At 37.4% G+C, this 57,671-nt stretch carries 58 protein-coding genes and 2 pseudogenes (1 of these 60 running past the window's edge); 57 read left to right on the forward strand and 3 right to left on the reverse strand.

Annotated features, from left to right (window positions below; genetic code table 11):
• Positions 1-132: 132 nt before the first annotated feature.
• Genes RT41_RS01905 through RT41_RS01915 form a run of 3 tightly spaced genes read left to right on the forward strand, consistent with a single transcriptional unit; the run spans position 133 to position 2,769 of the window.
• On the forward strand, positions 133-843 hold the full coding sequence (locus RT41_RS01905) for an XRE family transcriptional regulator (RefSeq protein ID WP_096817023.1): 711 nt from the start codon (positions 133-135) through the stop codon (positions 841-843).
• 20 nt (positions 844-863) lie between these two features.
• Positions 864-2,375, forward strand: a complete 1,512-nt coding sequence (locus RT41_RS01910; RefSeq protein WP_096817024.1) for a DinB/UmuC family translesion DNA polymerase — start codon at positions 864-866, stop codon at positions 2,373-2,375.
• The gene (locus tag RT41_RS01915) at positions 2,362-2,769 is read left to right on the forward strand and encodes a hypothetical protein (protein ID WP_054639277.1); all 408 of its coding nucleotides are present in this window, start codon (positions 2,362-2,364) and stop codon (positions 2,767-2,769) included. The genes RT41_RS01910 and RT41_RS01915 overlap by 14 nt, the downstream gene beginning before the upstream one ends.
• Positions 2,770-2,841: 72 nt before the next feature.
• Here RT41_RS01915 and RT41_RS01920 read toward each other — a convergent pair whose 3' ends face one another.
• Entirely contained in the window at positions 2,842-3,378 is a 537-nt protein-coding gene (locus tag RT41_RS01920) for a TetR/AcrR family transcriptional regulator (RefSeq protein ID WP_054639276.1), read from the reverse strand.
• Positions 3,379-3,591: 213 nt separating this feature from the next.
• On the opposite strand from RT41_RS01920, the gene RT41_RS01925 reads away from it, so the two are divergent.
• From RT41_RS01925 to RT41_RS02035, 24 genes and pseudogenes are all read left to right on the forward strand, one after another.
• Positions 3,592-6,096 carry a YhgE/Pip domain-containing protein gene (locus tag RT41_RS01925; RefSeq protein ID WP_096817025.1) on the forward strand — a complete coding sequence of 835 codons (2,505 nt, stop codon included), beginning with the start codon at positions 3,592-3,594 and terminating at the stop codon, positions 6,094-6,096.
• Positions 6,097-6,210: 114 nt separating this feature from the next.
• Positions 6,211-6,543 (forward strand): metal-sulfur cluster assembly factor, encoded by a 333-nt coding sequence (locus tag RT41_RS01930; RefSeq protein ID WP_054639275.1) that lies wholly within the window; start codon positions 6,211-6,213, stop codon positions 6,541-6,543.
• A gap of 164 nt (positions 6,544-6,707) precedes the next feature.
• Positions 6,708-7,640 (forward strand): NADP-dependent oxidoreductase, encoded by a 933-nt coding sequence (locus tag RT41_RS01935; RefSeq protein ID WP_096817026.1) that lies wholly within the window; start codon positions 6,708-6,710, stop codon positions 7,638-7,640.
• 343 nt (positions 7,641-7,983) lie between these two features.
• Positions 7,984-8,628 (forward strand): cell wall-active antibiotics response protein LiaF, encoded by a 645-nt coding sequence (liaF, locus tag RT41_RS01940; protein ID WP_096817027.1) that lies wholly within the window; start codon positions 7,984-7,986, stop codon positions 8,626-8,628.
• 59 nt (positions 8,629-8,687) lie between these two features.
• Positions 8,688-9,692 (forward strand): sensor histidine kinase, encoded by a 1,005-nt coding sequence (locus RT41_RS01945; RefSeq protein WP_096817028.1) that lies wholly within the window; start codon positions 8,688-8,690, stop codon positions 9,690-9,692.
• Positions 9,693-9,702: 10 nt separating this feature from the next.
• Positions 9,703-10,332, forward strand: a complete 630-nt coding sequence (locus RT41_RS01950) for a response regulator transcription factor (RefSeq protein WP_054639274.1) — start codon at positions 9,703-9,705, stop codon at positions 10,330-10,332.
• Positions 10,333-10,411: 79 nt separating this feature from the next.
• On the forward strand, positions 10,412-11,215 hold the full coding sequence (locus RT41_RS01955; protein WP_096817029.1) for a Cof-type HAD-IIB family hydrolase: 804 nt from the start codon (positions 10,412-10,414) through the stop codon (positions 11,213-11,215).
• A gap of 69 nt (positions 11,216-11,284) precedes the next feature.
• Positions 11,285-11,875 carry a peptidylprolyl isomerase gene (locus RT41_RS01960; protein ID WP_096817030.1) on the forward strand — a complete coding sequence of 197 codons (591 nt, stop codon included), beginning with the start codon at positions 11,285-11,287 and terminating at the stop codon, positions 11,873-11,875.
• Positions 11,876-11,879: 4 nt separating this feature from the next.
• Positions 11,880-12,308, forward strand: a complete 429-nt coding sequence (locus RT41_RS01965) for a CvfD/Ygs/GSP13 family RNA-binding post-transcriptional regulator (protein ID WP_096817031.1) — start codon at positions 11,880-11,882, stop codon at positions 12,306-12,308.
• 23 nt (positions 12,309-12,331) lie between these two features.
• Entirely contained in the window at positions 12,332-12,937 is a 606-nt protein-coding gene (locus RT41_RS01970) for a TVP38/TMEM64 family protein (protein ID WP_096817032.1), read from the forward strand.
• Between the two features lie 162 nt (positions 12,938-13,099).
• On the forward strand, positions 13,100-14,353 hold the full coding sequence (locus tag RT41_RS01975) for an FtsW/RodA/SpoVE family cell cycle protein (RefSeq protein ID WP_096817306.1): 1,254 nt from the start codon (positions 13,100-13,102) through the stop codon (positions 14,351-14,353).
• Positions 14,354-14,668: 315 nt separating this feature from the next.
• A complete protein-coding gene (locus RT41_RS10420; RefSeq protein ID WP_180752668.1) occupies positions 14,669-14,830 on the forward strand; it encodes a hypothetical protein in 162 nt (53 codons plus the stop codon).
• 46 nt (positions 14,831-14,876) lie between these two features.
• A complete protein-coding gene (gene abc-f / locus RT41_RS01980; RefSeq protein WP_096817033.1) occupies positions 14,877-16,364 on the forward strand; it encodes a ribosomal protection-like ABC-F family protein in 1,488 nt (495 codons plus the stop codon).
• A 91-nt stretch (positions 16,365-16,455) separates the two neighbouring features.
• Entirely contained in the window at positions 16,456-17,352 is an 897-nt protein-coding gene (locus tag RT41_RS01985) for a DMT family transporter (protein WP_096817035.1), read from the forward strand.
• A gap of 114 nt (positions 17,353-17,466) precedes the next feature.
• Entirely contained in the window at positions 17,467-18,030 is a 564-nt protein-coding gene (locus tag RT41_RS01990; RefSeq protein WP_096817038.1) for a TetR/AcrR family transcriptional regulator, read from the forward strand.
• A gap of 13 nt (positions 18,031-18,043) precedes the next feature.
• Positions 18,044-19,405 (forward strand): annotated as a pseudogene (locus RT41_RS01995) (FAD-dependent oxidoreductase).
• Between the two features lie 89 nt (positions 19,406-19,494).
• A complete protein-coding gene (locus tag RT41_RS02000) occupies positions 19,495-20,097 on the forward strand; it encodes an HAD family hydrolase (RefSeq protein WP_096817308.1) in 603 nt (200 codons plus the stop codon).
• A gap of 360 nt (positions 20,098-20,457) precedes the next feature.
• Positions 20,458-20,826: a TMEM164 family acyltransferase gene (locus tag RT41_RS10825; protein ID WP_245811568.1), complete on the forward strand. Its 369-nt coding sequence runs from the start codon at positions 20,458-20,460 to the stop codon at positions 20,824-20,826.
• A 66-nt stretch (positions 20,827-20,892) separates the two neighbouring features.
• Entirely contained in the window at positions 20,893-22,848 is a 1,956-nt protein-coding gene (gene gyrB, locus RT41_RS02010; RefSeq protein ID WP_096817040.1) for a DNA topoisomerase (ATP-hydrolyzing) subunit B, read from the forward strand.
• 55 nt (positions 22,849-22,903) lie between these two features.
• Complete coding sequence (locus tag RT41_RS02015) at positions 22,904-23,611, forward strand: AzlC family ABC transporter permease (RefSeq protein WP_054639270.1); 708 nt, start codon at positions 22,904-22,906, stop codon at positions 23,609-23,611.
• Positions 23,598-23,924, forward strand: a complete 327-nt coding sequence (locus RT41_RS02020) for an AzlD domain-containing protein (RefSeq protein ID WP_054639269.1) — start codon at positions 23,598-23,600, stop codon at positions 23,922-23,924. The genes RT41_RS02015 and RT41_RS02020 overlap by 14 nt, the downstream gene beginning before the upstream one ends.
• Before the next feature lie 279 nt (positions 23,925-24,203).
• Positions 24,204-24,674: a MarR family winged helix-turn-helix transcriptional regulator gene (locus RT41_RS02025; protein WP_096817042.1), complete on the forward strand. Its 471-nt coding sequence runs from the start codon at positions 24,204-24,206 to the stop codon at positions 24,672-24,674.
• A gap of 35 nt (positions 24,675-24,709) precedes the next feature.
• Positions 24,710-26,245 carry an MDR family MFS transporter gene (locus RT41_RS02030; RefSeq protein WP_180752673.1) on the forward strand — a complete coding sequence of 512 codons (1,536 nt, stop codon included), beginning with the start codon at positions 24,710-24,712 and terminating at the stop codon, positions 26,243-26,245.
• Entirely contained in the window at positions 26,245-26,961 is a 717-nt protein-coding gene (locus tag RT41_RS02035; RefSeq protein WP_180752669.1) for a DUF4811 domain-containing protein, read from the forward strand. The genes RT41_RS02030 and RT41_RS02035 overlap by 1 nt, the downstream gene beginning before the upstream one ends.
• A gap of 38 nt (positions 26,962-26,999) precedes the next feature.
• Here RT41_RS02035 and RT41_RS02040 read toward each other — a convergent pair whose 3' ends face one another.
• A complete protein-coding gene (locus tag RT41_RS02040; RefSeq protein ID WP_054639268.1) occupies positions 27,000-27,500 on the reverse strand; it encodes a hypothetical protein in 501 nt (166 codons plus the stop codon).
• Positions 27,501-27,660: 160 nt separating this feature from the next.
• Here RT41_RS02040 and RT41_RS02045 point away from each other — a divergent pair, with 160 nt between their 5' ends.
• The 17 genes from RT41_RS02045 to RT41_RS02125 all read left to right on the forward strand — a co-directional run bounded on the left by RT41_RS02045 (position 27,661) and on the right by RT41_RS02125 (position 44,329).
• On the forward strand, positions 27,661-28,413 hold the full coding sequence (locus RT41_RS02045) for a MurR/RpiR family transcriptional regulator (RefSeq protein ID WP_054639282.1): 753 nt from the start codon (positions 27,661-27,663) through the stop codon (positions 28,411-28,413).
• A gap of 142 nt (positions 28,414-28,555) precedes the next feature.
• Entirely contained in the window at positions 28,556-29,767 is a 1,212-nt protein-coding gene (locus RT41_RS02050; protein WP_096817046.1) for a phosphopentomutase, read from the forward strand.
• Between the two features lie 129 nt (positions 29,768-29,896).
• Entirely contained in the window at positions 29,897-30,400 is a 504-nt protein-coding gene (locus RT41_RS02055) for a GyrI-like domain-containing protein (RefSeq protein WP_096817049.1), read from the forward strand.
• A 46-nt stretch (positions 30,401-30,446) separates the two neighbouring features.
• Entirely contained in the window at positions 30,447-30,830 is a 384-nt protein-coding gene (gene arsC / locus RT41_RS02060) for an arsenate reductase (thioredoxin) (protein WP_054639265.1), read from the forward strand.
• Positions 30,827-31,093 (forward strand): zinc ribbon domain-containing protein, encoded by a 267-nt coding sequence (locus RT41_RS02065; protein ID WP_096817051.1) that lies wholly within the window; start codon positions 30,827-30,829, stop codon positions 31,091-31,093. Before arsC ends, RT41_RS02065 begins: the two co-directional genes overlap by 4 nt.
• 112 nt (positions 31,094-31,205) lie before the next feature.
• The gene (gene deoD, locus RT41_RS02070) at positions 31,206-31,907 is read left to right on the forward strand and encodes a purine-nucleoside phosphorylase (protein WP_096817054.1); all 702 of its coding nucleotides are present in this window, start codon (positions 31,206-31,208) and stop codon (positions 31,905-31,907) included.
• Positions 31,908-32,029: 122 nt separating this feature from the next.
• Complete coding sequence (locus RT41_RS02075) at positions 32,030-32,479, forward strand: ASCH domain-containing protein (RefSeq protein ID WP_054639264.1); 450 nt, start codon at positions 32,030-32,032, stop codon at positions 32,477-32,479.
• Positions 32,480-32,580: 101 nt separating this feature from the next.
• Positions 32,581-34,248 carry a formate--tetrahydrofolate ligase gene (locus tag RT41_RS02080; RefSeq protein WP_096817313.1) on the forward strand — a complete coding sequence of 556 codons (1,668 nt, stop codon included), beginning with the start codon at positions 32,581-32,583 and terminating at the stop codon, positions 34,246-34,248.
• Positions 34,249-34,373: 125 nt separating this feature from the next.
• The gene (locus tag RT41_RS02085) at positions 34,374-34,979 is read left to right on the forward strand and encodes a C40 family peptidase (RefSeq protein ID WP_096817057.1); all 606 of its coding nucleotides are present in this window, start codon (positions 34,374-34,376) and stop codon (positions 34,977-34,979) included.
• 137 nt (positions 34,980-35,116) lie between these two features.
• Positions 35,117-35,341, forward strand: coding sequence for a DUF4059 family protein (locus RT41_RS02090; protein ID WP_054639263.1), 225 nt, complete (start codon positions 35,117-35,119; stop codon positions 35,339-35,341).
• Between the two features lie 77 nt (positions 35,342-35,418).
• Positions 35,419-36,345, forward strand: a complete 927-nt coding sequence (gene trxB / locus RT41_RS02095; protein ID WP_096817059.1) for a thioredoxin-disulfide reductase — start codon at positions 35,419-35,421, stop codon at positions 36,343-36,345.
• 107 nt (positions 36,346-36,452) lie between these two features.
• On the forward strand, positions 36,453-36,701 hold the full coding sequence (gene secG / locus RT41_RS02100; RefSeq protein ID WP_096817062.1) for a preprotein translocase subunit SecG: 249 nt from the start codon (positions 36,453-36,455) through the stop codon (positions 36,699-36,701).
• Between the two features lie 101 nt (positions 36,702-36,802).
• Positions 36,803-39,289 (forward strand): ribonuclease R, encoded by a 2,487-nt coding sequence (gene rnr, locus RT41_RS02105; protein ID WP_096817064.1) that lies wholly within the window; start codon positions 36,803-36,805, stop codon positions 39,287-39,289.
• 94 nt (positions 39,290-39,383) lie between these two features.
• On the forward strand, positions 39,384-39,962 hold the full coding sequence (locus RT41_RS02110; protein ID WP_096817066.1) for an isochorismatase family protein: 579 nt from the start codon (positions 39,384-39,386) through the stop codon (positions 39,960-39,962).
• Positions 39,963-39,976: 14 nt separating this feature from the next.
• Positions 39,977-41,035: an endonuclease/exonuclease/phosphatase family protein gene (locus RT41_RS02115; RefSeq protein ID WP_096817068.1), complete on the forward strand. Its 1,059-nt coding sequence runs from the start codon at positions 39,977-39,979 to the stop codon at positions 41,033-41,035.
• Positions 41,036-41,508: 473 nt separating this feature from the next.
• Positions 41,509-42,786, forward strand: a complete 1,278-nt coding sequence (locus tag RT41_RS02120) for a DNA/RNA non-specific endonuclease (protein WP_245811569.1) — start codon at positions 41,509-41,511, stop codon at positions 42,784-42,786.
• 181 nt (positions 42,787-42,967) lie between these two features.
• Positions 42,968-44,329: an MATE family efflux transporter gene (locus RT41_RS02125; protein ID WP_096817082.1), complete on the forward strand. Its 1,362-nt coding sequence runs from the start codon at positions 42,968-42,970 to the stop codon at positions 44,327-44,329.
• 50 nt (positions 44,330-44,379) lie between these two features.
• Here RT41_RS02125 and RT41_RS02130 read toward each other — a convergent pair whose 3' ends face one another.
• Positions 44,380-45,324: a UbiA family prenyltransferase gene (locus RT41_RS02130; RefSeq protein ID WP_096817085.1), complete on the reverse strand. Its 945-nt coding sequence runs from the start codon at positions 45,322-45,324 to the stop codon at positions 44,380-44,382.
• A gap of 192 nt (positions 45,325-45,516) precedes the next feature.
• Between RT41_RS02130 and RT41_RS02135 the strand changes: the two genes are divergently transcribed.
• The 13 genes and pseudogenes from RT41_RS02135 to RT41_RS02195 all read left to right on the forward strand — a co-directional run.
• The gene (locus RT41_RS02135; RefSeq protein ID WP_096817087.1) at positions 45,517-46,218 is read left to right on the forward strand and encodes a histidine phosphatase family protein; all 702 of its coding nucleotides are present in this window, start codon (positions 45,517-45,519) and stop codon (positions 46,216-46,218) included.
• Between the two features lie 29 nt (positions 46,219-46,247).
• The gene (locus tag RT41_RS02140; protein ID WP_054639257.1) at positions 46,248-46,661 is read left to right on the forward strand and encodes a hypothetical protein; all 414 of its coding nucleotides are present in this window, start codon (positions 46,248-46,250) and stop codon (positions 46,659-46,661) included.
• A gap of 144 nt (positions 46,662-46,805) precedes the next feature.
• Complete coding sequence (gene hrcA, locus RT41_RS02145) at positions 46,806-47,846, forward strand: heat-inducible transcriptional repressor HrcA (RefSeq protein ID WP_096817315.1); 1,041 nt, start codon at positions 46,806-46,808, stop codon at positions 47,844-47,846.
• Between the two features lie 42 nt (positions 47,847-47,888).
• Positions 47,889-48,440 (forward strand): nucleotide exchange factor GrpE, encoded by a 552-nt coding sequence (grpE, locus tag RT41_RS02150; RefSeq protein ID WP_096817089.1) that lies wholly within the window; start codon positions 47,889-47,891, stop codon positions 48,438-48,440.
• Complete coding sequence (locus RT41_RS02155; RefSeq protein ID WP_096817092.1) at positions 48,437-48,925, forward strand: GNAT family N-acetyltransferase; 489 nt, start codon at positions 48,437-48,439, stop codon at positions 48,923-48,925. Before grpE ends, RT41_RS02155 begins: the two co-directional genes overlap by 4 nt.
• 68 nt (positions 48,926-48,993) lie before the next feature.
• Positions 48,994-50,820, forward strand: a complete 1,827-nt coding sequence (dnaK, locus tag RT41_RS02160; protein WP_096817094.1) for a molecular chaperone DnaK — start codon at positions 48,994-48,996, stop codon at positions 50,818-50,820.
• 340 nt (positions 50,821-51,160) lie between these two features.
• Positions 51,161-51,916: pseudogene (locus RT41_RS02165) on the forward strand (radical SAM protein); the annotation flags it as partial.
• A 31-nt stretch (positions 51,917-51,947) separates the two neighbouring features.
• Positions 51,948-52,277: a PqqD family peptide maturation chaperone WgkC gene (wgkC, locus tag RT41_RS02170; RefSeq protein WP_096817096.1), complete on the forward strand. Its 330-nt coding sequence runs from the start codon at positions 51,948-51,950 to the stop codon at positions 52,275-52,277.
• Between the two features lies 1 nt (position 52,278).
• Positions 52,279-53,565 carry a tryglysin-associated MATE efflux transporter WgkD gene (gene wgkD, locus RT41_RS02175; protein WP_180752670.1) on the forward strand — a complete coding sequence of 429 codons (1,287 nt, stop codon included), beginning with the start codon at positions 52,279-52,281 and terminating at the stop codon, positions 53,563-53,565.
• Between the two features lie 102 nt (positions 53,566-53,667).
• Positions 53,668-54,813: an amidohydrolase gene (locus tag RT41_RS02180; RefSeq protein ID WP_096817101.1), complete on the forward strand. Its 1,146-nt coding sequence runs from the start codon at positions 53,668-53,670 to the stop codon at positions 54,811-54,813.
• A 118-nt stretch (positions 54,814-54,931) separates the two neighbouring features.
• On the forward strand, positions 54,932-55,642 hold the full coding sequence (locus tag RT41_RS02185) for a DeoR/GlpR family DNA-binding transcription regulator (RefSeq protein ID WP_054639280.1): 711 nt from the start codon (positions 54,932-54,934) through the stop codon (positions 55,640-55,642).
• 24 nt (positions 55,643-55,666) lie between these two features.
• A complete protein-coding gene (pfkB, locus tag RT41_RS02190; RefSeq protein WP_096817103.1) occupies positions 55,667-56,584 on the forward strand; it encodes a 1-phosphofructokinase in 918 nt (305 codons plus the stop codon).
• Positions 56,585-56,668: 84 nt separating this feature from the next.
• A protein-coding gene (locus RT41_RS02195) for a PTS fructose transporter subunit IIABC (protein WP_096817317.1) crosses the window boundary here: on the forward strand, positions 56,669-57,671 show its 5' portion. The gene runs 911 nt beyond the window's last position; only the first 1,003 of its 1,914 coding nucleotides appear in the window; its start codon is at positions 56,669-56,671; its stop codon lies beyond the right edge, outside the window.

Genomic DNA, 57,671 nt, shown 5'->3' on the forward strand with positions numbered 1-57,671 from the left:
AAGATTTAAGGATAACATCAATAAACATCTGTTTAATAAATTAGTAATATATTTATATAAATTATATTATTGACAATTATAAACCATTGGTTTATAATACAAACTATAAGGTTTATATTCTAGGAGGAGATAATGAAAATTGAACAACTTCGTCAATTGCGCCAACAAAGACAATTGACTCAAAAGGCAGTCGCAAATGCCATTAATGTATCACTTGTTTCCTATAATAACTGGGAACGGGGGGCAAAATCCCCTTCTGCAGAAAATTTAGAAAAACTGGCTCAGTTTTTTGATGTTCCTCTGGATCAATTCCAAGGACGAGAGAGGGGGGAAAGTGAATTAATTCAACATTATCAACAACTTTCACGATTTCGGAAAAAGAAAGTTGTTAAATTTGCTGAAGAACAAGTGAAGGAACAACATGAAAGTATTGTCAGTATACAAAATACACGTGCTTACAACACGGTCAAGGTTTATGAGGGACTTTCAGCAGGAACTGGTTTTGGCATTATTGGTGACGGAAATTTTGATACGGTTATGACTGATGAAGAACTGCCTTCTTATGATATCGCGGCATGGATTCGGGGCGATTCAATGGAACCAAAATTTTTGGATTGGTCGGTGGCACTGATTCGTGAGACAGGCTTTGATTATGATGGGGCTATTTATGCCGTCTACGTCGAAGAAAGCAACAGGACTTATATCAAAAAAGTCTACGTCGAAAAAGATGGTCTGCGTTTGGAATCTCTCAATAAAAAGTATCCAGACCGCTTTGTCAGTCTGGATGATCACCCCATCATTATTGGAAAAATTGTAGGGAATTTTATTCCTGTGACCGATTGAGAGGGTGAGGGGAACGATGAATGAAGCAAAGTAATTCAGAAGAAGCCAATCCTATTTTAAACTCTGATTATCATTTTGATTATAGCAGAGAGCCACGGAGGGACATTGCTTTTGTTGATATGAAAAGTTTTTACGCTTCCGTTGAATGTCTAAATCGAGGGCTGAAGCCTTTGAGTGCTTGTCTTTGCGTCATGAGCACGGCAGATAATTCAGGGGGCTTGATTTTGGCTAGTTCGCCGACCTTTAAATGGGCTTTTGGAAAACACAATGTAAGTCGCAGCCGTGATTTACCTTTTGATGTTCACACACGCAAATTCAATTGGTACAAGTGGAATAGAGAACACGCGAGTCCTTGGAAAACAGAAATTGAACAGCCAGACCCAAGTTATGTTGCTCACGTTGAATACTGGGCCAGTAAAACGGTTTTTGCACCACCATCAATGGGGGAATATATCAAAGTTAACGGTCGAATTCAAAAAGCCATCCATGAAGAAATTGCACCTTACGAAGACTGTTTTTGGTATTCTATTGATGAAGGCTTTATTGACTTGACAGGTTCATTAAATTACCATGTCAGCAATGACGAGGAAGGCTTGAGCAGGTCGGTCAAATTGGATCTGGTCTCGAAAAAGTTACAGCGTGTGATTTATGATGCGACTGATGGAATCGTTTCAACAGTTGGCATGAGTAATTCAAATCCTTTGCTGGCCAAATTGGCTTTGGATAATTATGCTAAACAGGAGCCGACCATGCGCGCCTTGATTAATTACGAAGATGTTCCAGAAAAAGTTTGGACGATTGAAAAGATGACCGATTTTTGGGGCATTGGCGAACGTACTGAGAAAAATTTGGCAAAATTTGGAATTCATTCGATCAAGGAATTAGCTCGAGCGAATCCTGACGAATTGAAGAAGAAAATGGGTGTCATCGGCGTCCAACTGTATTGCCATGCGAATGGCATTGACGAAAGCTACTTGTATGGAAAACCATACCGGCCAAAAAATCGTAGTATAGGCAATTCAACAACATTACCGCGTGATTATTATCATCAAGCAAGTATCATGTTGGTCATTCGTGAATTAGCTGAGCAGGTGGCTATTCGTCTCCGTCGAATTCATCAAGAGGCAACGACCATCACACTTTATGTAGGCTATTCCTTAAGTGAAGGCAAGCGCGCGATTCACTGTTCACGAAAAATTGAACCGACCAATAACACGCGTCGTTTATGTGATGCCATTGCGGATATTTTTCTTGATAAGTATGAATCAGGAGGTGTAAGAAGATTGGGAGTGACATACAGCAATCTTATCGCTGAGCCTTTTCATTTGATTAGTCTTTTTGATGAAGATGAAAATGATTTCTATCATCAAGAAAAAGAAAATCAATTGCAAGATACAATTGATTCAATTCGTCAGCAATATGGTTTTACTAAGTTATTAAAAGCGTCAGCCCTGACAAAAGATTCTCGTTTAATCAAGAGGAGCAAACAGATTGGCGGACATTCAGCAGGAGGTTTAGATGGCTTACAGTAGAGTTGACCGAACATATCATCCTTCAAAAGCGATAAGAGAGTACCAAGATCGAGGCATGATGAAGTGGCAAGGCTTTTATTTATCAGAACATACCACAGCAATGCGTGAATGGCGGGAAGCAGAATTACTTCCTGTCATTCATGACGAACTTACTCCAGAAGAAAAATTTCTTCTTTTGTCACAGTCCATGCTCAATCAATTTGCGCTCGTTTTACGAATTAAGCCAGGACGTATCAGTGATGAAGTCACAGGTATTGTCCGTGAACTCCTTAATCAAGATGAAATCATGATTGAAGTGAGTAAAAATAATTTTCGGAGATTAGAAGTCATGAATATAATAAGTATAAAAAAAGCCGACAGTTGGCAGACTGACGACTTTCAAGGTATGAACTAAGGCAGCCCATATCTTACTATTATAACATAAGAAATGATTTTTAAAAATGAAAGAAGAAACGACTGTCGAAAATCAATTGATGAGTTCAAGGAGCAATTCAGTGATTTGAGCGGGCGTTTCTTTATTATTTCGTCGAATCCATGCTTGAGTGACACCAAAGACTGCATTTGCAAAATAGGTTGAACCGTATATTGCGCCTAATTTTCCGACATCGTGGTGACGTGGGTTGTGTGGAAAAATCGAATCAGCCAACAAGTCCTTTAATTTTTGAAGAATAAATTGATGAATTTCTTTACTTCCATTTTCGGATAGGAGCGCTGCATAAATCTTATTACGCTCCAAAAATTCGTAAGTTTCTAGTAAAGTCGCATGCAGATTACCATTGTTTTTCTCGAAAACGTATTGAATTGTGTTGAAAAGTGTTCGCTGGTAGGCCTCAATCATGTCATATTTATCTTGGTAATGCGTATAAAAGCCACTCCGACTAACCCCAGCAGTCTTCACTAATTCGGTCGTTGAAATTTGGTCGAAAGGTTTTTCTTGCAAAAGGCTAATCATTGCGTTTCGGAGCGCAATTTTTGTTTTGTCTTTTCTTGGATCAGATGCCATAAGATGCTCCCATTTAATATTATTAAGCTGGTTAATTGAAAAAATTTAGACAAAAATAAACAAACTGTCTAAAAACTAAACTAATCAATTGTCAATTTTTGTAAAAAAGATATAATACTATTATAGCAATTTTTAGACGGTCTGTCTATATAATTTATTCAAATAAACTCGTGAAATAAAAAAGAGATTATTGCTGTGTTGAAGGGGGAAAAAATGCTTAAAAATGAATGGGAAGCCATTTTAAAACATAAGTTTTTTATTGTTGTTATTCTTGCGTTGGCACTGGTTCCAGCCATATATAACTACATTTTCTTAGGCTCAATGTGGGATCCTTATGGCAATTTAGATAAATTGCCAGTGGCCGTTGTGAATTTGGACAAGTCGTCCGAATTAGATGGAAAAACATTGAAATTGGGCGATAGTGTTGTTACGGAATTAAAGAAAACAAAGAATCTGGATTATCATTTTGTATCAGAGAAAGAGGCCAGTGAAGGAATTAAATCAGGAAAGTATTATCTTAAAATCACTTTCCCTAAAGAATTCTCCACGCAAGCAGCAAGTCTAATGACAAATAATCCTAAGAATGTCCAAATTGATTATCAAACGACAGCGGGTCATAACTATATATCCTCAAAAATGAGCGAAAGTGCCATGAATCAATTGAAATCGGAAATTTCAAGTGATATCACCAAGCAATATACAGAAGCCATTTTTGCCAGCCTGACAACACTGAAGTCAGGTATGAAAGATGCGGCCACAGGTTCATCTAAATTAGCTGATGGTGCCACAAGTGCCAAATCGGGTTCTCAAAAAATTTCAAGTCATTTGGACACCTTGGCCAAATCAAGCCTGACTTTTGAAGATGGGGCAAATTCCTTATCTGTTGGTTTAAATCAGTATTTGTCAGGTGTTGATCAAGTTTCAGAAGGAGCAAAAACATTATCTTCTGGGACGCAAAATTACACTTCAGGTGTAAATCAAGCAGCTTCAGGAGCCAATGATTTGGCCACAGGAACAAAACAATTTTCATCTGCGACCAATAAGCTTGCAACAGGGACACAAACGCTCGCTGACCAGTCAAGCGCATTGACCAGTGGACTTAGCAGCCTTCAGTCTAAACTGACGGAAATTCAACAATTACAGACAGGAAGTCAGGCATTAACAGACGGCTTGTCAGACCTGACCAGTAAAACAAGTCTCTCTGCTGAGCAGAAACAACAAATTGAACAGTTAGAGTCAGGACTGACACAAATTAATCAGGCAATCCAAACTGGAAGTACAGATCCAACGATTACTAACCAGGTCAAAGCTGATTTGGCAAATGTCGAGGCAATCTTGACGAATAGTTTGGTCCAAAATCAAGTGGCTGCAGTTGAACAAACGACCGCTTTTCAAAGTTTGTCAGCGAATGACCAAAAGCAAATCACAGATGCATTGGGAGCGTCAGCACAAGCGAGTCTTGCTCCTATCACAGCTAGCTTGAAAGATGTCGAAACACAGTTGACGACGCTAAGTGGTCAGTCGACGGAACTTGCGACAAATGCAAACACTGTTTTACCTGCAGCCACTCAAACTTTATCAACACTCTCAAGCGGAATGGAACAGACCAACAGTGCTTTGAGTAGCCAAATCTTACCAGGGGCAACAAAAGTATCGACAGGCGTTAGTCAATTGAATGATGCTTTAAAAACAGGTTCAAGCCAATTGAGTTCAGGGGCAAGTCAACTTGTTGCAGGGATTAATCAAATCAATAATGGGGCTCAACAAATCTCAGACCAATCTAAAACATTGGATTCTGGTACAAATACATTGGCGAGTGGACTTAATCAACTTCAAGCGAATAGTTCAAGTTTGAATTCTGGCAGCATCCAATTAGTTGCGGGACTTAATCAACTCCAAACCAATAATTCAACATTATCATCAGGAAGTTCTCAATTAGCCTCAGGCGCCAACCAAATTGCTTCAGGATCGAATCAATTGGCTTCAGGTAGTTCAAATTTGACAAGTGGATTATTGACCTTGTCAAATGGTACAACTCACTTGGCTGACTCACTCGGAGATGCCAACAAGGAGTTAGCTGCAACGAATAGTAACAAAAATAATGCTAAAGCAATTGCCTCACCGCTGACAACGAAACATACAGATACATCTAATGTCCATAAAAATGGTGTCGGTATGGCACCTTACATGATCTGTGTGGCTTTATTCATTGGTGCATTGTCAACCAATGTTGTGATTGGAACGAGCTTCTCAGGTAAATCATGGAAAACTGGTCGAGAATTCATGCTGGCTAAAATTGGGACAAACGGTGTGGTTGCACTCTTGCAAGCCTTAGTTGTCTATGGTGCTGTATCCTTGTTGGGATTGACACCAAATTATCCAATTCGTACACTTTTTGCTATCATTCTCATAAGTTTTGCATTTATGGCGATAGCCACATTCTTCGTCAATTGGCTAGGTGCTGTGGGAGATTTCATTTTGATTATACTATTGGTTCTACAATTAGCAACAAGTGCAGGAACTTATCCACTACAGTTGTCATCCAATATTTTCCAAAGTATTAGCCCTTGGCTTCCTATGACTTATGGTCTTAAAATGCTGCGTGAAACGATTGGTTTATCAGGAAATATAACCATCTATGCTATTGGTTTTATCATTTTGATAGCCGTATTTACAGGCTTACTTAGTGTTTTCAAGAGGATTTCACGGTTTGCTTAATAAAATCAGAACTAGGTCAGATAGACCTAGTTTTTTTGTGAAAAATTTGTTAAAATAAAAGCTGTAAAATTCTTTTGACAGACTATTAAAATTGTCATTGAAAAGGAGAATCACATGGCTGAAAAATACACGGATGACCAAATTGAGCAAATTAAAAATAATATTCTTGAGGCATTAGAAAATGTAATTGACCCTGAATTAGGGATTGACATCATCAATCTCGGGCTTGTTTATGAAATAACATTTGACGACAGCGGCTTAACTGAAATTAAAATGACACTGACCACAATGGGGTGCCCCTTAGCTGATTTGCTAACGGATCAAATTCACGATGCGCTAAAAGATGTACCAGAAGTGACAGAAATTAAAGTCAATCTCGTGTGGTACCCAGCCTGGACTGTTGATAAAATGTCACGCTATGCACGGATTGCGTTGGGGATTCGTTAAAGGTGGGCTTGAAATATTAATTAGATAGACTAGCAATAGTCTTTTTTTGTCAATTTTTTTCAAAAATGAGAGTCACTTTTAAGAATGATTCCAAAAAGAAGCGTATAATGTGACTGTAAAAATAATGTCAGGACTGACAGAAAAAATAAAGAGCGAGGCTAAGGATGATAAATGCATTAAGATACAGTAATTTTGGTGGCATTGAGCAATTAAAGTGGGAAAAAATTGAATCGCCAGAGGTTCTTGCCGGACAAATTCGTGTTCGGGTAACTGCTGTGAGTATCAACCCCATGGATTGGCTAATCATAGGAAATCCGCAAATGGCGCAACAATTTGGAGTTCAGTTACCTCAAAAATTTGGTTATGATTTTGCTGGAATTGTTGACAAGACTTCCCAGGGAGTTACCGCTTATAAAGTTGGGGATCGTGTGTTTGGAACGACTTATGACGGTGCGGCGAGCGAACAAATTATCTTACCCGTGAAATCAGACAGTCGACATCGTATCGTTAAAACTCCGGATTTTATTACTGATGAGATTGCTTCGTCTCTTGGTGTTGCTGGAATGACCGCTGCCAATTGTTTAAACACGATTAAGCTTAATTCAGACGATACAGTATTAATTGGGGGTGCAGCGGGTGGTGTTGGTGTGTTCACGGTTCAACTTGCTAAAATTCGAGGAGCTCGTGTCATTGGAACAAGTTCACCTTCAACTTTTGATTTTTTACGCCGATTAGGGGCTGAACCAATAGCTTACGGAGATCAGCTCTTAACTAATTTGCAACAAACAGAAGCTCCTAAAATCACAGCAGCAATTGACTTATACAGTCATGATGTTGTCAATGTAGCACTTGAACTCGGTGTTCCCAAAGAAAAAATCACATCAATAATTATGTACCCACCTTTGCCAGAAGGAATAAAAACCTCGACGGGTGGTGCTGCAACAGAAGAAGATATGAAAGTTATCCTTGAAGCCATACAAACGAAACAACTGGTTGTGTTAATTGCAGAGAAATTCTCTATACAAGATTATGAAGAAGCAATAAAGACACAGATGGCTCGTCATACACATGGGAAAATCGTGATGACACTGTCTTAAATTTTAGATGATGAGGAGAAAAAATGACGAAAGAAGAATTCAATCAAGCACTTGTTCAGGCAGAAAACGCCCTTGTAGCTTTATCGGCAAATGAATGAACAAAATTATTGCTTGAAATTGGTTATGGTGACTACGCAATTGATCTTTTGCTCAACGATCAATACTTAACAAAAGCCTTTCGAGAAAAGCAAAAATAAGCGTACTCTCAAAATGTAAAGCTCAAAAAAAGCAGATTCATTTCTGCTTTTTTTATTTTGGTAAAAAGATTCGGAAAAAATAAATAAGTAAAAAAATAAGTCTTTAGTCCGATAAAAAGTCGACTTATTTTTGGTACAATAAAAGCATGACTAAACGATTAAAAGCAGTAATTATCATTGAGATATTTATTTTAGTGGGACTCTTTATACATATTATTAGATCACCATATATGTTAATGATGGCGATTTTAGCAATTGTATTTACTGTGCTTGCCAATCGCTCACGTTCTAACTTCTTTAGAGTGCTGAGTTTTATCTTTTGGGCAATTTCAGTAATGGTCTTGTTCACAGCCGGTTGGTTCTGGTTGGCGATTCTTTTTCCTGCAGTAGCCTGCATTGTCTTCTGGAAAAATAATCCGAGAACGGACGGTCAAAGGGCAAGAAATGTCTTTTATGAAGGCTTCGGCGTACCGACCGAAAAAAAAGAAGAAACAGTAACGCATGCCAATGGAAATGATGTTATTGACCTCGACGATGTTCATTATCGACCCATGGGCAATGCCATTTCTATCAAAAAATTGACAGGGAATACTAAGATCATTGTACCGGATGATGTCGCGGTAATTTTGGACATTACGGTTGGAACAGGAATTGTCAAAGTATTTGATGAAAGTCCACAAATCAACGCCGGAAATATCCATTATTTTTCAGATAATGTCAATGAAGCAAGAAAACGAATGAAAATTACGATTAGAGTGCAAACAGGCAACGTTGAAATTGTTCGTGGTTAATCAAACTGAAAGGAAAAGAGAGTTCAGTTTGGAAGAAACTAGCACTCTCAGAAATTAAGATGAAACGTTCAATACTAACGACATTCTTATCCCTATTTTTTATCATTATTGGAGTGGATACACTCCTTTTTGTGCTTGTTAATAGTCGTACAAAAAATATGGGGATGCCCGAAATGGTTGGACAAGTCGGTAATAATATCTATGGTTTGTGGATTTTTATTTCGATAGCAGCGATCCTAGCACTTATTTTTACGATGTTCAATTATTACGAAAACATGATGATTAAACAGGCTTTTGAAGATGATGCCAAACGCTTGGAGCAGAATGAAGAACCTGAAAATCAGGAATTAAAAATAATTCACGAAAAAATGTTGAAAATGACGAATGAACTTCAAGAATTATCTCAGCAAAAATCAGCCGATAAGGCCGAGATTATTGAACATGAACGGCGTCGTATCTCTCGTGAATTACATGATTCTGTCAGTCAAGAGCTTTTCGCAGCGACCATGATATTGTCATCTGTGACCGAATCAACACAGAATTTGTCCAAAGAACAGATTGAGACTCAGACACAATTAGTCTTAAAAGTTTTGCATTCTGCCCAAAATGAAATGCGTGCTCTGCTTTTGCATTTGCGTCCTGTGGAACTGGATGGCAAAACGCTAAGCGCAGGACTATCAGCACTTACTGATGAACTACAAGCAAAAATTTCAGCAAACATCAGTGTAAAATTGGCTGATATTGAGACAACAAGCAACATAGAGGACAACTTATTCCGCATGGCGCAAGAAATATTAAGTAATACTTTACGTCATTCTCAGGCAGACAATATAGAAATGTCTTTGCGTGAAAATTATGGTAATATAGTCTTAATGATTGCGGATGATGGCGTTGGTTTTGATACACGTGAAAGTGAAAAAACAGCCAGTTATGGACTTGCAAATATTAAAGAGCGGGCCCTTTTGCTTGGAGGAGATGCAAAAGTTATTTCAGCACCTAATCAAGGAACAACAGTTGAAATCCGTATTCCTAAAATTAATCAAGAAGATGATGTAAAAATTTAGAAAGAAGACCATGGAAAAAATTAAGTTATTGATTGTTGATGATCATCAGATGGTTAGATTGGGCCTTTCAAGTTTTATGAATATTCAACCAGACATTGAAGTTATTGGAGAAGCGGCAGATGGCGAGTCGGGATTTTTGAAAGCTGATGCGTTGCATCCAGATGTGATTTTAATGGATTTGGTTATGGAGCGACTGGATGGAATTGGTTCAACAAAGAAAATATTGGCCAAACATCCTGATGCTAAAATTTTAATCTTAACAAGTTTCATTGACGACGAAAAAGTGTTCCCTGCACTTGCCGCGGGAGCAAAAGGTTACATCTTGAAGACATCGCAAGCTGCCGAAATTGCCAATGCAATTCGTAAAGTCGCCAATGGAGAAGATGTTTTATCTGATGCGGTTAAGGAAAAAATTGCACAGCAAAAGCATAGAAAACACGAACTCTATGATGATTTATCGAAACGTGAATTAGAAGTGTTAAAAGTTTTAGCAACAGGCCTGTCTAACCAAGAAATCGCTGATACACTCTATATTAGTTTGAAAACCGTTAAGACACACGTCTCAAATATTTTCAATAAACTGGAAGTAACTGACCGTACGCAGGCGACTATCTATGCTATCCAACATAAGCTGGTTTAATTAAGAACAAGATGATAAGGTAAGTCTCGAAACAAATATGTTATAATTAAGAGCGAAATATTTTTAGTTTGGATAGAAAATGAAAGAATTATTAAAAAAGGCAGAGCAGATAAAAATCATCTTCTTTGATATTGATGATACTTTGCGCGTGAAAAATACGGCTTATATGCCGGATTCAATCAATGAAGTTTTTGAAAAACTTCGTCAAAAAGGAATTATGACCGGAATTGCAACGGGACGAAATCTTTATGGGGTTGTCCCAGAAGTTATTGCTTTGAAACCCGATTATTTTGTTACCATCAACGGTGCATTCGTGATGAATAACAAGAATGAAGTGCTTTACAAAAATCCATTTCCAACAGAAACCGTTGAAGAAGTTATTGCCTGGCTCGAAAGTGAAAACAGTGAATATTCATTTGTTGGAGCAGATGCGTTACGTGTTTCCAAGTGGAATAAGGTCGCCGCTGAATCTGTCGGACCCGTCTACGCAACATTGGAAGAAGATAAAGATTACTATAAATCAAATGATGTCTATCAAATGCTCTCTTTGTCGGATCATGACGATAAAATCCAACTGACGCCATCGCTTGCTAAAAAAATTCGCATGGTTCGTTGGCATCCAGACTCATCAGATTTAGTTCCCATGCATGGTTCAAAAGCAGAGGGGTGTAAGAAAGTCCTCGACGAACTTGGAATAAAAGCAGAAAACATGATGAATTTTGGAGATGAGTTGAACGATCGTGAGCTTTTTGACTTTGCAGGTCTTTCTGTAGCAATGAAAATTTCACATCCTGAAATTCTTAAAAAGGCTGATTATATCACCGATACTGTTGAAAATGATGGCATCCTCAAAGCACTCCAAGCCTTACAAATTATTGATTAATTAAACTTACAAAAGTGTAAGGCAGTTGAGCCAAACCTTTTGTTACACTAACATTAGAAAGAATATACTATGACATACCCACAAATTGATATTGCAAACTTCCAAGGGACAACAGCCGTGATGCACACGAATCATGGTGACATGACGATTAAATTATTTGATGAACTGGCTCCAAAAACTGTTAAAAACTTTGTTGAATTAAGTAAGCAAGGTTACTATGATGGCATCATTTTTCACCGTATCATCAAAGATTTCATGATTCAAGGGGGGGATCCAACTGGAAGTGGGATGGGCGGAAGCTCGATTTATGGGGATAAATTTGAAGACGAATTCTCTTTGAACGCTTTCAATATCCGAGGCGCATTGTCAATGGCCAATGCAGGTCCCAACACAAACGGAAGCCAATTTTTCATTGTACAAAATGAAAACCTCCCTTATCCTAAAGAAGCACTAGTCGAAGGTGGCTGGCCTGAAGAAATTGCAGAGCTCTATACAAAAGGAGGGACTCCACATCTCGATGGTCGCCACACCGTTTTTGGTCAATTAGTTGATGCGGATAGTTTCAAAGTTTTAGATAAAATTGCAAATGTAAAAACGGGAGTTCAAGATAAACCAGTAGATGACGTTGTGATTACTTCTATTGAAATTATCGAGAAATAATCTTATGAAAGCACAAAAAATCGGGGACATCGTTAAAGTTGAAGTCATTGGTCTTCAAGATTATGGAGCCTTCGTTAGATTTAATGATGGCAATTCTTCAGGGAAAAATAATGAGCAGGATCAAAAAGGGCTCATACACATTTCCGAAATTCAATCGGGCTACATCAAAAATATCCGCGATATTATTAAGATTGGGCAAAAATTAACGGCTCAAATTATTGATATTGATGAGTTTAACGGAAAAGTCTCATTGTCCCTACGAAGTCTTGAAAAAAGCCCACAAGTACACCATTTTTATCATAAAAAGCATTTTACAGATTCAAGAAATAAAATAGGGTTTATTAGCTTGCAAAATGAATTAGGGAAATGGGTTGAAGAAAATGAACGTTTTTTAGCTAAAAATCAAATTGGAACAGAATTAAAGCATAAATGATGCTTATTTAAAGGGAGGGTGAATTGAATACAAGTGTTTTAAAATACATCAAAAAAGTTTTCAACATTATCACTATCCTTGGTTTTGTTGCAACGATTGTAGGTGCAGTTTACCTTTGGCGGTTAGGTGTTTTTCAAAATCAAGCATCCCTGCAGCAGTTGATCCTAGCCCATCACTATTTGGGACCCATTATTTTCTTCTGTTTACAAATCATTCAAGTCATCATCCCCATCATTCCAGGTGGTTTTACGATGGCAGCAGGTGTCCTTATTTTTGGACCGGTTTGGGGATTCATTTATAATTATGTTGGTATCGTTTTGGGTTCCATTTTACTCTTTTATTTTGGACGGAAATATGGACAAGCATTGGTCCAAACTTTCATCAAGGAAAAGGCCTACAACAAATACATGGGGTGGGTACAAAAGGGACAAAAGCGTTTCAATATCATTTTTGCTTTATTGATATTATCACCAATTGCACCAGATGACGCCTTGGTTTTGGTGGCGAGTCAAACAAAAATGTCTTGGCGTTACCTCTTTTGGACCATGATTTTATGTAAACCACTACCAATATTACTCTATTCCTACATCCTGATCTATGGTGGCGGATTTCTTGAAAAATTTTTATAAAAAGGCCGCATCTGCGGATTTTTTATTTTATTTTGCTGAGAAAATCAATGAAATTGTTACTACAAAATATCCCAAAAATGACTAAAAAAATGTATAATAGAGATATTGAATTTTGAGATAAAGACTTATCAAAAAGATAAGTTTGATTTACTGGAGCTAGATTTGAATAAAAAAAATAATAATCGCTTTTCATTCGATAATCGAATAGACTATGCCCTCTTATTACCGGCATTTTTACTGATTATCATTGGTTTATATGCCCTCTCCGTTGCAGTCACTCATGACCATCCTTCTAGAGCGACTCAAATGGTTGTCCAGCAAGGAATCTGGGTTTTGGTCGGTATTTTTGTTGGCTTTATTGTCATGCATTTGGATTCAAAATTACTTTGGAAATTTACACCATTCTTTTATGGCCTAGGGTTATTTTTAAATGTTCTGCCTATCTTTTTCCATGATGCAGCAACTGTACAATCTACAGGTGCTAAAAACTGGTTTGCTATTGGTGGGCATAATTTATTTCAGCCATCAGAATTTATGAAAATAGCTTTTATCCTTTTTATAAGTAGAATTGTTGTTAATTTCCAAAACAATCTTGAAGCAAGAGGGGTAAAAGATGATTTTCGATTAATAGGTCGTCTTTTGTTGGCAACTTTACCAGTCGCAATTTTATCCTTTTTCCAAAAAGATTTTGGGACTTTCCTTGTTTTTATCGTCATTTTGGCGGGGGTGATTCTAGTTTCAGGGGTAACGTGGAAGATTATTGTCCCTGCTGTATTAATTGTATCAGCGGTCGCTGGCGGTATCATTGCTTTAGTAGCAAATCCTGCAGGTCAAGCATTTCTAGAAAAAATGAGTTTTGCAACTTATCAAGTTCAGCGTTTTGAAGCATGGCTACATCCATTTGACAATATGCAAACCTTTAGCTTACAGCAAGCCCGTTCATTGATTTCAATTGGTGTAGGCGGACTTTGGGGAAGTGGATTTGGTGTAGCCAATGTTCAAGTTCCTGTGCGTGAATCAGATATGATCTTTACGGTTATCGCTGAAGATTTCGGTTTTATTGGTTCAACGTTCTTGATTTTACTTTATTTCATGTTGATTTACCGAATGATTCGAGTGACCTTTAAGTCCAATAACCAATTTTACACATATATTTCGACTGGGATCATCATGATGATTTTATTCCATGTTTTTGAAAATATTGGTGCGGCTGTTGGCGTTGTTCCATTGACTGGGATTCCACTTCCCTTTATTTCACAGGGGGGGTCAGCACTCATGTCAAATATGATTGGACTTGCCCTCGTCTTGTCAATGAAGTATAATCAAATTCCTGAAGGAGTCATTAAGCAAGCAGCGATCGACAAAGGTCGTAGTCGATTAAATGCAAAAAAAGAAAAACGTTCTCAACGTCGGTAAAGCAAAAACCCACATGGTGGGTTTTTTTAATCGATTCACTCAAACAATTTGACAAGTGATAGGCAAATTGGTAAAATGACTTTAAATTAAAGAATAAGGTGGATGGTCTATTGAAAATTTAAGTCTTGAACAATTAATTTAAAAATACAAAATTTGATGAATTTTCATTTCATTTTATGGAAAGTATTTTTATGCGTTCACGGCTGTTTTCAATGAATTGACTTGACCACGATAATAAAGGGGCTTTTTTGGGTCCCACGTTAAGACTCTTTTCATGTTGCCGTGAAAAGAGTTTTTTTATCATGGGAGGAAAAAATGAGTCCAAAACAAAAAGAAATGCAAAAAAGAGTGACAGAATTGAAGAAAAATCAAAAGTCAACGCTTTCGACTTTTGAAAAAGTAGAATTTCGAAATAAGCCACAAAAGCAAAATCAACATGTTCAAACAAAAAATACGCCAAGAAGAAGTGGGATCTGATTTTTCATGCGAGATTTTTGTTCGAATATTTTCAAAAGGAGAACACATGACAAATATTGAAATAAAAAATTTAACTTTTTCTTATCAAGAGAAATTGATATTTGAGAATGCTCAGATTAATCTCGATAAGAATTGGCACCTGGGGCTAGTTGGACGAAATGGCCGTGGCAAAACAACCTTATTAAATCTTCTTCGAGGCGAATTAACATCAGATACGATGCCTCAAATAAATGAGAAATTTATATATTTTCCACAAGAAATAGTTGATCCAAGTCGTTACACGAATGAACTTTTGACAGATTTGATTTCATCGGAACAATGGGAATTAGAACGTGAATTGACTTTATTAGAACTCGATTTAGAGGTGCTTTGGCGACCTTTTAGTCAACTTTCGGGTGGGGAACAAACGAAATGTCTTTTGGCCTGTCTATTTTTGAATTCAGACGCCTTTCCCTTGATTGATGAACCAACGAATCACTTAGACCGTCGCTCAAGACAAACAGTTGCCAATTACTTAAAGAATAAAAAAGGCTACATTTTGGTTTCACATGACCGGGCCTTTTTAGATGCTGTCATTGACCACGTTTTAGCGATCGAACGACGACAAATTACGCTTTATCAAGGAAATTATTCTATATATGAGCAACAGAAAAAGTTAAAAGATGAATCAGAATTAGCACAAAATGTTCGTTTAAAAAAGGATATCACACGTCTGAAAGCAAGTGCAAGGGATAAATCTGATTGGTCAAAAAGTCGTGAAGGCGATATTCACGGAAATCCTAAGTTGAAAAATTCAGGTGGAATCGGTCATGATGGTACAATTACGGCTCGTGCCGCACGGCTGATGAAAAAATCTAAATCGATAGAACGAAGAATGAATCAAGAGGTGGAAGCAAAAGAAGAATTACTTAAAAATATAGAGCATCTTAAGCCCTTGAGTATAAATTTTGTACCGGATTACCATAGGCAAATTTTAGCTGTGGAAAACTTTAGTTTGGCTTTTGATGATCACGTATTATTTAAGCCTCTGAATTTCATTTTAGAGGAAGGTGAACGTCTTGTACTGGATGCGAAAAATGGTGCTGGTAAATCGAGTTTAATGAAAGCCATTGAGGGAGTTTTTGAGGGACAACAGTCAGGTCAAATGACAATGGCTTCCCAAACTTCGATTTCATATGTACGTCAGATGTTTAAACATACAGGCTCCTTGGAGAATTTTGCTAAAGCGAATGCCTTAAATTTTGAAGAATTTTTGTCGAACTTAATAAAATTAGGGATGGAACGTAATGTTTTTTCACAAAGAATTGAAGATATGAGTCAGGGACAGCAGAAAAAAGTTGAATTAGCAAAAAGTCTCACACAAAAGGCACAGCTCTATCTTTGGGACGAGCCACTCAATTATCTGGATGTTTTTAATCATGAACAAATTATTGAGTTAATTCAAAATGTAAAGCCGACCATGTTGATTATTGAACATGATCAAAGTTTTATTGATCAAATAGAGGCAAGGTTGATTGGATTGGACCAAGTTTAATTGTCAGTCTTGATAAGCGAAGTAGGGCTGATGATACTTAAATATTTTTTCAGAATGTTGAGCTCCTTCAGGTTGTGTTATAATGTAGTTTATGACAACTCAACAGAAGATTTTTAAAGGAACAATGCTTGCAATTTTTGCAGGCATTTTATGGGGCGTTTCGGGTATTTTTGGCCAGTTATTTTTTGAAGCCTACCATGGTGATGCCTTATGGATTACCTCATTTCGCTTACTCGTGGCAGGTTTAATATTACTTGGAATGTCTTACATTAAATCGCCAAAGACATTTTGGGATTTAGTGAAAAAGAAGCAAAATTGGCCAGTGATTCTCTTATACGCCTTTGGCGGTGTATTCTCAGTCCAATTTTTTTATTACTGGACGATTCAGCTCTCCAATTCGGCTACGGCAACCATTTTACAATATACTTCGCCTGTCTTTATTTTGATTTACGCGGCCATTTTCAATCGTCGGATGCCTAAATTAAATTCGACACTTTTGGTCTTAGGGGCGATGTTTGGCGTTTTTCTTTTAATAACAAATGGTAATGTTAACAATTTAACCATTAAGCCCTTGGCATTAGTGACGGGGGTAATCGCAGCGGTTGCAGTTGTTATTTATTCCTTGGCACCTAGACGAATTTTACGCCAATATGGTTCATTAAATGTAGCAGGTTGGGGAATGATGATGGCAGGAATCGGAAGTAATATGATTCACCCATTTTGGAAGATTGATTTCAAAATTGAACCATTATCAATTTTTTATATCTCAATAATTGCAATTGTTGGAACGGCCATCGCATTTTTACTTTGGCTGCAGGCAACTGAATATGTTTCTCCACTTGTGGTGAATGTTGCTACAGCGACAGAACCTCTGACATCAGTGCTGGTTTCAGTTCCATTATTTGGCTTAGTATTAACGCCCTTATCTATTTTTGCGATGGTGTTAGTCGTGATATGTGTCATCTTTTTGTCACGAAATGAAGAATGAAATAAAAAAAGAAATGAGGCTGTCTTATTTCTTTTTTTTTAAACTTATATATATATAAACTTTAATCCTTGTGTTAAAATAGAATTGTACCGACCGGTAGGTAAAGGAAAATGAATGAAAAAAGTAAAAGAAAAAATTATTGAAACATCTCGCGTGCTTTTTTGCCAACAAGGTGTTCAATCAACCTCAATAAACGATATCTTATTAGCGTCTGGTACGGGAAAAGGTCAATTTTATTATTACTTTGAATCCAAAAATGAGCTTTGCTTAGAAGTGATTAAAGAGCACATCGAGCATTGGGAAATTGATTGTTTTCAAGCAATTTTAGAAGTGGATGAAAACCCGAAGCAGCAAATTAAGAAAATGCTCGATTGGATTTATGACTCACACAAAGACCAGCTTGTGCATTATGGTTGCCCCATTGGCAATTTAATTGCCGAACTTGCCACAAGTGATGAGGCAGACAGAGCTTTACTAAATCAGTGGCTTCAACGATGGCAAGATTTACTTGCTGGTCTAATGATAAGAATGCAAAATATTACTGAAAATGAGGCTCTAATTAAGGCACAAGGACTGATTGCTCAAATTCAAGGGAGTATCCTTTTATTAAAAGTAAGACAAGACATTGATTTTTTAAAGACAAATTTTCAACAAATTGAAAAAGAATTAGCTTTGTAAAAAAGGAGAAATAATGGAAACAGTAAAGGTAAAAAATCTAATCATAGGATTCGGTAAAGCAGGAAAAACACTCGCTAAATTTTTAGCCAGTCACGATGAAGAAGTGGTTGTGGTAGAACAGTCTCCTCAAATGTACGGTGGAACTTGTATTAATGTTGGTTGTATTCCTTCAAAATCATTAATTGTTAATGGTCAAAAAGGGATGACTTTCACTGACGCAATCAGACAGAAACATCAGTTAACAAAAAAATTAAACGGTAAGAATTATCATATGATTGCTGATGAAAATCTAGCACGTGTGGTTGATGGTAAGGCACATTTTGTTTCAAATCATCAAGTTGAAGTGGTAAGTCCTGATGGGTTAAGACAAACAATTGAGAGCGAACGAATTTTTATTAATACTGGTTCAAAAGCCCTCATTCCTGAAATTGAGGGGCTAAAAGAGAGCAAACAACTCATGACTTCTACAGAAATCATGGATTTGGATGCCTTACCATAACACTTGTTGATTATTGGTTCAGGATATATTGGACTAGAATTTGCTTCGATGATGAAAAAATATGGTTCTTCAGTTACTGTTTTAGACCATTCTGATCAATTTTTAGCCAGAGAAGACGAAGATTTTTCTGCACGTATAAAAAAAGACTTAGAAAAAGATGGCATTGTTTTTAGATTAGGTGTAAATGTCAATCAAATTAATGATGAAGGCAATCAGACTAGAATTCATTTTATTAATGAAAAAGGTCGAGATGAGACGATTATCGCCGATAAAATTCTTGTTGCTACTGGAAGGAAAGCCAATACTGATGAACTCGGACTGGAAAATACAACCGTTCAATTAGGCCAGCGAGGTGAAATTGTTGTCAATGAAAAATTAGAAACTGGCGTAAAAGGAGTTTGGGCTGTCGGTGATGTCCATGGGGGGCAACAATTCACTTATGCATCACTTGATGACTTTAGAATTATCCAAGACCAACTTTTTGGAGAACAAAAGCGCAGTCTTAATAATCGAGGACCATTGCCTTATAGTGTTTTCATTACTCCCGCCCTGTCAAGTGTTGGTTTGAATGAAAAACGGGCAGAACATTTGGGGATTCAATATCGCTTATTTACATTAGATGCAACTTCAATTCCTAAGTCAGCAATTCTGAGTCAGCCCAAAGGATTTTTGAAAGCATTAGTTGCGAAAGAATCTGATGAAATTTTAGGAGCGACTATTTATGGAGAAGAATCCTATGAAGTTATTAACATCATCAGCCTTGCAATGAAAGCCCATCTCCCTTATACGCTTTTGCGTGATCAAATTTATACCCATCCTACTATGACAGAGGCTTTAAATGATTTATTTGCCACTGTAAATGAAAAAATAATCTAATGTTTATAAAAGGAGAATTTTTCTTCTTTTTTTATTATATTGTCTTGGAAATAGCTCAAATTCAGTTGACTTCATGTTATAATGTTCACATGAAATACAAAAATTATATCTGGGATTTAGGCGGAACTTTACTAAATAATTATGAAAGTTCAAGCCATGCTTTTGCTGCTGCTTTATGGCAATCGGCAGACCGCATTGTTTTACACGAAGATATTTATAATGCTTTAAAAGTTTCAACTGATTATGCTGTCAATACTTTTGCCAGAGATATTCCTGATTTTCTAACGACTTATAAAAAGCTTGAGGCAGAAACGTTAAAACGTCCCATCTTATTTCCTGGCGCAAGTAAAGTGCTGTCAGTCCTAATGGAAAATGGCAGACAAAATTTTATGATTTCGCACCGAGATAGCCAAGTTATGGCTATTTTAAAGAAAGCCCACATTGACCAGTTTTTTATTGAAGTGGTCACTGCTGATAATGGATTTAGCCGAAAACCAGCACCCGATTCAATTTATTATTTATTAAAAAAATATAAGTTAAATCCTGATGAAACAGTTATGATTGGTGATCGGCCAATAGATATTGAGGCTGGTCTTGCAGCAGGTGTTCAGACCGTTTTCTTCGACACCAAAAAAACTGATCCACGAGCCAGTCAGAATATCCAAAATTTAACTGAACTCCTAGGATTATGAAATAATGTATGACCTCATTTTTAATTTCTAATGAAAATGCCAAGGGACTGGGATTTGTCATGTTTAGTCAGACACATTTAGTAAGCTTCTGTCTCTTGGCCTTGATAAGTTACCTCTTAATCATATTTTATCGTTCTTTGTCAGCGCTGACGAAAACAAGAATGAGGCTGGGCTAGCCTTTGGCATTTTGTCACTTGAAATCCTTAAGGATGTGACCCTTTATCTGACTGATCAATTCACATTAGGAGATTAGCCCTTTCAACTCTGTGGGCTAGGTATATTTTCGTCCTCTGGGATGCTATTCACACAGACATTACAAGTCATGCGCTTTTATTCAGTCTGACTTTGCCAGGTGCCTTAATGGCCTTGATAACACCTAATTGCTTGACAAATTCTGTTTGGCAGAGCTTTTTAATTCACATGCGCTTTGTGACCTACGTTCTCATGCGGCTAATAGGACGTGATTTCTGCCCAAATAGGAATCCTCTTTGGCGGGTTTTCCTTTGCTTGCTCGCAATTGTCTCATTTATCTCTATCTTAAACCAACTTTGGCAACAGAATTTCATTTTTCTTGAAATTCCTGCACCGGGAACTCCACTTGAACCAAATATTTGGCTCCGCATCTTTATTAGGGCTCATCTTTCTTGTTTTACTTGTGTGGCCCCTGATGTACTTGCCCTGGTCATTGAAGAAAAAATAAGTTTTCTCCGAGAACTTATTTTTTTTTAGTAAGTCGCTAAAATCCCTATATTATGCTATAATGGGTATAGTAACTCGATAGAAATGAGATTTATTTTGAACGAAAAAGATAAAGAAATAGAAAAACTTGCAGACCAATACGATGCCAGTCAAATTCAAGTCCTTGAAGGACTCGAAGCTGTCCGTATGCGTCCAGGAATGTATATCGGTTCAACTTCTAAAGAAGGGTTGCACCATTTGGTTTGGGAAATCGTTGATAACTCGATTGACGAAGCTCTCGCAGGATTTGCAACGCACATTGAAGTATTTATTGAACCAGATAATTCTATTACGGTCGTTGATGATGGTCGTGGTATTCCTGTCGATATACAAGAAAAAACAGGTCGTCCAGCTGTAGAAACTGTATTTACAGTCCTTCATGCTGGTGGTAAATTTGGCGGTGGCGGCTATAAAGTTTCTGGAGGTTTACATGGTGTTGGTTCATCAGTTGTAAACGCATTATCATCTGTTCTTGATGTTACGGTACACAAAGATGGTAAGAAGTACTATCAGGCCTATCATCGGGGTCATGTTGGTGAAGATTTAAAGATTATTGGTGATACTGACCACCGAGGAACAACGGTTCATTTTGTTCCAGACACAGAAATCTTTACCGAAACAACAGAATTTGATTACGATAAATTGTTGACTCGCGTTCGTGAATTAGCCTTTTTGAACCGTGGTTTACGTATTTCAATCACTGATAAACGTGAAGGAAATGAAAAAAATCACGATAGCTTCCACTATGAGGGCGGAATTAAATCCTATGTTGAATATTTAAACGAAAATAAGCAGGTTATTTTTGAACCAGCCATCTTCACAGAAGGTGAACTGGAAGGAATCAGCGTTGAAGTTGCGATGCAATATACAGACACTTATCATAGTGTTGTAATGTCCTTTGCCAATAACATTAATACACACGAGGGTGGTACGCATGAACAGGGCTTCCGTACAGCTTTGACTCGTGTGATCAATGCATATGCAAAACAACAAAAGATCCTAAAAGAAAATGAAGATAATTTGACAGGTGATGATGTACGTGAAGGTTTGACGGCTGTTATTTCAGTAAAGCATCCGAATCCTCAATTTGAGGGGCAAACAAAGACAAAACTTGGAAATTCGGAAGTGACGGGAATTGTCAATAAATTATTTTCTGATGCCCTCCAAACATTCATGCTCGAAAATCCACAAGTCGCAAGAAAAATCGTTGACAAGGGGATTTTGGCAAGTAAAGCCCGTGTTGCTGCTAAACGAGCACGCGAAGTGACGCGTAAAAAGTCTGGTCTTGAAATTTCCAACTTACCAGGTAAATTGGCTGATTGTTCATCGAATGATCCAAAGCAAACCGAACTTTTCATCGTCGAAGGTGATTCAGCTGGTGGTTCCGCAAAATCGGGACGTAATCGTGAATTTCAAGCCATTTTACCCATTCGTGGGAAAATCCTGAACGTTGAAAAAGCAACGATGGATAAAATTTTAGCCAATGAAGAAATTAGGAGTTTGTTTACTGCAATGGGAACAGGCTTCGGGGCTGATTACGATTTATCAAAAGCACGTTACCATAAGTTAGTGATCATGACGGATGCTGATGTCGATGGGGCTCACATCAGAACGTTACTTTTGACCCTATTTTATCGCTATATGCGCCCAGTTGTTGAAGCAGGCTATGTTTACATCGCTCAACCTCCAATTTATGGGATTAAAGTTGGGTCGGATACAAAGGAATATATTCAACCTGGACCCGATCAAGAAAAAGAACTGGCTGCTGCAATCGAACGCTGGTCCCAAGGACGTTCTAAACCAACTATCCAGCGATACAAAGGTCTTGGAGAAATGGACGATCATCAACTTTGGGAAACAACAATGGATCCAGATAACCGTTTGATGGCGCGTGTATCATTGACAGATGCAGCAGAAGCAGATAAAGTTTTTGACATGCTTATGGGTGATCGCGTAGAACCACGTCGTGAATTTATTGAAGAAAATGCACAATATTCAACCATTGATGCTTAATTAATACAAAAGAGAATGAGTTTTCTTATTCTTTTTTTATAAAAAAAATAGGAATATGAATAATCAACTTACATTTGAGCAAGGCATAAGGGAGACTATCCCGACCGTTTTTGGCTACATCGGAATAGGACTTGCTTTTGGAATTATTGCAAGCAGTAATGGATTAAATGCTTTTGTCGTTTTTCTCCTTTCTGCAGTCGTATACGCAGGCTCTGGTCAATTTGTTATGGTTACCCTACTTGCATTAAAAAGTCCCATATTATCAATTGTTATGAGTGTCTTTCTTGTTAATTCACGAATGATTTTACTCAGTACAACCGTTGCCCCATTTTTCAAAAAGGAAAGTCTATTTAAGAATGTCTTAATTGGGACTTTCTTGACTGATGAAAGTTTCGCTTTGGGAATGAGCAAGAAAAATTATACTGAGGGGATTCTAAAATTTGAGTGGTTTAATGCAGTTAATTTACTGGCTTACTCTACTTGGGTTGTTTCAACAGTTATTGGGTCTCTTGTGGGGCAAATAATACCTAATCCCAGCCAATTCGGTTTTGAATTTGCTGTCGTAGCGATGTTTATTGGGTTACTTTATTTACAAGTTATTGGTGATCATGTCAAAGGTTTAAAATTACAAGTCATAGTAATATTATTGACGCTGGTTTTATTTTATTTTGGACTGATTTTCATTCCTGGAAACATTTTGATCTTATTCGTAACATTACTTGCTTGTGGATTGGGGGTCTTTATTAAACGTGCCTTCTTTTAACTTTATCTTACTTAGTATTATTGGATGTGGTTTGGTGACCTGGCTTTCCAGAATTATCCCCTTTGTCTTGCTCAAGAAATTCAACCTGCCTAAAACAGTCCTTGAATATTTGAGTTTTGTGCCCATTGTAATTATGTCAGCCTTATGGTTTTCCAACTTATTTGTTCAACATCTTGGAAAATTACCCACAGTTAATTGGGAAAATGCGTTGGCTTCCTTACCGACTCTTATCTCAGTAATTGTTACAAAGAGTTTATTAGTCGTCGTAGTAGTGGGAATGATTTCTCTCGCCTGTCTTAAATTTTTCATGTAAAAAACTTACCCTGGGGTAAGTTTTTTTGAATTATTATTCTTTCAATTCTGGCTGAGGTGAATTGAATAAATCGATGACACAATTATTATACAGCGATGGCAGCTAACTGTCAAAGATTTGTGTAAGTTATCACAAAACGGTCTGTTTATTTTAATTTCGATTTCTTGACAAATCTATTTCAACTTATTATAATAGTTAACAGTGTTAATTAATACCACTATTAGAAATATAATATCGTTATTCAAGATTAAAATGATATTGAATAAATAAGGAGGAAAAATGGATTATAATCAACTCGCTGAAACCTTTATTTTGGCTGCGAAAAACCCAAGTAAATCACGTGTTGTTAGACGATTTAATACTTATTCGCATGGTGAACATCAGGTTATTTTTTATTTGTTCAAAAATACTGGAAAGCCAATCGTGCCTAGCGATATTGCTCGCTATACCACTACAAGTACAGCACGAATTGCAACCATCTTGAATAATCTCGAGGATAAAAAAATGATCACACGTGAAATTTCGCGTGAGGACCGTCGAAAAATTTTAGTTGGTATTACAGATAAAGGCAAAAAATATGCTGAGAATGCTCAAAGTGAATTTGTAGGACACATTGCAAGTATCTTACAAGCGATGGGTGAGGAAAAGGCAATTCCCTTTGTCGAAAATTTTAAATTATTTTTAGAACTTGGTGCGGAATTAGGAGAACAAATCGAAGTTCAAGATGACACAGACGAGTCTAAAAATTAAAAAGGAGAAAAATGGCTTCAAATCAAAATCACGCCATGGATATTGAAAAAGATTATAGCATCGATATTCATGGAAATAAATACAGTCGCTGGGCAATGTTGATCCTTATCTTAATCGGTACATTTGGTTCTATGCTCATGCAAACATCACTTGGGACTGCAATTCCAACTTTGATGAAAGACTTTGACATTACCATGTCAACGGCGCAACAAGCAACAACTTGGTTCTTATTAGCAAACGGAATTATGGTCCCAATTTCAGCATATTTAGCAACGAAATTTCCGACACGTTGGCTTTATTCGACTTCATATATTATTTTATTTGCAGGGATGTTCATTGCCTATGCAGCACCAACATCATCATGGGGTGTTTTCTTGGCAGGTCGGATGCTTCAAGCCGTCGCCGCAGGGTTGACCATGCCTTTGATGCAAGTTTGTCTGGTTAATATGTTCCCGCCTAAACAAATGGGTGCAGTAATGGGATTAGGTGGAATTGTAATTGGTTTAGGACCAGCTATCGGACCAACTTTCTCAGGTTGGTTAATGTCTAGTTCGCATAACTTCTTGGGCATTGTATTGCCAGCAAGTTGGAGAACAATGTTCTTAGTACCGATGGTTATTGTTGCCATTGTTACGGTGCTTTCATTTTTCTTAATGCGCGATGTTATTCCTAATCGTCCTGTTAAATTGGATCTTATTTCCTTAGTTGAATCAGTAATTGGATTCGGAGTATTCCTTTGGGGATTCACAAATGTATCATCTGATGGTTGGACTAAATTTTCAACGGTTATTTTACCAATCATTGTTGGAATTGTGTTTATCACAGCGTTCATCCTTCGTCAATTAAATTTAAAGGAACCTTTCCTCGATGTGCGTGTGTTTAAAAATAAACAATTTACATTAACGACATTAATTTTAGCATTGGCAACGATGGCGATGATGGGTGTCGAAATGATGTTACCCCTCTATTTACAACAAGTTCATGCATTATCAGCTTTTGATTCTGGGTTGGTTCTAATGCCAGGTGCTTTAATGATGGGGATTATTTCACCATTGGCCGGAATTGCTTTTGATAAAGTTGGTGCAAAACGACTATCCATTTTAGGATTCTCAATTTTGGCTGTAGGAACGATTCCTTTCTTATTCTTCAATACAGCTACTCCAGATCACTTTGTTACGACCTTGTATGGTCTTCGGATGTTTGGGATTGCAATGGTAATGATGCCATTGACTGCTTCAGCAATGAATGCATTGCCTGTAGATGAAGTAGCACACGGAACGGCATCAAATTCAACAGCCCGTTCATTAGCATCAGCGGTAGTTGTAGCCTTACTTTCATCCGTTACACAAAATGTGATTACAAATAATTTGCCTTCTACTAGTTTGAAAACGACTAACCCGCTTGATTATGCAGGAAAGGCGATTGACGGAATGTTGAAAGGATATCATACTTCCTTTGCGATTGGTCTTGGCTTTGCTGTTGTAGGATTTATCGTAGCTTTCTTTTTGAGTAACACTAAAGGGGCAGGATCAAAAGCGAAAAAAGAAATTGAACAAGGGGGGACAAAATAATGATAATTATCATTCTCGCAATTCTCGTATTGTTGACCTTCTATAGTTTTATTTTTATTGAAAATAAAACTGTTCGTTGGGTTGCAGGAATCATCAGTTTTGTTTTATTGCTCACGACTGTTATCGGCTTAACTTATCAAATCACGGATAAATGGGCAATGAAAGAGGTCACTAGCGCTAAAACAAAAGAAATCTATACGGCGGGAGAAACAAATGCACCGTATGGTATGATGATCAAGGCTGAAATTGGAAAAGACACCAATAATTATGTCCTTGTTTATCGTAATGATGAAAAAAGTAAAAAACCAGATAGCAATTTCGTCCCAGACCAAAATCATATCATCGAAACGTTGAAGAAAACGGCGACATATAAAATTGCTGCAGTAAAAACGGCATCGGTTACAACAACGACCACACGTCGAGTATTCAAAAATGATTTTTGGAAATTAATTTTTGGTGTCGGTGGTGAACAGAATGAACTTGTTAAACAACATTCTGTAGTCACTGTACCGAAAGATACTTGGCTTGTCTTGACTCAAGACCAAGTAAAAAAATTGACTGAAGAAGCACCAGCAATGCAAGCTAAAATGGAAGCAGCTTTAAAGGCCGATCCTGAAAAAGCAATGCAAATGGCCGCGCTTCAAAAATCAGACCCTGTGGCATATGCCAAATTGCAAGTCGAGCAAATTAAACAACTGTTAGGGATAACTGAATAAGTAAACAAAAATAAAAAAACGAGAATTTTCTCGTTTTTTTATTTTTGGGTTTTGTTTTGTCCGCCTTCAATCTCATACTTGTATTTATAATCTGAGAATGAGCGGAATAGTTTTTGATACCATTTTTCTTTGACCAGTTGTTTATTTAACTCTATTGCGTTGGCCAGTTTTTCTTTTGCTTCTTTTAACTCATTTTGTAAACGTAAAGACTCGGTTTGACTTTCTGAGACTTGATCTGTAAGTTGTTCCATTCCTTCACGCGCAGTATCATTTTCTTCTAAAATTGAATCAATAAAATTTTTGATCTCTTCATCAATTGGAAGTGCTTGAATATTTACAAAGTCAAAATAATCAGAAGCATCTAAAATTTGATTGGTAAATTGATTCAAAATGTTTTCTTTACGCCACTCAATATAATGCTCATTTTCTTTGAAATAATTCAAGATATGCTCAATCAATTCCTGATCTTTTTCTCTAGAAGGATTAGTTTCGATAAAATCTACCGATGAGACGAAATCCTTTTCTTCATCGTATTCCATAATGCATTCCCCATCTCTATTTAATGTCATAAAAATTTTAGAACCAGTTGAAACAAAGACAATTCTTAACCAACTTCTATTATACATTATCAAACGGGCAGGAACAAATATTTTAGTGATTTCATGTTATAATATGACTATTAGTTACAAAGGATTAAATATGGAGAAATTATCAGAAACTGAGCTTTACACATGGCATTTTTTGGAAGACAATCGAGCTAAAGTTCAACTTTCATCTATCACAGAGTGTGCTGAATTATCGCATGTGAGTACTGCGACTATTGTAAGAACACTAAAGAAACAAGGCTATGACGGTTATTCTGATTATAAGAATTCACTCAAGCATTCAGGAAATCCATCTTTGCTACGGGTGAATGGATTAAGTGATGAAGCCAATGCCTTTATCTACCGCAATCTTGAAGAAGTATTACGCACCATCAGTCTACTAGATGTGGATAATTTAACTCAAATTGTGAAAAGAATTGATAAAGCCGAGCAAATTGTATTGGTCGCACGTGATTCTGGAGAGGATATTGGTGACGACCTAATGCATCGTCTCCAAAGTGCTGGTAAAATCGTGGTTTCACGTTACTACGACAACATGGAAGAGTATGCTAAAAAAATGACGACCTCTGACCTGATGCTTGCATTGAGTTTTACAGGCAAGGAAACAATAATTGCCAATGCCGCTAAGAAGGCGAAAAATCGAGGGGCGACAGTCATTTCCTTAATCTGTGATTATAATAACGAGTTAAGCGATGTCAGCGATTTAATTTTATTGGGCTACAAGTCCAAATTGGAGAAAGACGTTTTTAATGAAGACGAAGAAAGCTCGATTCCACTTGAGTTGCTTTGTCGTATTATGATGGATATGTATATGATTTACAAAGAAAAAGGGACAATTAGAGATTAATTGTTTTTTTGGTGGGGATCGATATTGTAAAATCTTACTTTAAAATATTGTTTTTCTGTCAAAATTAACATCAAAATTATGTTATAATTTTATTAGAACACAGGTTTTTGAAGTCAATTCAAAACGGAAGAAGGAGAAAATAATGGCTAAAAAATTTGGTCGTGTACATCTTATCGTAATGGACTCAGCGGGGATTGGTGAAGCCCCTGATGCCAATAAATTTTTCAATCATGAGACGCCAGACACGGGATCAAATACCATTGGTCACATTTCTGAACAAGTTGGACTTGATGTCCCTAATTTTCAAAAATTAGGTCTCGGAAATATTACACCACTTAAAACTGTGGCGCCTAATGACAAACCTTTGGGATACTCTACAAAACTGCAAGAAGTTTCAAATGGAAAAGACACGATGACAGGTCACTGGGAAATCATGGGCTTGGATATTAAAAATCCATTTCCTGTCTATCCTGATGGCTTTCCTGAAGAACTTTTGACAAAAATTGAAGCCTTCTCAGGCCGCAAGATCATGCGTGAACCCAATAAACCTTATTCAGGGACACAGGTTTTGGATGATTTTGGTGAACGTCAGATTGAAACGGGTGAATTGATTATTTATACTTCAGCTGATCCTGTTTTACAAATTGCAGCAAATGAAGCTATTATCCCATTGGATGAACTTTACAAGATTTGTGAATACGTGCGTGATATTACTAATATTGGCTCAGAATGGATGCTTGGCCGTATAATTGCTCGTCCATACGTTGGAACAAAAGCTGGTGCGTTTGAACGGACACCTAATCGTCGTGACTATGCTTTGGCACCATTTGGCCCAACCGTCTTGAATCACCTCGATGATGCAGGCTTCCCTGTTATTTCAGTCGGTAAAATTCATGATATTTATGAAGGTCAAGGGATTAATAAAGACATGGGACACAACTTAAGTGATATGGATGGAGTTGACCGTATGCTTAAAGCGATGGCTTTACCAGAATTTAATGAAGGTTTACTCTTCGTTAACTTGGTTGACTTTGATGCCAAATACGGCCATCGTCGTAACCCAGAAGGCTATCGTGATGCTATTCAAGACTTGGATGGTCGTTTGCCTGAAATTATGGAAGCGATGCGCGAAGATGACATTCTCATGATTACAGCTGACCATGGAAATGATCCAACTTTTGTTGGTACAGACCACACACGTGAATATATTCCTCTAGTGACATTCTCTAAAGCCTTTAAAGAACCTAAGCCACTCCCCATTGGACACTTTGCTGACATTTCAGCGACCATTGCTGACAATTTTGATGTCAAAGCAGGTGAAATCGGGGAATCATTCCTCGATGAGTTGGTCTAATTTTCAAATCTCTTCACTTTTAAATAATCATAAGAATACACATGTGCTATAATAAGTACTGTGAATGAGATTAGAAGTGCTCACTTCATTATCATTATCACAAGTAAAATGTGTTTGAGGAGTTCCATTATGGCGTATGAAATCATGAACGTGTTGATTGACAATTGGCCTGCTACGCAACTCGTTGGTCATCGTTACACTTTTGAAGATGCTGACGAAACAGCATTTGGTCATCTTTGGGAAAAGTGGAATGCATCCGACCGTTGGGCAAATTTAGCAAAACTTGGAAAACCAATAGCTTGTGTCGGCTTGATGCGGTTAAAAGGGGAATCGTTTGAATACTGGATTGGCAACCTTTTTGCAGAGCGTATCCAAGTACCTGAAGCATTTGAATCATTAAAGTTTCCAGCAATAAAGGCCGCCACTGCTTGGATTGAAGGATTCCCAAATGAAATTTTTGGGAAAGATCCTGCTTGTGGAGCGTGGGACACAATTCTACAAAAATATCCTAACCTAAAACGAAAAACTGTTGACGGGTGGATGATTGAGCTTGAAAATTATACCGCGCGTTTTGATCGTGTGAATTCGGAAGGACATTTGACATTAGACTATTTATTTTTTGTTACAGATTAGAAAAGAAGTAGGCTAGTGTTCAATTTATTGAACAAAATAACCAAAAATGAAAAAAATTTATTTTATTTGCACTGGCAATTCATGCCGTTCACAAATGGCAGAAGGATTTGCCAAGAAAGAATTAGCTAGAAGTTTTGAGGTCCGTTCGGCGGGTGTTGAAAAGCACGGCTTGAATCCTCAAGCTGTTCAGGTGATGAAAGAAATTGGTTATGATATTTCTGGTCAGACTTCGGATTTAATTGATTTAGAATACTTTAACCAGTGTGACTTGATTGTGACTTTGTGTGGAGACGCCCGTGATAAATGTCCCGTGGTTCCAAAAGGTCATGAACATCTACATTGGGCACTTGATGATCCTGCTGGAAAACCAATTGAAAAGTTCCGTCAAGTTCGTGATGAAATCGAGAAAAGAGTGAAAAAATTAAAATGAAAAAAGAATTTTGCCAAAGTTGTGGGATGCCGCTTACAAATGCCGAAGATTTTGGAACAGAAAAAGACGGTTCCAAATCAACGGAATATTGTCACTTTTGTTATCAAAATGGGACATGGACTCAGCCAAATATTACCCTTGAAGAAACGATTGCCAAAGGTCACGAAGCCATTGATCGAATGGAAATCAATCCATTGAAAAAATGGTTTTTCAGAACTTTTTGTGGCATGCAAATAAAAGGTTTAAAACGCTGGAAAAAATAATTCATGCAAAGTAACCTGTTGCGCAGACAAAATTCGTTAAAGTTGACTCTGTCATTCCTGACAGCCTGATTGATTAAATCAGCCAAATTAGAAATAGAAAGTAGAAATAACTATGCCAACACCACATATTGAAGCTCAAAAAGGCGAAATCGCAGACAAAATCCTTCTGCCAGGGGATCCACTTCGTGCAAAATTCATTGCCGAAAATTTCCTTGAAGATGCTGTACAATTTAATAATGTCCGTGGAATGCTCGGATTTACAGGAACTTACAAAGGTGAACGTGTTTCCGTAATGGGAACTGGAATGGGAATTCCTTCAATTTCAATTTATGCTAACGAATTGATTACTGAATATGGTGTCAAAAAATTGATTCGTGTAGGTACCGCTGGATCAATCAATGCTGACGTTCATATCCGTGATCTTGTAATTGCTCAAGGTGCAGCAACGACATCAGCTATTGTTCGCCATGACTTCCCTCAATTTGATTTCCCAATGATTTCTGATTTTGATTTACTTGATAAAGCCTATCATATCGCCAAGGACATGAATTTGACTGCACACGTTGGTAACGTTTTGTCATCAGATTTGTTCTACGGTGGACCTGACGGAGTGGAGCTCGGTAAATATGGTGTTAAGGCAATTGAAATGGAAGCTGCTGGTTTGTTCTATTTGGGCGCCAAATATCATGTTCAAACACTTGCCATCTGTACAATTTCAGACCATATTTTGACTGGAGAAGTAACTACTTCTGAAGAGCGTCAATCCACATTTACTGACATGATGAAAGTTGGTTTGGAAACTTTGATTGCGTAAAAACAATAATAAAAAAGAAAGAGTTTCAGGATTCTTTCTTTTTTTATTATTTTTTAATTCATCTCTCATTTTTTTAGCTAAAGTTGATTTATGATATAATTATTAGAAATGAGGTGAATATTGTGAAATATGAAAATTTTATTAAAGAGGCAGATTTAAAGGTTGAAGATTTCCGCGCTGCTTTTGCTTTTGGGAATGATGGCGAAAATATTTCTGATCCTAAAATGGCAGATGAATTGTTAGACGAACTTTTGAAAGGTCGTAAAACAGCTACAGCAAGTGCTGTCGAAGGATATGAGGAAAATGAACCATTTCCAATCGTAGATGGTCGATTTGACATTGTTCTGAATGGCAAAGGGGAGCCCATCGCTGCCATTACAAATACACGAGTATACCAAACTTCATTTGATCAAGTTACTGCTGACCACGCACGACGTGAAGGTGAAGGAGATTTGAGTTTGGCTTACTGGCGTCAAGCTCATGAAGCGTTCTGGCGACAGTTTGATCTTTACCGACCTAATATGCCCGTCCTTTGCGAAGAATTCGAAGTCATCTATTCGAAGTCCAAATAAAAATTAATAATAATCTAATAAATAAATTATTAATGTGAAAATTTAGTAGTTATTAATAATTTCAGAATCAAGATATGAGAGAAAAGATGTTGGAGAAAAAAATGAAATCAGACATTGAGATTGCCCAAGAAACGGAAATGGAACCGATAAGTCAAATTGCACAGAAGGTGGGGCTTACTTTTGAAGAGATTGAACTCTACGGAAAATATAAAGCCAAAATACCATTCGAAGTCATTAATAGAATTAAGAATCGTTCGAATGGCAAATTAATTTTGGTGACAGCAATTAATCCCACGCCAGCTGGTGAAGGAAAATCAACTGTTACAGTTGGTTTAGCTGATGCCTTTAATCAAATAGGCACGAAAACAATGGTGGCCCTCCGTGAGCCCTCTTTAGGTCCTGTGATGGGAATGAAAGGTGGTGCCGCTGGTGGGGGCTATGCACAAATTTTACCTATGGAAGACATTAACTTGCATTTTACTGGTGACATTCATGCCATCACAACTGCAAACAATGCCATCTCGGCATTTTTGGATAATTCTCTCCAACAAGGAAATCCTTTAAATATTGATCCTCGCCGAATTATTTGGAAGCGTGTTTTGGATTTGAATGATCGTGCGTTACGTCATATCACGATTGGTTTAGGAGGCCCTGTTAATGGGGTCCCTCGAGAAGATGGGTTTGATATCACGGTAGCAAGTGAAATTATGGCTGTCTTGTGTTTGGCAACTTCGATCGATGACTTAAAAGCTAGAATTTCACGAATTGTCATTGCTAGTACCTACGACCGCAAGCCAGTTACTGTCGATGATTTGGGCGTTTCTGGTGCAATTGCGATGTTGTTAAAAGATGCACTGAAACCTAATCTAGTGCAAACAATTGAAGGGACACCAGCCCTTGTTCACGGTGGACCATTTGCCAATATTGCTCATGGCTGTAACTCTGTTTTAGCGACGCAAACGGCACTCAAATTATCGGATCTCGTTATAACTGAAGCAGGATTTGGCGCTGATTTAGGTGGTGAAAAATTCCTTGATATAAAGACACGTCAATTAGGTAGTACTCCAGATGCTATTGTGTTAGTAGCAACGGTCAGAGCCCTTAAAATGCATGGGGGTGTCAATAAAAATAATTTGAAAGAAGAAAATGTTGAGGCCTTAAAAATAGGTTTTAGCAATCTAAAACGTCATTTGGAAAACATGCAATCTTATGGTCTTCCAGTTGTTGTCGCAATTAATCAATTCGCTTCGGATACCGCAGCAGAAATTAATGAATTAATGAGGCTGACCGAGGCACTTCATGTACCGATTTCGCTTTGTCAGGTCTTTGAAAAAGGAGGGAGGGGTGGAATTGACCTGGCCCAAAAACTTCTACCATTGTTACAAGAAAAAACTGAATTTAGTTACCTTTACGACTTAAATGAGTCTGTTGAGGAGAAAATTAACAAACTTGTTACAAATATTTATGGCGGTTCCAAAGTGAGTTTTTCGGCCAAAGCTAAAAGACAAATGAGAGAAATTGAAGAAAATCATTGGAATAATTTGCCAATCTGTATGGCAAAAACACAATATTCATTTTCAGATAATCCGAATTTAATGGGAGCGCCGGAAGGCTTTGAAATAACCGTCCGAGAGCTTATTCCTAAAATTGGGGCTGGATTTATTGTCGCCTTATTAGGCGATATTATGACTATGCCTGGCTTGCCCAAAGCTCCTGCTGCCTTAAAAATGGATGTGACAAATGAGGGAAAAATAAGTGGATTATTTTAAGAACGCTTCCTTTCACATAAATAACAAATAGATTAAAAGGCTAAAAATTAGCTAACAAAATGACAAAATATTAAAAGTCTGTAAAGCCGGTTGAATTCTGGCTTTTTTGTGTTATACTTGCTGAGATGTTTAAGAAAACTATTATTGTAGCAGCTATAATCTCAGGAATTGGCTTGAGTCCACTTGGTCAGTCCGTTCAGGCAGACCAAATTTCAAGCCAGCCAATTGATTTAAGCTCTCTCACAGAATTAAATAATGCTTCGAAATCCCTCAATTTATTAAGACACACGATGAATAATACAGTGCTTTCGGTTTCACAGGAAAAGGAAAAGCAAGATGCTGAAAAAGCGGCTCAAAGTGCAAAAACAATCCAAGGTGATGAAAAAACTTCTGCGGACAAATTGATTGAACTTGCCAAAAAGTATATTGGTGTGCCATATGTTTGGGGCGGTAGTAGTCCATCAGGCTTTGATTGCTCTGGTTTTACATCTTATGTTTATCGTGAAGCTTTAGGAAAAGAGATTGGACGAACGTCATATAACCAAATTGGGAATGGGAAAAAAGTCACATTCGCAGACGCTAAAGTTGGTGATGTTCTTGTCTTTTTCGGAGGTAGTCATGTCGGTATTTATCTAGGAAATGGCGAATTCATTCATGCCCCAAAACCTGGGGATCAGGTCAAAATTTCTTCAATAAGTGGGATGACTCCAGATTATGCATTGGAATATTAAGAGAGAAAAGGCGAGCAATCGCTTTTTTCTATTTGTGTAACAAAAAATGATGAAAAGAAGAAATATTATCAAAATTCTTGTATAATAAAACAAGATGGCATTTTTACGGTGTCTTACTATAGAAAAGGAAGTAGAAAATGGTCCTTCAATTATACTTGCAAGGCTTGTTAATTTCAGCAATATTGGTCCTCATTTTGAGTGCTATTTATGCATTTGCTTATCTGGTGCGACACTCTGATCTCCCTTGGAGTGTGAGGCGAAATCGTATTTTTGATTTGATCTTGGTTGACCTATTAACGATTCCAGTTTTGAGTTTCGCCTTCTTAGGCTTACTGATCATTTTGAAAACAAGAGCTCTGTGAGCAAAAAAATGGAAAAGTGAGTCTGTTAAGTTTACAATTGTAAATATAAGGACATTAGAATAAACAGGGGAAATAAAGTGACAACTAAAAAATATGATGTAATTATTATTGGTTCTGGTCCTGCGGGAATGACCGCTGCCATGTATACAGCACGATCTGAAATGAAAACGTTACTTCTTGAACGTGGGGTCCCAGGGGGACAAATGAATAACACGGCGGAAGTAGAAAATTATCCTGGTTATGGGACGATTATGGGACCTGAACTGTCAATGAAAATGGCTGAACCGCTTGAAGGCTTGGGTGTTGAAAATGGTTATGGCTATGTAACATCAATCGAAGATCATGGCGATTATAAAAAAATTATAACCGAAGATGAAACTTTTGAAACCAAATCAATCATCATTGCCTCAGGTGCAAATCACCGTAAATTGGGTGTACCGGGAGAAGAAGACTTCGGAGCGCGTGGGGTATCCTACTGTGCCGTTTGTGATGGCGCCTTTTTCCGAGATCAAGAGATTTTGGTTGTCGGTGGTGGGGATTCTGCAGTAGAAGAAGCCATTTATCTGACCCGTTTTGGTAAAAATGTTACAATTATGCACCGCCGTGATCAATTGCGTGCACAAAAGATAATACAAGAACGTGCCTTCAAGAACGATAAAATTAATTTTATTTGGGATTCTACAGTTGAAGAAATCAAAGGGGATGACCGCAAAGTAACTTCTGTTGTATATAAAAATATGAAGACTGGGGAACGAACTGAAAAAGAGTTCGGAGGTGTCTTTATTTATGTGGGTCTTGATCCAGTCGCTGAATTTGCCCAAGATCTTGGAATAACTGATGAAGCCGGTTGGATTATTACTGATGATCATATGAAAACACAAATTTCAGGTCTCTTTGCAGTCGGCGATGTTCGTCAGAAAGACTTCCGTCAAATTACCACAGCAGTTGGCGACGGGGCACAAGCGGCTCAAGAGGCCTATAAGTACGTCGCAGAGATGGATTAAGCCTAAAATAATTATTGAAAAGACTGTAAATTCAATAAAAATATGATACAATAGAAACAACGTATTTTGAGATGAGAAGGGAAAGGGCCTAGGCTCTAAATGAACATATGGAAAAACTGATTTATGACGCTCTAATCGTTATCATGTTGATTGTGTCTGTACTAATTGTAGTCTCTATTTTTATGCAACCATCAAAACAAGATGGAGCGGCTGATGCCTTTTCGGGTGGTACAGGAGAACTTTTCGAGCGAAGAAAAGCTCGAGGCTTTGAAGCAATTATGCAACGATTCACAGCAATCATGATTGGCCTATGGCTTGTTATTGGATTTGTCTTGGTTGTTCTGTCAACTAAATAAAAATACGGGCTGGGGACAGCCCGTTTATTATTTCCTCTATTGTCTATAGAATACCAAGCTCATGGAGCTTTTTGTCAGTACTGACAAAGAAAAGGAAAAAGATGAAATTAAGAGAAAAAATAATTGAGGATTTAAATAAAAATCCTGAACGCGCATTTTCAATTGAAGAATTATCAATTGAATTACATTTAAATAAAGCAAAAGATTTTAAATCGTTTGTTAAAACAGTGGCCAGCCTGGAAGGGGAGGGGCTGCTCCAATTTACTGATGAAGGGAAAATTAGACTCGCGGGAGCTCCGATAAAAGAAAAGACCAAAGCTTTAATCAATGGTATTTTTCATGCACATGCGAATGGTTTCGGTTTCGTAACGATTGATGCTGAAGAAGATGATGTTTTTATTCCAAAAGGCAAAACAAAATTGGCATTAGATGGTGATGAAGTTGAAATTGAGTTGACAAAGAATTCAAATCCTTTGAAAGCTCAAAGTGCTGAAGGTCAGGTCAGTCAAATTTTGCAACGTCACATTCATCAAGTTGTTGGTCTCTTCACTGCTTTTGGTAAGAAGGAAGCCAATGAAAGTGGGGCTCTAGGCTATATTACCTCACGAAATAAAAAATTACCATTCAGAATTTTGGTCAGCTCTGATGGACTCAAACCTGAAGATAAATCAGTGATTCGTGTTGAAATTAAACATTATCCAACAAAGAAGTATCCTGAGACAATGGTCGGTTTAGCAACCGAAATCATCGGAAAAGACAGTGATACCGGTATTGACGTACTGGAAATTCTAGCTTCAATGGATATTCGTTCAGAATTTCCAAAAGATGTAATCGATCAAGCAAATGCCATCCCGCCAGAGGTGAAAGCGTCCGATGCAATTGGGCGCGTTGACTATCGCGATGAAATTACATTTACAATTGATGGGGCAGATGCAAAAGACTTAGACGATGCCGTTCATGCCAAACGGTTGGAAAATGGTAATTTCGAACTCGGCGTTCATATAGCGGACGTTTCGCATTATGTAACTGAGGGGTCACCTCTTGATCGAGAAGCTTACGAACGAGGAACATCTGTTTATGTGACTGACCGTGTTGTTCCTATGTTGCCAGAACGATTGTCTAACGGAATTTGTTCATTGAATCCTAGACTGAATCGTTTGACTCAGTCATGTGTCATGGAAATCACCCCTGATGGGCGTGTTGTGAACTACCAAATTTCGCAATCAATCATTAAGACAAAAGAAAGAATGACTTATGACGATGTCAATTTAATGATTGCTGGAGACCCCGAAGCACTTAAAAAGTATGATGACATCGCAGAATCCGTGTCCGTCATGACCGAATTGCATGCCATCCTTGAGAAAATGCGTCAACGTCGTGGTGCAATTAATTTTGATACAGTTGAAGCTAAAATTATTGTCAATGATAAAGGTTTGCCCATCGAAATTAGAAAACGTCAACGTGGTGTGGCTGAACGAATGATTGAATCATTCATGCTTGCAGCAAATGAAACGATTGCCACAGATTTTGAAAAACGTCAGTTACCTTTTATTTACCGGATACATGAACATCCTAAAGAGGAACGCTTGCAACGATTTATTGATTTTGCTTCAACATTTGGAATTAAAGTTTCGGGAACTGCGAATCATATGACACAAGAAGCTTTACAAGAATTTCTTAAAAAAGCTAAAGGAACACCGGGAGAGGTGGTTCTGTCAACGATGCTTCTTCGTTCAATGCAACAAGCACGATATTCTGAAACAAATGCGGGCCACTTCGGCCTTGCAGCAAATAATTATACCCATTTTACGTCTCCAATTCGTCGTTATCCTGATTTATTGGTTCATCGGCTCATTCGTGTCATGGATCATCCCACTGAGAAAGAGATTGATAAGTGGGACGAACGAATTCCAGAAATGGCCCAACACACCAGTAACCGGGAACGACGTGCGGTTGATGCAGAGCGTGAAGTTGAAAAGATGAAGAAAGCTGAATTCATGGAACGCCACGTTGGGGAAGAATTTGACGGTATCATTGCATCAGTCACCAGATTTGGAATGTTTGTAGAACTCCAGAACACTGTTGAAGGTCTCGTTCATATTTCAACCATTAAGAATGATTTTATGACTTATCAAGAACGTAGTTTGTCACTTGTTGGGGAACGTTCTGGTAAAGTATTCAGAATTGGACAACCAATCAAAATAAAAGTCACTCGTGCCGATAAGATGACAGGTGATATTGATTTTGAATATTTGCCAAGTGACTTCGACCTGGTCGAAAAAGTGTCTAAAGGCAATAAAAAGGGACGTTCAAAGCGAAAAGGTCAGTGGAAAGACAAAGGCCAAACTTCTGATCGAAAAAATCAACAGAAACAAGGTTCTCAGAAAAATAAACGGCATGAACATTCAACTTCAAAAGAAAGAAGTCAATCTTCAGATTATTTAGTCTCATCACGTAAGAATAAAAATAAAAATGGATCGAAAGCTGCACATCCGTATACCATAAGGAGTCGCGATAGTGCACCAAAACTTGATGGCGGCAAGAAGAATGCAAATCAAAGTCCAAAAAATCGTAAGAAGAGAAGTTAATTTCGGACAGTTGAAATAATTTAGTTTAAAATAAAGTTTAAAATAAAGTTTAAAATAAAGTTTAAATAAATATTTTATATCGTGAGGAATAAAAATGGAAAAATTAAATCTTCAAAAAACGGCCTTTGTCATGATTGATTTACAAAAAGGGATAGCTTTACGGCAAGGGTTGGCTCCTTACTCAAGTCAAGAAGTTCTAGAAAAAAATGAACAAATTGCTCAAAAACTGGCAAATACCGATGCCACAATTGTCTGTGTTCACGTGAAGAATTATGGACCTGAAGCACTTCATCCGCAAACGGATAATCGCCCCATCCAATCTGAGCATGTTCCTGAAGATTTCAGCGATTTCATTTTACCTCTCGCAACGGATCCTCAAATCAAAAATGTCATTCATGTTAAGAAACATAACTGGGGGGCATTTTTCGGGACAGACTTGGATGTGCAACTCCGTCGACGTGGAATAGACACCATTCTGTTATCTGGTATAGCGACAACGATTGGCGTTGATACAACTGCGCGTGAAGCCTATCAACTTGGTTATCAAGTAATTACGATTGAAGATGCCATGACAGACTTCAACGGTCAGTTACATCAAGATATTGTGGAACATATATTCAAACGACTTGGAAAAGTTTGGACAAGTGACCAAGTTATAGCGAGTCTAAATTAAAACGAGGGGATTTTATGAAGAAATTTTGGAGTATATTTTGGAAATCTATTGGCGTGGTTTTCGCAATACTGTTCTTGATTGTCGGCGGTTATGTCACTTATGCTTATGTTCAATATCACCGGATTCCAAACAACGTGGCCGTAAAAGTAGAAAATCCTCAAAGGCAAAAAGTTGAATTAGGAAAAAGCTACAAAATGATGACATTCAACATTGGTTATGGATCATATCCTCCATCTTTTAGCTTTTTCATGGATGGGGGGCCCGATGTTCGAGCATATTCTAAACAAGCTGTTAAAGACGCAATTAATGAAGATATTCGCTTGATTAAATCGGAGCAACCAGATTTTGGAAACATCCAAGAAATAGATTGGCAGGGCGATCGGTCTCAACATGTTGACGAGCCTCAAATGGTTCAATCGGCATTGAGCGAATACACATCAGTGCTGACACAAAATTATGATTCAGCCTATCTATTTTACCCGCTGACAGATCCGATTGGGAAAGCTAAATCAGGCATTTTGACCTATTCAAAATATCAAATTGATTCATCCAGACGGTATCAATTGCCAATGGAAACTAATTTTAACAAGTTTTTTGATCTTGACCGCGCCTTTGATGTTAACGTTTTGCCCATCAAAGATTCATCAAAACATTTTGTGATTTTCAATACGCATTTGTCCGCCTTCATAAAGGATCAAAAGATTCAAAGACAACAGCTGACAACCTTATTTGATGCCATGAAAAAATATGTTGATGCAGGCGATTATGTTATTTGTGGGGCTGATTATAATCATGTTTTGGCTGGAAAAGCACATCCCGAATTAACATGGATGAAAGAATTTCCCACCGCGGATTTGACAAAAGGAATGCGTGTGGTAGCGCCGACTAATGCACCTACGGTCCGCTCACTTGATGTCCCATATGTCAAATCAAATCCTAAAAATACCTTTGGTATTATCGATGGTTTTTTGGTTTCAGAGAACATCAAAGAGTTTTCTGTTAAAACAATTGATAATGACTTTAAATCCTCTGATCATCAACCCGTTGTGATGAATTTTGAATTAATGAAATAATAGAAAGAGTGAATTTTATCTTTCTCATTGAAAAGACTTTCCAGGCCTGGAAAGTCTTTTTTATGAGTCCACGATATTTCTTGAAAAATGAGTTCTTGAAATTTGAATATTGCTCAAGAAATAAGTAATCAAGAATAAAGACTGACTTAAATAGAAAAAGAAGGAAGCCTCATGGTGAAAATGCTAACGCAGAAATTTGTCATGGTAAGATAGAGCTATTAAAAATTAATTAAGCATCTTATTATCTTGAGATTCGCATCTATTTATGAATCGTGAAATATTACCGAAAAATTTAAAATATATATTAACTAAGTTGAAGAACTGTGGTATGATAATAATAAAATTATCAGTATAATTAATCGGATGGAGAAATGATGAGACAAAAGTACAAAAAAGGCAGTAAAAAAAATTGGTGGATTTGGATGATAGGAATCCTATTTTTCCCAGTTGTATGCCTTATTGGAGCAATTAAAATGTTTTGGAAATTTAAAAATACGGGTCAAAAAAGATGGATTATTGGAGTGATCCCCCTTGCTCTCATTTCACTTTTTGGATTTATCGCATATGGTGAAGCATTTACACATCCCGAATCAGTCCCGACGCATGAAACAAAACTTGCAAAATCGCTCGAGTCCTCTCCATCAAGGACTGAAACAAATTCAAGTCCATCGAAAAAATCAAGTAGCTCTCGCCCAAGTAGTTCACAAGAAAGGATAAGTAGTAGCTCAATCAGCTCAAGCGTGAAAGTTCCAAGGACCAGTTTGCAGACCTCTTCAAGCTCGGATGATGAAGTTTTTCAGAAACTTCTTGAATATACGAATGCTGAATCCGCTGGACCAACTCAGAACTATTATTGGGAAAATGGGCAAGCAAAATTATCAGGCTTTGAATCGCTTCATTCAGGACAATATAGCTTTTCCTCTGATGGACAAGGGCGCTCATCGGTTGCTCGCGCGGTACTTAATGACTCAGAATTCAAAAATTCACAAGGGTCAAGGCAAGGCGATCCTCTTGCTCCGCCCTATTGGCCAACAAATTCGAAAACTGAAATTTCATTTGCTCTAACAGGACGGACTTATCATGGGTATTTGTATAATCGGAGCCATTCCATTGCAGATAGCTTGCTCGGCGTTGCTTCATACACCTCCAAATTTAACTTTACGACCGGAACGCGAAGTCAAAATGTTGGTGCAAATCAAAATGGTGGAATGCGTTTTCCAGAAGAGTTAGTCGAAAATTACTGGCGGGCGCATCCAAATACGAGCAATACGGTCAGTTATCAGACAAGACCCGTTTATTATAGAGATGAGGTAATACCAAGAGGCTCAATAGTAGACATAAAATCCAGTGATAACAAAATTGATGTCGAAATTATTGTGATCAATAGTGCTGAAGGGATTTCAATTGATTATCGTCAAACCGGGGCGTCGAATGTCGTTACTAGAACAAGACAATCCTCTGAAATACCAAAGACTAGTACATCCACACCACCCAGTTCAACAATTACAAGTACAGAAGCAGTACCAAAACTTTCACCTAAACCTGCACCAGCACCTAAACCTACAACCAGTTATCGTCAGATTAATGGCTGGTACGTGGCAAATAGTGGTACTGTTTTTGTTCATCAAAAGAGCAATAGATATTATTCTAGAGTGAAAAATCCTAGCAATTATTTCATTTTGACACTCGCAGAAGCTCAAGGTAGAAATGCAGTTCCAGCGAAAGGTGGAAATGCCTATGCACAACCTTAAAATTAAGGCTCATTTTCGAGCTTTTTTATTTGGAAATATTATAAATGGAACATCAAAAAGTATTAACTGAAGCAATTGCTATTAATCTTTTGCTATTATTTGCTTTAAGTTTAGGGGGATGGTAAAATAAACGCAAACGGTTGCATAATCAAAAAAATACATTATCTAATTTGGAGATAAAATGAAACAAGAGAGTCAAAATGTTTTTTGGAAACAAGTTTTAGGACTTGCTCTGCCTGTGGCCTTGCAGGGACTCCTCTATTCCTTACTCTCTATTGTTGACCAAATCATGGTCGGTGAAAAAGGGCCAACAGCAGTTGTTGCAGTAGGGCTTGCTTCTAAAAATGCCGGGGTATTGAATTTTGTAATCATGGGATTGACCGCTGGTTTAGGTATTTTAGCTGCTCAACATGTCGGACAAGGGCGACTTGAACGAATTGGTAAAATTCAAGGCATGATTTTTTTTGCGGGATTACTTGTTTCCTTGATGTTTTTTATCCTTTCGTTTTGCCTTCCAAGTTGGGCGATGCACTTATTTTCTGCAGACCCCAAAGTGATAACCGAAGGAATTTCCTATCATCGTTACTTAGCTTTCTCCTATTTTCCAATGCTGATTATAGCGGTTTACTCGACAGTTTTACGATCTGCAGGGATTGTGAAATTGCCAATGCTTGTATCCTTGGTGGCAGTCCCTCTTAATGCTTTTCTGAATTATCTGTTGATTTTTGGTCACTTAGGTTTTCCGGCACTAGGTGTAGGAGGTTCAGCACTTGCAACTACATTGGCAACAACCTTTGAAGCACTTGTTTTATTTGCTTTTGTGTATTTCCAAAAGTTACCAGGCGCATTTTCGATTCAAAGTCTTTTGAAATTTTGGCACTTTGATTCAGAAATAAAACAACTCTGGCTATTAACTTGGCCGTTACTCATGGATAATTTTTCTTTTGCTGTAGCTGATGCAGCATCTGGAGCTATTTTTGGATTTATGGGTACCAGTCAGACGGTTGCTGTGACAATCATGATGCCGATTCAAGCGTTGATTATTACATTTTTTGCAGGATTTGGTACGGCAGCATCGGTTATGTTGGGCCATCATTTAGGCCGTAATGAAACGAAAGCAGCTTACTCGACGGGAATAAAAATTCTTTGGCTGAGTTTGTTTGCACCACTTGGACTAGGGGGAATGATATTACTGACCATGTCCTCTTACCTCAGCCTCTTTCATATGAGTCCTTTTTCGTTAAACTTAACAAAAATTGTAATGGTCTTGATGGTTCTTTTTGTACCAATTAAAGTAATTAATATGGTACTAGGCAATATTTTGTCATCGGGTGGTGAAACAAAATTCATATTTTACATTTCCATTATGGGCAGTTGGTTGTTTGCTGTTCCACTGGGGCTTGTTACCGCTTTTATTCTCCACTGGCCGATTGATGGGGGCTTCGTTGCCCTTTCTTTTGAAGAAGTGATTCGATTAATTTTAGGAATTCGCAAAATGAAAACGGGCAGTTGGTTAAATAATTTAGTTGCTGAAGTAAATTAAAAAGTCGAGTTGCTCGACTTTTCTTTTCTAATAATTACAAGAAGCGGTTGTTAGTGACGAATCAGAATTCCTAATAAGATGGTCACTGCTAAGGAACCGTTGTACAGGATAAGATTGTTGATTTGGTAATGAAAAGTTTCTGATTTAATCTGTTTAGCCAGAAATTTCCGCATATTGGATAGGAGAAGGGGGGCAATTAAAAACATCAGTAGTGAAGACCATGGGAGGACTCTAAAAATTATGGCCAGCAAGACGCAGATGGCGGGGATGAGATACATAAGCTTGTACAAAAGTAATGACAAGGGAACTTTCAAATAATAGGGTAAGGTGAAACGCTGATTTCGAATGTCCTGTTCCAAATCACAGATATTATCTGAAAGCATCACATTGAAGTTTTGGAAGAAACACATGGCGCCAACAAGAACTATCGGAATCAAGACAGATAAATCCCAAGTCCAGTTCATTTTCCAGCCATCAAATTCTATGAAAAAATATCCTTTCTGGTATGAATTGATATAAACGGCAAGAAAAAAGCCAAAGAATCCTTCACATAAGCCTGCAAGCACTTCGCCCAAAGGGAAACGGCTGAAAGCGAAAGGACCAAAGGTGTAAAAAATTGCAACGAGGAAACAAATTCCCCCCACTGGTAGTATGGCCAGATTGGTCATAAAAAGCACAACAAGTCCAACGACAACGTCAATTCCGAGCAGTATAAGGCAAACTTTTAATGCTAGTTTAGGGTCGATGTTCCGATTGGAGATGATATTTTCTCGCGCTTTGTATTCTGGATCAAGGGCTTTATAATAGTCCATCAAGTTATTCCAACCAGAAACAAAAAGATTTATGGCTGCCAATCCAATGATGAATAGTATGGTCTGAACCAGGTGGAAACTTTTAAAGTACCAGATTGAAAACATAATTCCAGCAAGTGGTGATAAGAGAGCCACAGGTAAAGTTTGTATCCTTGTAAAATTGAGAAAAGTTTTTATGTTCATGTCCAAATTATACCAAATATAGACTTAAAAATCATTGCTAATCAGAATAAATTGTGAATTTTTTTACATTTAGTTGCAGTTATTGAATATTATGATCTTAAAATTGAAAACGTTTATCATCAGTCTCAATTTATGAATAAATTTGTTATAATAGAAGAAGATGATTCGAGAATAATGATCCTTGGAGGAAATATGGTTAATATTTATCTTGTACGACATGGTAAAACAATGTTTAATACGATTGGTCGAGCACAGGGCTGGTCAGACAGTCCGCTCACCAGCGATGGTGAAAAAGGAATTATCGAACTTGGCTTGGGATTGAAGGCCAAACATATCAAATTTGACCGAGCTTATTCATCCGATTCTGGCCGTACGATTCAAACAATGGGTTTACTTCTGAAATATTCAGAAAATGAAGGAATTCCTTACACTTATGATAAACGCATTCGTGAATGGTGTTTTGGTAGTTTTGATGGCGGATACGATGGTGAATTATTTGATGGCGTATTGCCTCGTATATTTGTTGATCGCCCAAATGACGGAACAGCACGTTCCTATAAAGAAATTGCCGAAGCCATTTATGAGGTTGATACGGCTGGTTGGGCAGAAACTTGGGAACAACTTTCAGGACGGATTTTGGAAGGCTTTTATGAAATGGCCAAAAGATCAGAAGAGGTTGGGGCTAAAAATATTGTCATTGTAAGTCATGGTATGACCATAGGCACTTTTGTAAAACTGCTCATGCCAGATGTACCAAGACCACGTGGCCTTGATAATGGGTCCGTCACACATTTGACTTATGAAAATGGGAAATTTAAAGTGGGTAAAGTTGGAGACATGTCCTATCGTGAATTGGGGAGCGAATTAATGGAAGCTCAGGATGACTTTGCCTGAAAACGAGAGAATAGAATTTGATGAGTAAAATGAAAAAGATGTTAAACCGTGACTGGCTTGTGTTATCTGTAAATGTGGGATTATTTTTCTATGCGATGACTTTGTCAATCCAATATTTAAGTCAGTATGATAATATCTTCTCTAAATTTTTGATCACTTTTTTTAGTAATATTTCATTTTTCTACTATAATACGAAAGTAGCAGTGACGGATTGGCGAAACATTGCATTTATCGGTCTACTCCTAATTATTTTATTCTTATTGATTCGATTTTGGCGACTGACCTTTGTCCTTTTGGAAGTGATAACTTTATTTTTCATTGCCGCGTATGCCTACTTGATTGTGAGCCACATCACTGGGTTTGAACAAATTCTTCCTTTTATTGTATTGATTATTTCCTTGATAAATATTTGGTTAATCTCACACCACTTGAACTTAATGTAAAAATTAGCACTCTTGATTAACGAGTGCTAATTTTTCGTTCTTTTTCCTTGACATGGTAAACTAAAAGCGATATAATAATTTTAGCACTTGAGAAAGTAGAGTGCTAACTCAGCATTCGAAATCAATGGAAAGTGAGGTGTGTCATTGATTACAGATCGTCAAAGACGAATTTTAAACTTAATTGTCTCACTTTATTCTAAAGACCGAAATCCAATTGGGTCAAAAGCATTGTTGGATGAAATTCATGCTTCTAGTGCAACGATTCGTAATGATATGAAGGTCTTGGAAGAACTTGGCTTTATTCAAAAGGAGCATACGTCGAGTGGACGAGTGCCATCTGTTTCAGGCTATAAGTATTACGTCGAAAATGTTCTCACGCTTGAAGAATTTAGTCAAAATGATCTTTTTCAAGTCATGAAAGCATTCGACGGTGAGTTCTACCGTTTAATTGACTTATTTCAAACGGCCGCTGATACGTTGTCGTCGCTGACAGGTTTAACGAGTTTTGTGCTTAATATTCCACAGCGAGAACAAATGCTTGCCTCATTTGAATTGGTCATGCTGGATAACCATTCTGTTCTCTCTGTCATTACTCTAGGCACTGGGGAGGTTCGAACCAATCAATTCTCGATGCCAAAGAGTATGACTGATCTTGACTTGCAGACATTTTCAAATTTGGTTAAAGAACGGTTGCTTGGAAAGAAAGTTTTGGATATTCATTACACTTTGAGGACTGAAATCCCTCAAATTGTCCAACGTTATTTCAAAGTTACATCGGACGCACTGCAATTGTTTGAAACAGTCTTCAAAGATTTGTTTACGGAACAGTTGATTTCTGGAGGTCGTCAAAATTTATTTGATTACAGTTCAGAAAATCTCTCGAAACTATACCGCCTTCTGACAAATGATGAATTAATGATCCATGAAATCAGAGAGGTGACAGATAATAACGAGATGCGTTCAGTCGAGTTTAATAAAAAAGATTTTCTCAAGAATTTCACCATTCTCAATCAGAAATTTGTCATTCCTTACAGGGGTCTGGGAAGTTTAACCCTGATTGGTCCTGTTGAAATGGACTATCGTCAGACACTATCAGTTCTCGATTTAGTGGCGAAAGTTTTGTCTATGAAATTAGCAGATTATTATCGTTATTTAGATGGTAATCATTATGAAATCAGAAAATGAGAAATGTAGAAAATGAAAAACCCATTTAAAAAAGGAGGCAATATGTCCGAAGAAAATAAAGAAGAAATTAAAAATGAAACAAGCCAAGAAGAAACAGGGCCCATTGAAACGGAAACATTGACAGAAGAAGCGCTTGAGGAAATTGTTGAAGATGAAGTTTCTGAATTAGAAGAAGCTCAAAATTTAGCAAAAGAATTTGAAAATAAATTTCTTCGTGCCTCTGCAGAGATGCAAAATATTCAACGTCGATCAAATGAAGAACGTGTCACATTGGTTAAATACCGTTCACAAGATTTGGCCAAGAAAATTTTACCTTCATTAGATAATTTGGAACGTGCACTTGCTGTTGAAGGTTTGACTGATGATGTCAAAAAAGGCCTTGAAATGGTTCAAGAAAGTTTGATTGCAGCGCTCAAAGAAGAAGGGGTGGAAGAAGTTCCAACAGAAACTTTTGACCACAATTTCCATATGGCTGTTCAAACTGTTCCAGCAGATGAAGATCATGATGCAGACAGCATTGTTCAAGTTTTCCAAAAAGGTTACCTATTACATGAGCGTTTACTGCGTCCAGCAATGGTTGTTGTTGCTCAATGATAGAAATAGCTGAGGCCAAACTGTCAGAACTGACAGAAATAATGGCCATCGAAAACGAAGGCTTTTCACAAAGTGAAGCAGCCACTCCTAAAGCAATGAAAGAGCGGATTGAAAAAATTTCGGATACTTTTCTTGTTGCAAGTGAGAAAGGGCAAGTTTTAGGCTATATCGTTGGACCTGCATATCATCGTCGTTATATTGACGATGACTTATTTGAAAAAGTTGAACCAAATCACGAAATGGATACAACGCAAACAATCTTAAGTTTAGCAACGGCGGATTTTGCGCGTAAACGTGGGATTGCTACTCAACTTTTAAAGGCATTGGAGAAAGTCGCAAGAAAACAGAACAGAGCCATCATTTCATTGACTTGTTTAGAAAAATTAATTCCTTTTTATGAAGCTCACGGCTATCAGAATGAGGGGATTGCAGAATCAATACATGGGGGAGAAAAATGGTATAACATGACCCTCACATTAAAATAGAAAACATTTGACCGCAATGTCGTTAAACTATAACAATAAAAACAAACTTAAAAAGAAGGATAACAAATATGTCTAAAATCATTGGTATTGACTTAGGTACAACAAACTCAGCAGTAGCAGTTCTTGAAGGAACTGAAGCTAAAATTATTGCAAATCCAGAAGGAAATCGTACAACACCATCTGTAGTAGCGTTCAAAAATGGTGAAATTATCGTTGGTGATGCCGCAAAACGTCAAGCAGTTACTAACCCTGATACAATTCTTTCAATTAAATCTAAAATGGGTACACCTGCTAAAGTTTCAGCAAATGGGAAAGAATATACACCACAAGAAATCTCTGCAATGATTCTTCAAAATTTGAAAGCAACAGCAGAAGCATATCTTGGCGAAAAAGTTGATAAAGCCGTTATCACAGTACCTGCTTATTTCAATGACGCTCAACGTCAAGCAACTAAAGATGCGGGTAAAATTGCAGGCCTCGAAGTTGAACGTATCGTTAATGAACCAACAGCTGCAGCGCTTGCTTACGGGCTTGATAAACTTGATCGCGATGAAAAAATCATGGTCTATGACCTCGGTGGTGGAACATTCGACGTATCAATCCTAGAACTTGGCGACGGCGTATTCGATGTTTTGGCAACTGCTGGGAACAATAAACTCGGTGGAGACAACTTTGACCAAGTTATCATCGATTACATGGTTGCTGAATTCAAAAAAGAAAATGGCATTGACCTCTCACAAGATAAAATGGCATTGCAACGTTTGAAAGATGCTGCTGAAAAAGCTAAAAAAGATTTGTCAGGTGTGACAAACACAAACATCTCACTTCCATTTATCACTGCAGGAGCAGCTGGACCTCTTCACTTGGAAATGAACTTGACACGTGCTAAATTTGACGAATTGACATTGTCACTCGTTGAAGCTACACGTCAACCTGTTCGCCAAGCATTGTCAGACGCTGGACTCAAAGCATCTGACCTTGATGAAGTATTACTCGTTGGTGGATCAACTCGTATTCCAGCTGTTGTTGAACTTGTACGTCACGAAACAGGTAAAGAACCAAATAAATCAGTTAACCCTGATGAAGTAGTTGCCATGGGAGCTGCAATCCAAGGCGGCGTTATCACTGGTGACGTTCATGACGTTGTTCTTCTTGATGTAACTCCACTTTCACTTGGAATTGAAACTATGGGTGGTGTTTTCACTAAATTGATTGAACGTAATACAACAATTCCTACATCTAAATCACAAGTCTTCTCTACAGCAGCTGATAATCAACCAGCCGTAGACATTCATGTTTTGCAAGGAGAACGTCCAATGACAGCCGATAACAAAACACTTGGTCGCTTCCAATTGACTGATATTCCTGCTGCACCACGTGGAATTCCACAAATCGAAGTTACTTTTGACATCGACAAAAATGGTATTGTTTCTGTAAAAGCCAAAGACCTTGGTACTCAAAAAGAACAAACGATTGTCATTAAATCTAATTCTGGTTTGTCAGAAGAAGAAATTGAAAAAATGAAGCAAGATGCTGAAGCCAATGCCGAAGCTGATGCAAAACGTAAAGAAGAAGTTGATGTTCGTAACAATGCCGATGCTCTTGTCTTCCAAACTGAAAAGACAATGAAAGACCTTGAAGGTAAAGTGGACGAAGCTGAAATCAAGAAAGCTGAAGATGCTAAAGAAGCATTGAAGAAAGCTCTTGAAGGTGACGACACCGAAGACATTAAGAAGAAATCAGAAGAACTTTCTGAAATCGCTCAAAATCTTGCTGTTAAACTTTACGAACAAGCTAATGCAGCACAAGAAGCTGCTGGTGCTGAACAGGCCGGTGCACAAGAAGCTCCTAAAGATGCTAACACCTTTGACGGTGACTTTGAAGAAAGCAAATAAATCAAATGAATTGAAAAAATAATCACAATTGTGGTTGTTTTTTTGTTTATAAAAAATCAGAATATAGTGAGAATAGAAATAGTTAAAGAATCAGAAAATTTTGAGTTTTTCGTTGACAACAGCTAAAAAAAAAGAGTAATATTGACAACAAAGAAATGTATTCCTTAATCTACACACCAAATTCTAGATATGATATGCTATTTCTCCAATAGATATTTAAAAAATAAAGAGTCGAAAACCATGTTGAATAAAAAGTGTTTAAAGAACCAATGCTTGAAAAAATTCAAGTTTGGGGAAAAATTAAAAATAAAGTTAGTTTATATAAACTAGCTTTTTATAGATTGAGTTAAGGGATGAGAGACATTTTGAAAAGCCATTATTGGTAGATGTATGTGTGACAAATCGGTGCAACTTACATTGTAGCTATTGTTCTGCAGACTCAGGGCCGTTTGCGAGCAAAAAAGAGGAAATGACCATTGAAAAATTAGATTCGTTATTAGAAGAACTTGATAGCTTGGGCGTTCCACGCGTAGCAGTCACAGGAGGAGAACCATTTCGGAGAGAAGATACCCTTGAGATTTTGAAACGATTTGATCAATATAATTTTGTTAAAATCTTGAATACAAATGGGACTTTGATTACGGATAAAATTGCAGAAAAATTATCACATTTGCATTTGGACAGAATTTGCGTAACTCTAGATGGGAGTACTGCCGAAATACATGAAAGTCAGTGAGGAAAAGGAACATTTAGTAAAGTTATAACTGGAATTAGGAATTTGCAGCGTTACAATCTTCCCGTCTCAATTTTATTTACTTTGGGTAAGCAAAACGTTGATAATTTGTTAGATACTATTAGGTTATGTGATAAAATGCAAATAGACTTCATGTCTGTGATGGTTATTTGTCCGACAGGGCGAGCTAATGATGCAAGCATTTTAGCTAATAAAGAGAAATGGTTTCCAGTTTTTCTTGATCTATCTGAGCGCATGAAAAGAAAAGAATTTAGAGTTCATTTTAAAATTGTTCCGCCTAATGAAAGTAGTGTGTTTTGGACGCATTTTTTTCCGCTCCAATACTATAAGCGCTCAGACTTATCTTGCTATTGGAATAAAAATGAGGTGGTTCATGGATAAAGAATTGTTTTGTATCCGTGGAAAAAAAGATTTGATTTTCCGAAAGGATCATAAAAATTTTTATGTCTATGATCCTATTGCATTAGAATATTATAATATTGATGAAATTGGAGCGGAAATTTTATATTGTATTTCTAAAAATTTTTCTTTAGATAAGATTATCATGGTTTTGACGGATGAATATGATGTAGAGTATGAGGAGTGTAAAAAAGAAGTTATTAGCTATGTAGAACATAATCCACTGCAGTATATTTTTTATACAAACCTGATTCAATCTGGTTTATATTTACACCTTTCTCCGTTTTCCAAACATGGCGGATAGCATGAAATTATTTAAGGAGATTCAAAAGTTTACGCTCCCACTTATTGCGAATAATTTAGTTCAAATTCTGATTAATCAGTTGATTTTAATTTTTGCGATTAACCAATCCGTTGAAAATTTGGCTGGAATTTCTACGATTCAAAGTTTACTCTATTCTTTTGGGGGGATTCTTGGTGTTGTTGCTTTGGCTTTCAACATTGAAGGAGGACAGGCATTAGGAAAAAATTTAAATGTAAAATTTTTGAAACTTGTGAAGTCATCATTTATCTTGAATGGTCTAATTGGCCTTGGTTTTGGCTTTGGAGTAATTGGCCTTGGGGAAGTATTTTTGAATCTTGTCTATCATTTTCAAGGTTCAATGCTTTTGACTTCAACGGGATATTTACTCGTTCAGTCACCGTATATTTTTTTAACCTTGATGCTATTTTTATCTTCAAATCTGATTAAAATTCAGAATAAAACGAAATGGATTTTATGGATTTCATTGTTTTCTACTGGGATGGAGCTTTTACTCAACATTGTTTTAGTAAAAGTGCTTCATTTTGGAATTGTTGGAGCTAGTTTTTCTTCAGTATTCTCGCTATTTGTCATGGTTTTTCTTCAATTTTTGGTTGTGAAAAATCAGATGATTAGCGCATTTAGGGTAAGTGCTTCAGAAATTAAAAATTTGATAAAAAAGTCATTCCCGCTACTTGGTCAAGAATTGTTAGAAGGTGTAATATTTACAATCGTAATAGAAGCCTTGATTTCTAGATTAGGTGTGACAATCCTTGCGGTATACGCCTTTGGAATCCAGATGCTGAATATCGCAAAAACACCCGTTTATATGTATGAAAACGCAGTTACGGTATTTGTTTCAAAATCATATGGGGCGAAAAATTTATCGAAATCAAGAAAGATAATCTACATCTCGCTATCGAGTTCGATTCTATTTTATTGTATTCTTTCAATCTTAATTTTTATCAATCGAGTTACTATTGCAAATTGGTTTTCGCTTAGTAAAGGACAAGATTTATCTGGAATGTTGTTATTAATGCTGAGCTGCAGCTTTTTCTTTGTCTTTTATGAGATTTTGAAAGCAAGTTTACAAGCCATCAGTCAAGAAAAGTTTGTTCTTAAATGGACATTTATTATCAATTTGATATTGTTTTTAGTGATGATATTATTCGCCAATATGGGGCAATACAATTTTGAAATGTTGTATCTACTCTATGCTTTAAGCATGATTATACTTACAATAATGATGGGAATAAAATTTAAAAGTAGGATGGTTCTGGAAAATAAATAATATTAAGAAAATATTATCACATCATAAAAAGTCATGAAGGCTGGCAAGCCCATTTTTTTGCTATACTGGAGGATAGAATAGTCAAATTAGTTAGGAATATCAATGATTAGTAAAGAATTTATCAAGGCGTTAACCGAGATTCGTCACCACATTCACCAAAATCCAGAGCTTTCGGAGCTGGAATTTAATACAACAGCATTTTTAAAAGAAAAAATCGAGGCGGAAGGCATTGAAATTTTACCATCGAATGGCTTGAAAACAGGCTTTGTTGCGAAAATTGGTTCGGGAAAACCGGTGATTGCATTGCGTGCGGATATTGACGCATTACCTATTTTGGAGAAAACAGGACTATCGTATGCTTCTCAAAATGATGGCATTATGCACGCGTGTGGACATGATTTACACATGACGAGTTTGTTGGGCGCCGCAAAGTTATTAAAATTACGTGAAAATGAAATCAAAGGAACCATAAAACTAATTTTTCAACCCGCAGAAGAAATTGGAACAGGTGCGAGGGATGTTATAGCTGCAGGACTTGTCGATGATGTGCAGGCTTTTTTTGGCTTTCATAATATTCCAACACTACCTGCAGGGACGATTGGACTTCGAGATAAAGGGGTCATGGCAGCGGTTGAACAATTTGATGTAAAAATTATTGGGCAAGGGAGTCATGCGGCCTATCCTCAAGAAGGGCGAGATCCGATTGTGGCCACGGCTGCGATTATTCAAAATTTGCAACAAGTTGTTGCACGAAATGTTCCTCCTCTTGAGGCTGCAGTCTTGTCAGTAACTCATATTGAATCAGGTAATACATGGAACGTTTTGCCTGATTCAGCACGGTTTGAGGGGACAATCCGAACATTTGATGAAAAAATGAGACAAATGACGAAAGATAGATTCATCGAAATCGTAAACGCCACGGCTATCGCTTATGGGGTCAAAGCTGAAATTAAGTGGATTATGGGGTCTTCGGCTACTTATAATGATCCCAAATTGACAGCATATTTATTTGAACAGACGAAAGCATGGCATAATGCCACACTTGTTCCAGAACCATCCAGTGCAGGGGAAGATTTTGCATCTTATGGCGACCTGGCACCCTCTGTATTTGCATTCATTGGTTCGAATGCAGTTGGGGCATCTGGGCTACACTTTGCAGACATGATTGTTAAAGATGAGACAATTTCAGTCGCTGTTGAATATTATGTAGAAACAGCATTTTCGATGCTTACTTATCTAAATGAATAAAAAAATACCCTTCGTATTTTTTTTTTGTTGTTTTTGACAAAAAATGGAAGTTTTTGGTTGATTTTGAAAATAAAAAGTGTATAATATAAATGTAAGTGATTTCAAGGAGGCGGTTTCAATTTTAGCAAATGACAGAAAACAAAAGATTCTTGAATGTTTGTCTTATCAACAAAGGGCAAGTTTAGAAGAACTTCAGTCCATAACAGAGACATCTGTTTCAACAATTAGGCGGGATTTAAATGAACTTGAGGAAGAAGGATTATTAAGAAGGATCCACGGCGGCGCCGAATTATTAAAAGATCTTTCCGCAGAATTATCTATTCTTGAAAAATCTTCCAAAAACGTTCACGAAAAACTCATTATTGCCCAAAAGGCTGTAAAAAAAATTGCTAATGGGGATACGATTTATTTAGACGCAGGGACAACCACCGGAGCTTTAGTTAATGAAATTAATCAATTAAATAGCCGCATGACTGTCGTGACGAACTCGGTTACACATGCTTCGCAGTTAAATAATCCTTCTGTAAATGTGATTATTTTGGGCGGTATGATAAAAAAATCGACAGACTCTGTTATTGGTGGCCGTGCCTTAGAACAATTGGGAACCTATCGCTTTAATGTTGCATTTCTGGGAGCAAACGGGTTTGATGAAAAAAATGGTGCCATGACTCCTGATAGCGAAGAGGCAGCAATAAAAAGACGTGCGATCATCCAATCAGAAATGAGTTATATTCTTTTAGACCAAAGTAAACTGGGTCAAACAAGTTTCGTTCAATTTGCGAGAACTGAAGAAATCGAATTGTTAACCGATAAGGCAGAGCAAGAATAATAAAAATCAAGTTACGGAGGACAAATGATTTATACAGTAACACTTAATCCAGCTTTGGATTATTTTATGGAATATGAGCAAATTGAGATTGGTGATGTCAATCGAACGAGTACCACACGTATGACACCTGGGGGGAAAGGAATTATGGAAAGCCGTATGCTTTCGCTCTTGGGAACACCAAATACAGCACTTGGCTTTATTGGTGGGTTCACTGGACAGGCCATTCGTGATGCATTGATTGAGCAAGGAATTACAACTGATTTTACACAAATTGCGGCTAATTCTCGCGTCAATGTTAAAGTAAAGACGGTATCTGAAGAAACAAGTCTTGACTCAGCTGGTCCCAAATTAACTCCAGAGGATGTCGAACATTTCCTTCAAAAATTTGAATTTTTGACAGAAGACGACATCGTTGTATTTGCTGGAACGGCTCCAAAAAGTCTTGGTGATGATTTTTATGACCGTTTGATTGAAGCAGTTGTCGCTCGCGGTGCTCAATTCGCTATTGATGTAGATGGCCAGAAACTTTTACGCACATTGACAAATCGACCTTTGGTAATCAAACCCAATCGCGAAGAGTTAGAAGAAATGTTTGATGTTAAATTTGAACATAAAGAAGACATCATCCCTTATGGCCAAAAAATGTTGGCTCAAGGTGCTAAAAATGTCATGGTTTCCATGGCCGGTGATGGGGCACTTTTATTCGCAGGTAAGAAAGTTTACTTTGCAGCACCAGTGAAAGCTGAAATCAAAAATTCAGTTGGTGCAGGTGATTCTACAGTAGCTGGATTTATTTCTGAGTGGTCTAAATCGAAAGACCCACTAAAGGCTTTCAAACAAGGAGTCGCTTGTGGTACGGCAAAAGTCTTTTCAGATGATATGCCTACTGAAGCATTTCTTGAACAATGTTTAAATCAGATCGAAATTACCGAACTCGTTTAAACAAGTTTTAATGATGTAATGAGCTTGAAAAAGTTGGCTTTCAAAACTTTCTCATTTGATGAAACAAAAATAGGAGGATTTCCATTGGAAATTAAAGATTTATTAAAAAAAGAGGTCATGATTCTTGACCTGCAAGCTACAACTAAACTTGCTGCCATTGATGAAATGGTTAACAAATTAGTTGAAACAGGCTATGTCACAGATTTTGAAACTTTCAAATCTGGCATTTTAGCTCGCGAAGCTCAAACTTCAACTGGGCTTGGTGAAGGCATTGCTATGCCGCATTCAAAAAATGCTGCAGTCAAAGAAGCGGTGGTTCTTTTTGCTCGGAGTGCAAATGGAGTAGACTACGCTTCTCTTGATGGACAACCTGTCAATCTCTTCTTCATGATTGCTGCACCCGAAGGAGCAAATGACACTCATTTGGCCGCTCTTGCTGAACTCTCAAAATTCCTTTTGCAAGATGGCTTTAAAGAAAAATTGTTGGCGGCAAAATCAGCTGAAGAAGTTTCCGGATTGTTCACGAAACAGGACGAAATAGAAGTTGCTCTGACCGTCAGCACGGACAAATATTTAGTGGCTGTAACAGCTTGTACAACTGGGATTGCACATACCTATATGGCAGAGGAATCTTTGAAGAAGACAGCTGCCAAAATGGGAATCGGTATTAAAGTAGAAACAAATGGGGCCAAAGGTGTTGACCATAAATTGACTGCTGCTGATATTGCAAAAGCAGATGGTGTTATCATTGCAGCGGATAAAAAAGTAGACATGAACCGTTTTTCTGGTAAACATTTAATCTCACGTCCAGTAGCTGAAGGAATTCGTCATCCGGAAGAACTTATTAATGCAGCATTGGCTGGCTCAGCTCCGATTTTCCATGGTGACGGAGAAGCAGTTGCCTCTGATGATAATGGTGAAAAACAGGGCTTAGGTAAAGCCTTCTATAAACATTTAATGGGTGGCGTATCAGCAATGTTGCCATTCGTTGTCGGTGGTGGGATTCTTATTGCCCTCGCCTTCTTGATTGACCAATCTATGGGGGTTCCTAAGGATCAACTGGCAAATCTTGGTGTTTATCATCCAA

The sequence above is a fragment of the Lactococcus fujiensis JCM 16395 genome (assembly GCF_002441655.1).
Taxonomy (GTDB): Bacteria; Bacillota; Bacilli; order Lactobacillales; family Streptococcaceae; genus Lactococcus; species Lactococcus fujiensis.

Excerpts from the sequence above, each read along its gene's own strand:
- RT41_RS01960 (WP_096817030.1), top strand. The coding sequence starts at position 11,285 with ATGACATACCCACAAATTGATATTGCAAACTTCCAAGGGACAACAGCC.
- wgkD (WP_180752670.1), top strand. The coding sequence starts at position 52,279 with ATGAAATTATTTAAGGAGATTCAAAAGTTTACGCTCCCACTTATTGCG.
- RT41_RS02080 (WP_096817313.1), top strand. The coding sequence starts at position 32,581 with ATGAAATCAGACATTGAGATTGCCCAAGAAACGGAAATGGAACCGATA.
- RT41_RS01930 (WP_054639275.1), top strand. The coding sequence starts at position 6,211 with ATGGCTGAAAAATACACGGATGACCAAATTGAGCAAATTAAAAATAAT.
- arsC (WP_054639265.1), top strand. The coding sequence starts at position 30,447 with ATGAAAAAAATTTATTTTATTTGCACTGGCAATTCATGCCGTTCACAA.
- RT41_RS02035 (WP_180752669.1), top strand. The coding sequence starts at position 26,245 with ATGATAATTATCATTCTCGCAATTCTCGTATTGTTGACCTTCTATAGT.
- RT41_RS02040 (WP_054639268.1), bottom strand. The coding sequence starts at position 27,500 with ATGGAATACGATGAAGAAAAGGATTTCGTCTCATCGGTAGATTTTATC.
- RT41_RS01990 (WP_096817038.1), top strand. The coding sequence starts at position 17,467 with ATGAAAAAAGTAAAAGAAAAAATTATTGAAACATCTCGCGTGCTTTTT.
- RT41_RS10825 (WP_245811568.1), top strand. The coding sequence starts at position 20,458 with ATGGCCTTGATAACACCTAATTGCTTGACAAATTCTGTTTGGCAGAGC.
- RT41_RS02140 (WP_054639257.1), top strand. The coding sequence starts at position 46,248 with ATGAAAAAGATGTTAAACCGTGACTGGCTTGTGTTATCTGTAAATGTG.
- pfkB (WP_096817103.1), top strand. The coding sequence starts at position 55,667 with ATGATTTATACAGTAACACTTAATCCAGCTTTGGATTATTTTATGGAA.
- RT41_RS02055 (WP_096817049.1), top strand. The coding sequence starts at position 29,897 with ATGGCGTATGAAATCATGAACGTGTTGATTGACAATTGGCCTGCTACG.
- abc-f (WP_096817033.1), top strand. The coding sequence starts at position 14,877 with ATGACAAATATTGAAATAAAAAATTTAACTTTTTCTTATCAAGAGAAA.
- wgkC (WP_096817096.1), top strand. The coding sequence starts at position 51,948 with ATGGATAAAGAATTGTTTTGTATCCGTGGAAAAAAAGATTTGATTTTC.
- RT41_RS02050 (WP_096817046.1), top strand. The coding sequence starts at position 28,556 with ATGGCTAAAAAATTTGGTCGTGTACATCTTATCGTAATGGACTCAGCG.
- liaF (WP_096817027.1), top strand. The coding sequence starts at position 7,984 with ATGACTAAACGATTAAAAGCAGTAATTATCATTGAGATATTTATTTTA.
- RT41_RS01965 (WP_096817031.1), top strand. The coding sequence starts at position 11,880 with ATGAAAGCACAAAAAATCGGGGACATCGTTAAAGTTGAAGTCATTGGT.
- RT41_RS02030 (WP_180752673.1), top strand. The coding sequence starts at position 24,710 with ATGGATATTGAAAAAGATTATAGCATCGATATTCATGGAAATAAATAC.
- RT41_RS01945 (WP_096817028.1), top strand. The coding sequence starts at position 8,688 with ATGAAACGTTCAATACTAACGACATTCTTATCCCTATTTTTTATCATT.
- RT41_RS01905 (WP_096817023.1), top strand. The coding sequence starts at position 133 with ATGAAAATTGAACAACTTCGTCAATTGCGCCAACAAAGACAATTGACT.
- RT41_RS02065 (WP_096817051.1), top strand. The coding sequence starts at position 30,827 with ATGAAAAAAGAATTTTGCCAAAGTTGTGGGATGCCGCTTACAAATGCC.
- RT41_RS02045 (WP_054639282.1), top strand. The coding sequence starts at position 27,661 with ATGGAGAAATTATCAGAAACTGAGCTTTACACATGGCATTTTTTGGAA.
- RT41_RS02000 (WP_096817308.1), top strand. The coding sequence starts at position 19,495 with ATGAAATACAAAAATTATATCTGGGATTTAGGCGGAACTTTACTAAAT.
- RT41_RS01935 (WP_096817026.1), top strand. The coding sequence starts at position 6,708 with ATGATAAATGCATTAAGATACAGTAATTTTGGTGGCATTGAGCAATTA.
- RT41_RS02110 (WP_096817066.1), top strand. The coding sequence starts at position 39,384 with ATGGAAAAATTAAATCTTCAAAAAACGGCCTTTGTCATGATTGATTTA.
- rnr (WP_096817064.1), top strand. The coding sequence starts at position 36,803 with ATGAAATTAAGAGAAAAAATAATTGAGGATTTAAATAAAAATCCTGAA.
- dnaK (WP_096817094.1), top strand. The coding sequence starts at position 48,994 with ATGTCTAAAATCATTGGTATTGACTTAGGTACAACAAACTCAGCAGTA.
- RT41_RS02125 (WP_096817082.1), top strand. The coding sequence starts at position 42,968 with ATGAAACAAGAGAGTCAAAATGTTTTTTGGAAACAAGTTTTAGGACTT.
- RT41_RS01920 (WP_054639276.1), bottom strand. The coding sequence starts at position 3,378 with ATGGCATCTGATCCAAGAAAAGACAAAACAAAAATTGCGCTCCGAAAC.
- RT41_RS02115 (WP_096817068.1), top strand. The coding sequence starts at position 39,977 with ATGAAGAAATTTTGGAGTATATTTTGGAAATCTATTGGCGTGGTTTTC.
- RT41_RS02120 (WP_245811569.1), top strand. The coding sequence starts at position 41,509 with ATGTTTTGGAAATTTAAAAATACGGGTCAAAAAAGATGGATTATTGGA.
- RT41_RS02025 (WP_096817042.1), top strand. The coding sequence starts at position 24,204 with ATGGATTATAATCAACTCGCTGAAACCTTTATTTTGGCTGCGAAAAAC.
- RT41_RS01925 (WP_096817025.1), top strand. The coding sequence starts at position 3,592 with ATGCTTAAAAATGAATGGGAAGCCATTTTAAAACATAAGTTTTTTATT.
- grpE (WP_096817089.1), top strand. The coding sequence starts at position 47,889 with ATGTCCGAAGAAAATAAAGAAGAAATTAAAAATGAAACAAGCCAAGAA.
- RT41_RS01950 (WP_054639274.1), top strand. The coding sequence starts at position 9,703 with ATGGAAAAAATTAAGTTATTGATTGTTGATGATCATCAGATGGTTAGA.
- RT41_RS02090 (WP_054639263.1), top strand. The coding sequence starts at position 35,117 with ATGGTCCTTCAATTATACTTGCAAGGCTTGTTAATTTCAGCAATATTG.
- RT41_RS02155 (WP_096817092.1), top strand. The coding sequence starts at position 48,437 with ATGATAGAAATAGCTGAGGCCAAACTGTCAGAACTGACAGAAATAATG.
- RT41_RS02015 (WP_054639270.1), top strand. The coding sequence starts at position 22,904 with ATGAATAATCAACTTACATTTGAGCAAGGCATAAGGGAGACTATCCCG.
- RT41_RS02180 (WP_096817101.1), top strand. The coding sequence starts at position 53,668 with ATGATTAGTAAAGAATTTATCAAGGCGTTAACCGAGATTCGTCACCAC.
- RT41_RS02085 (WP_096817057.1), top strand. The coding sequence starts at position 34,374 with ATGTTTAAGAAAACTATTATTGTAGCAGCTATAATCTCAGGAATTGGC.
- secG (WP_096817062.1), top strand. The coding sequence starts at position 36,453 with ATGGAAAAACTGATTTATGACGCTCTAATCGTTATCATGTTGATTGTG.
- RT41_RS02130 (WP_096817085.1), bottom strand. The coding sequence starts at position 45,324 with ATGAACATAAAAACTTTTCTCAATTTTACAAGGATACAAACTTTACCT.
- RT41_RS01910 (WP_096817024.1), top strand. The coding sequence starts at position 864 with ATGAAGCAAAGTAATTCAGAAGAAGCCAATCCTATTTTAAACTCTGAT.
- RT41_RS01955 (WP_096817029.1), top strand. The coding sequence starts at position 10,412 with ATGAAAGAATTATTAAAAAAGGCAGAGCAGATAAAAATCATCTTCTTT.
- deoD (WP_096817054.1), top strand. The coding sequence starts at position 31,206 with ATGCCAACACCACATATTGAAGCTCAAAAAGGCGAAATCGCAGACAAA.
- RT41_RS01985 (WP_096817035.1), top strand. The coding sequence starts at position 16,456 with ATGACAACTCAACAGAAGATTTTTAAAGGAACAATGCTTGCAATTTTT.
- RT41_RS10420 (WP_180752668.1), top strand. The coding sequence starts at position 14,669 with ATGAGTCCAAAACAAAAAGAAATGCAAAAAAGAGTGACAGAATTGAAG.
- RT41_RS02135 (WP_096817087.1), top strand. The coding sequence starts at position 45,517 with ATGGTTAATATTTATCTTGTACGACATGGTAAAACAATGTTTAATACG.
- RT41_RS01915 (WP_054639277.1), top strand. The coding sequence starts at position 2,362 with ATGGCTTACAGTAGAGTTGACCGAACATATCATCCTTCAAAAGCGATA.